The 55395-nt window shown below is 71.2% G+C and carries 55 protein-coding genes (1 of these 55 only partly in view); 26 read left to right on the top strand and 29 right to left on the bottom strand.

All coding sequences use genetic code 11. The features are described from left to right. The 5 genes from ABZT74_RS17125 to ABZT74_RS17105 all read left to right on the top strand — a co-directional run. On the top strand, positions 1–287 hold the 3' portion of the coding sequence (locus tag ABZT74_RS17125; protein ID WP_356171621.1) for a DUF1801 domain-containing protein. 166 nt of this gene lie to the left of the window's left edge; only the last 287 of its 453 coding nucleotides appear in the window; its start codon lies off the left edge, out of view; the stop codon is at positions 285–287. A 363-nt stretch (positions 288–650) separates the two neighbouring features. Continuing rightward, the gene (locus tag ABZT74_RS17120) at positions 651–1337 is read left to right on the top strand and encodes a lamin tail domain-containing protein (protein ID WP_356435699.1); all 687 of its coding nucleotides are present in this window, start codon (positions 651–653) and stop codon (positions 1335–1337) included. A gap of 402 nt (positions 1338–1739) precedes the next feature. Continuing rightward, positions 1740–1943: a cold-shock protein gene (locus ABZT74_RS17115; RefSeq protein ID WP_037622929.1), complete on the top strand. Its 204-nt coding sequence runs from the start codon at positions 1740–1742 to the stop codon at positions 1941–1943. Between the two features lie 75 nt (positions 1944–2018). Continuing rightward, entirely contained in the window at positions 2019–2603 is a 585-nt protein-coding gene (locus ABZT74_RS17110; protein ID WP_356435697.1) for a hypothetical protein, read from the top strand. A 154-nt stretch (positions 2604–2757) separates the two neighbouring features. Beyond that, the gene (locus ABZT74_RS17105; protein ID WP_356435694.1) at positions 2758–3387 is read left to right on the top strand and encodes a class I SAM-dependent methyltransferase; all 630 of its coding nucleotides are present in this window, start codon (positions 2758–2760) and stop codon (positions 3385–3387) included. A 115-nt stretch (positions 3388–3502) separates the two neighbouring features. Here ABZT74_RS17105 and ABZT74_RS17100 read toward each other — a convergent pair whose 3' ends face one another. The 5 genes from ABZT74_RS17100 to ABZT74_RS17080 form a co-directional block, all read right to left on the bottom strand. Further along, complete coding sequence (locus ABZT74_RS17100; RefSeq protein WP_355876237.1) at positions 3503–4525, bottom strand: ABC transporter permease; 1023 nt, start codon at positions 4523–4525, stop codon at positions 3503–3505. Then, the gene (locus ABZT74_RS17095) at positions 4522–5484 is read right to left on the bottom strand and encodes an ABC transporter permease (protein ID WP_355876234.1); all 963 of its coding nucleotides are present in this window, start codon (positions 5482–5484) and stop codon (positions 4522–4524) included. The genes ABZT74_RS17100 and ABZT74_RS17095 overlap by 4 nt, the downstream gene beginning before the upstream one ends. Further along, positions 5477–7018 (bottom strand): sugar ABC transporter ATP-binding protein, encoded by a 1542-nt coding sequence (locus ABZT74_RS17090; RefSeq protein WP_356435691.1) that lies wholly within the window; start codon positions 7016–7018, stop codon positions 5477–5479. Before ABZT74_RS17090 ends, ABZT74_RS17095 begins: the two co-directional genes overlap by 8 nt. Position 7019: 1 nt before the next feature. After that, on the bottom strand, positions 7020–8120 hold the full coding sequence (locus tag ABZT74_RS17085; RefSeq protein WP_356435688.1) for an ABC transporter substrate-binding protein: 1101 nt from the start codon (positions 8118–8120) through the stop codon (positions 7020–7022). Between the two features lie 143 nt (positions 8121–8263). Then, complete coding sequence (locus ABZT74_RS17080; RefSeq protein WP_355876228.1) at positions 8264–9277, bottom strand: LacI family DNA-binding transcriptional regulator; 1014 nt, start codon at positions 9275–9277, stop codon at positions 8264–8266. Between the two features lie 159 nt (positions 9278–9436). On the opposite strand from ABZT74_RS17080, the gene ABZT74_RS17075 reads away from it, so the two are divergent. Both ABZT74_RS17075 and ABZT74_RS17070 read left to right on the top strand, forming a co-directional pair. Further along, entirely contained in the window at positions 9437–12040 is a 2604-nt protein-coding gene (locus ABZT74_RS17075; protein WP_356435685.1) for a PA14 domain-containing protein, read from the top strand. A gap of 205 nt (positions 12041–12245) precedes the next feature. Continuing rightward, positions 12246–13439, top strand: coding sequence for an MFS transporter (locus ABZT74_RS17070; protein WP_356435682.1), 1194 nt, complete (start codon positions 12246–12248; stop codon positions 13437–13439). 39 nt (positions 13440–13478) lie between these two features. Here the strand turns inward: ABZT74_RS17070 and ABZT74_RS17065 are convergent, their stop codons facing one another. After that, positions 13479–14012 (bottom strand): GNAT family N-acetyltransferase, encoded by a 534-nt coding sequence (locus ABZT74_RS17065; RefSeq protein ID WP_355876221.1) that lies wholly within the window; start codon positions 14010–14012, stop codon positions 13479–13481. Between the two features lie 128 nt (positions 14013–14140). Between ABZT74_RS17065 and ABZT74_RS17060 the strand changes: the two genes are divergently transcribed. Then, complete coding sequence (locus tag ABZT74_RS17060) at positions 14141–14548, top strand: YrdB family protein (protein WP_356435679.1); 408 nt, start codon at positions 14141–14143, stop codon at positions 14546–14548. A gap of 56 nt (positions 14549–14604) precedes the next feature. Here the strand turns inward: ABZT74_RS17060 and ABZT74_RS17055 are convergent, their stop codons facing one another. Continuing rightward, complete coding sequence (locus tag ABZT74_RS17055) at positions 14605–15084, bottom strand: MarR family transcriptional regulator (RefSeq protein ID WP_355876218.1); 480 nt, start codon at positions 15082–15084, stop codon at positions 14605–14607. 70 nt (positions 15085–15154) lie between these two features. On the opposite strand from ABZT74_RS17055, the gene ABZT74_RS17050 reads away from it, so the two are divergent. The 3 genes from ABZT74_RS17050 (at position 15155) to ABZT74_RS17040 (ending at position 17064) form a co-directional block, all read left to right on the top strand. Then, positions 15155–15997 carry an alpha/beta hydrolase gene (locus tag ABZT74_RS17050; protein ID WP_356435676.1) on the top strand — a complete coding sequence of 281 codons (843 nt, stop codon included), beginning with the start codon at positions 15155–15157 and terminating at the stop codon, positions 15995–15997. A gap of 112 nt (positions 15998–16109) precedes the next feature. Beyond that, positions 16110–16370 carry a hypothetical protein gene (locus tag ABZT74_RS17045; protein ID WP_355876211.1) on the top strand — a complete coding sequence of 87 codons (261 nt, stop codon included), beginning with the start codon at positions 16110–16112 and terminating at the stop codon, positions 16368–16370. A 181-nt stretch (positions 16371–16551) separates the two neighbouring features. Continuing rightward, complete coding sequence (locus ABZT74_RS17040) at positions 16552–17064, top strand: MarR family transcriptional regulator (RefSeq protein WP_356435673.1); 513 nt, start codon at positions 16552–16554, stop codon at positions 17062–17064. 14 nt (positions 17065–17078) lie between these two features. Here ABZT74_RS17040 and ABZT74_RS17035 read toward each other — a convergent pair whose 3' ends face one another. From ABZT74_RS17035 to ABZT74_RS17015, 5 genes are all read right to left on the bottom strand, one after another. Beyond that, positions 17079–17507: an HGxxPAAW family protein gene (locus tag ABZT74_RS17035; protein WP_356435670.1), complete on the bottom strand. Its 429-nt coding sequence runs from the start codon at positions 17505–17507 to the stop codon at positions 17079–17081. Between the two features lie 152 nt (positions 17508–17659). Then, positions 17660–17902 carry a hypothetical protein gene (locus ABZT74_RS17030; protein ID WP_356435667.1) on the bottom strand — a complete coding sequence of 81 codons (243 nt, stop codon included), beginning with the start codon at positions 17900–17902 and terminating at the stop codon, positions 17660–17662. Further along, a complete protein-coding gene (locus ABZT74_RS17025) occupies positions 17899–18513 on the bottom strand; it encodes a ParA family protein (RefSeq protein ID WP_355876200.1) in 615 nt (204 codons plus the stop codon). Before ABZT74_RS17025 ends, ABZT74_RS17030 begins: the two co-directional genes overlap by 4 nt. Positions 18514–18754: 241 nt before the next feature. After that, entirely contained in the window at positions 18755–19678 is a 924-nt protein-coding gene (locus tag ABZT74_RS17020; protein ID WP_355876198.1) for an RNA polymerase sigma-70 factor, read from the bottom strand. 121 nt (positions 19679–19799) lie between these two features. Continuing rightward, complete coding sequence (locus ABZT74_RS17015; protein ID WP_356435664.1) at positions 19800–20273, bottom strand: carboxymuconolactone decarboxylase family protein; 474 nt, start codon at positions 20271–20273, stop codon at positions 19800–19802. 243 nt (positions 20274–20516) lie between these two features. On the opposite strand from ABZT74_RS17015, the gene ABZT74_RS17010 reads away from it, so the two are divergent. The 3 genes from ABZT74_RS17010 (at position 20517) to helR (ending at position 25701) form a co-directional block, all read left to right on the top strand. Next, positions 20517–21311: an SDR family oxidoreductase gene (locus tag ABZT74_RS17010; protein WP_356171666.1), complete on the top strand. Its 795-nt coding sequence runs from the start codon at positions 20517–20519 to the stop codon at positions 21309–21311. A gap of 319 nt (positions 21312–21630) precedes the next feature. Next, entirely contained in the window at positions 21631–23211 is a 1581-nt protein-coding gene (locus ABZT74_RS17005) for a cation acetate symporter (RefSeq protein WP_356435661.1), read from the top strand. Between the two features lie 333 nt (positions 23212–23544). Then, positions 23545–25701: an RNA polymerase recycling motor ATPase HelR gene (gene helR, locus ABZT74_RS17000; protein WP_356435658.1), complete on the top strand. Its 2157-nt coding sequence runs from the start codon at positions 23545–23547 to the stop codon at positions 25699–25701. 9 nt (positions 25702–25710) lie between these two features. Here helR and ABZT74_RS16995 read toward each other — a convergent pair whose 3' ends face one another. Next, positions 25711–26172 carry an SRPBCC family protein gene (locus ABZT74_RS16995; protein ID WP_356171673.1) on the bottom strand — a complete coding sequence of 154 codons (462 nt, stop codon included), beginning with the start codon at positions 26170–26172 and terminating at the stop codon, positions 25711–25713. A 244-nt stretch (positions 26173–26416) separates the two neighbouring features. On the opposite strand from ABZT74_RS16995, the gene ABZT74_RS16990 reads away from it, so the two are divergent. Then, on the top strand, positions 26417–26602 hold the full coding sequence (locus ABZT74_RS16990; protein ID WP_356171676.1) for a hypothetical protein: 186 nt from the start codon (positions 26417–26419) through the stop codon (positions 26600–26602). A gap of 71 nt (positions 26603–26673) precedes the next feature. After that, positions 26674–27450: a polysaccharide lyase family 7 protein gene (locus ABZT74_RS16985; protein ID WP_355876180.1), complete on the top strand. Its 777-nt coding sequence runs from the start codon at positions 26674–26676 to the stop codon at positions 27448–27450. A 73-nt stretch (positions 27451–27523) separates the two neighbouring features. On the opposite strand, the gene ABZT74_RS16980 is transcribed toward ABZT74_RS16985, so the two are convergent. Further along, entirely contained in the window at positions 27524–28291 is a 768-nt protein-coding gene (locus tag ABZT74_RS16980; protein ID WP_356171679.1) for an MBL fold metallo-hydrolase, read from the bottom strand. Positions 28292–28365: 74 nt separating this feature from the next. Here ABZT74_RS16980 and ABZT74_RS16975 point away from each other — a divergent pair, with 74 nt between their 5' ends. Beyond that, positions 28366–29019, top strand: coding sequence for a helix-turn-helix domain-containing protein (locus ABZT74_RS16975; RefSeq protein WP_356171682.1), 654 nt, complete (start codon positions 28366–28368; stop codon positions 29017–29019). A 114-nt stretch (positions 29020–29133) separates the two neighbouring features. On the opposite strand, the gene ABZT74_RS16970 is transcribed toward ABZT74_RS16975, so the two are convergent. Beyond that, a complete protein-coding gene (locus tag ABZT74_RS16970) occupies positions 29134–29724 on the bottom strand; it encodes a TetR/AcrR family transcriptional regulator (protein ID WP_356171685.1) in 591 nt (196 codons plus the stop codon). A 185-nt stretch (positions 29725–29909) separates the two neighbouring features. Here ABZT74_RS16970 and ABZT74_RS16965 point away from each other — a divergent pair, with 185 nt between their 5' ends. Further along, a complete protein-coding gene (locus tag ABZT74_RS16965) occupies positions 29910–30929 on the top strand; it encodes an aldo/keto reductase (RefSeq protein ID WP_356435654.1) in 1020 nt (339 codons plus the stop codon). A gap of 84 nt (positions 30930–31013) precedes the next feature. On the opposite strand, the gene ABZT74_RS16960 is transcribed toward ABZT74_RS16965, so the two are convergent. Beyond that, the gene (locus tag ABZT74_RS16960) at positions 31014–33377 is read right to left on the bottom strand and encodes a discoidin domain-containing protein (RefSeq protein WP_356171690.1); all 2364 of its coding nucleotides are present in this window, start codon (positions 33375–33377) and stop codon (positions 31014–31016) included. A 474-nt stretch (positions 33378–33851) separates the two neighbouring features. On the opposite strand from ABZT74_RS16960, the gene ABZT74_RS16955 reads away from it, so the two are divergent. Beyond that, complete coding sequence (locus tag ABZT74_RS16955) at positions 33852–35375, top strand: methionine--tRNA ligase (RefSeq protein ID WP_356435651.1); 1524 nt, start codon at positions 33852–33854, stop codon at positions 35373–35375. A gap of 106 nt (positions 35376–35481) precedes the next feature. Here the strand turns inward: ABZT74_RS16955 and ABZT74_RS16950 are convergent, their stop codons facing one another. Next, entirely contained in the window at positions 35482–36891 is a 1410-nt protein-coding gene (locus tag ABZT74_RS16950; protein ID WP_356435648.1) for a DEAD/DEAH box helicase, read from the bottom strand. Positions 36892–37357: 466 nt separating this feature from the next. Here ABZT74_RS16950 and ABZT74_RS16945 point away from each other — a divergent pair, with 466 nt between their 5' ends. Then, positions 37358–39007, top strand: coding sequence for a sigma-70 family RNA polymerase sigma factor (locus tag ABZT74_RS16945; protein ID WP_356435645.1), 1650 nt, complete (start codon positions 37358–37360; stop codon positions 39005–39007). A 42-nt stretch (positions 39008–39049) separates the two neighbouring features. Here ABZT74_RS16945 and ABZT74_RS16940 read toward each other — a convergent pair whose 3' ends face one another. Continuing rightward, positions 39050–39646, bottom strand: coding sequence for a TetR/AcrR family transcriptional regulator (locus ABZT74_RS16940; protein ID WP_356435642.1), 597 nt, complete (start codon positions 39644–39646; stop codon positions 39050–39052). Positions 39647–39867: 221 nt separating this feature from the next. Here ABZT74_RS16940 and ABZT74_RS16935 point away from each other — a divergent pair, with 221 nt between their 5' ends. Next, positions 39868–40476 carry an ATP-binding protein gene (locus ABZT74_RS16935; protein ID WP_356171703.1) on the top strand — a complete coding sequence of 203 codons (609 nt, stop codon included), beginning with the start codon at positions 39868–39870 and terminating at the stop codon, positions 40474–40476. A gap of 48 nt (positions 40477–40524) precedes the next feature. Here the strand turns inward: ABZT74_RS16935 and ABZT74_RS16930 are convergent, their stop codons facing one another. Continuing rightward, positions 40525–41343, bottom strand: coding sequence for an alpha/beta fold hydrolase (locus ABZT74_RS16930; RefSeq protein WP_356435639.1), 819 nt, complete (start codon positions 41341–41343; stop codon positions 40525–40527). A 142-nt stretch (positions 41344–41485) separates the two neighbouring features. After that, positions 41486–42349 carry an MHYT domain-containing protein gene (locus ABZT74_RS16925; RefSeq protein WP_356171727.1) on the bottom strand — a complete coding sequence of 288 codons (864 nt, stop codon included), beginning with the start codon at positions 42347–42349 and terminating at the stop codon, positions 41486–41488. Between the two features lie 318 nt (positions 42350–42667). Here ABZT74_RS16925 and msrA point away from each other — a divergent pair, with 318 nt between their 5' ends. Continuing rightward, the gene (gene msrA, locus ABZT74_RS16920; protein WP_356171730.1) at positions 42668–43180 is read left to right on the top strand and encodes a peptide-methionine (S)-S-oxide reductase MsrA; all 513 of its coding nucleotides are present in this window, start codon (positions 42668–42670) and stop codon (positions 43178–43180) included. Positions 43181–43269: 89 nt separating this feature from the next. Here msrA and ABZT74_RS16915 read toward each other — a convergent pair whose 3' ends face one another. Beyond that, positions 43270–43701 (bottom strand): SRPBCC family protein, encoded by a 432-nt coding sequence (locus ABZT74_RS16915; RefSeq protein WP_356171733.1) that lies wholly within the window; start codon positions 43699–43701, stop codon positions 43270–43272. Between the two features lie 48 nt (positions 43702–43749). Next, positions 43750–44766 (bottom strand): aldo/keto reductase, encoded by a 1017-nt coding sequence (locus ABZT74_RS16910; protein ID WP_356171735.1) that lies wholly within the window; start codon positions 44764–44766, stop codon positions 43750–43752. Positions 44767–44906: 140 nt separating this feature from the next. Here ABZT74_RS16910 and ABZT74_RS16905 point away from each other — a divergent pair, with 140 nt between their 5' ends. Further along, positions 44907–45824, top strand: a complete 918-nt coding sequence (locus tag ABZT74_RS16905) for a LysR substrate-binding domain-containing protein (protein WP_356171738.1) — start codon at positions 44907–44909, stop codon at positions 45822–45824. Between the two features lie 34 nt (positions 45825–45858). Here the strand turns inward: ABZT74_RS16905 and ABZT74_RS16900 are convergent, their stop codons facing one another. After that, positions 45859–47688: an alkyl sulfatase dimerization domain-containing protein gene (locus ABZT74_RS16900; RefSeq protein ID WP_356171741.1), complete on the bottom strand. Its 1830-nt coding sequence runs from the start codon at positions 47686–47688 to the stop codon at positions 45859–45861. A 232-nt stretch (positions 47689–47920) separates the two neighbouring features. On the opposite strand from ABZT74_RS16900, the gene ABZT74_RS16895 reads away from it, so the two are divergent. Further along, complete coding sequence (locus ABZT74_RS16895; RefSeq protein ID WP_356171743.1) at positions 47921–48721, top strand: spermidine synthase; 801 nt, start codon at positions 47921–47923, stop codon at positions 48719–48721. Positions 48722–48788: 67 nt separating this feature from the next. Here ABZT74_RS16895 and ABZT74_RS16890 read toward each other — a convergent pair whose 3' ends face one another. Next, entirely contained in the window at positions 48789–49154 is a 366-nt protein-coding gene (locus ABZT74_RS16890; protein WP_356171745.1) for a nuclear transport factor 2 family protein, read from the bottom strand. Between the two features lie 101 nt (positions 49155–49255). Between ABZT74_RS16890 and ABZT74_RS16885 the strand changes: the two genes are divergently transcribed. Then, positions 49256–50146 (top strand): LysR substrate-binding domain-containing protein, encoded by an 891-nt coding sequence (locus tag ABZT74_RS16885; protein WP_356171747.1) that lies wholly within the window; start codon positions 49256–49258, stop codon positions 50144–50146. Between the two features lie 32 nt (positions 50147–50178). Here ABZT74_RS16885 and ABZT74_RS16880 read toward each other — a convergent pair whose 3' ends face one another. The 5 genes from ABZT74_RS16880 to ABZT74_RS16860 form a co-directional block, all read right to left on the bottom strand. Continuing rightward, entirely contained in the window at positions 50179–50724 is a 546-nt protein-coding gene (locus ABZT74_RS16880; protein ID WP_356171750.1) for a putative immunity protein, read from the bottom strand. Positions 50725–50828: 104 nt separating this feature from the next. Continuing rightward, positions 50829–51494 carry a molybdopterin-dependent oxidoreductase gene (locus ABZT74_RS16875; protein WP_356171753.1) on the bottom strand — a complete coding sequence of 222 codons (666 nt, stop codon included), beginning with the start codon at positions 51492–51494 and terminating at the stop codon, positions 50829–50831. A gap of 114 nt (positions 51495–51608) precedes the next feature. After that, the gene (locus ABZT74_RS16870; RefSeq protein ID WP_355876097.1) at positions 51609–52028 is read right to left on the bottom strand and encodes a TOBE domain-containing protein; all 420 of its coding nucleotides are present in this window, start codon (positions 52026–52028) and stop codon (positions 51609–51611) included. Positions 52029–52299: 271 nt separating this feature from the next. Continuing rightward, a complete protein-coding gene (locus ABZT74_RS16865) occupies positions 52300–53379 on the bottom strand; it encodes a MerR family transcriptional regulator (protein WP_356171756.1) in 1080 nt (359 codons plus the stop codon). A gap of 140 nt (positions 53380–53519) precedes the next feature. Then, positions 53520–54233: a hypothetical protein gene (locus ABZT74_RS16860; RefSeq protein WP_356435635.1), complete on the bottom strand. Its 714-nt coding sequence runs from the start codon at positions 54231–54233 to the stop codon at positions 53520–53522. Between the two features lie 197 nt (positions 54234–54430). On the opposite strand from ABZT74_RS16860, the gene ABZT74_RS16855 reads away from it, so the two are divergent. Then, complete coding sequence (locus ABZT74_RS16855) at positions 54431–55255, top strand: SDR family oxidoreductase (RefSeq protein WP_356171761.1); 825 nt, start codon at positions 54431–54433, stop codon at positions 55253–55255. The last annotated feature ends 140 nt before the right edge of the window (positions 55256–55395 follow it).

Genomic DNA, 55395 nt, shown 5'->3' with positions numbered 1-55395 from the left:
ACGCCGACCGGGTCATGGCCGAACGCGTCCACGCCGTCGTCACGGAGAGCGCGCCCGTCCTCGCGCCGAAGCTCTGGTACGGAATGCCCGCCTACGCCCTGGACGGCAAGGTCGTGTGCTTCTTCCAGAGTGCGGAGAAGTTCAAGGCCCGGTACGCGACGCTCGGGTTCAGTGACCAGGCGAAGCTGGACGACGGAACCATGTGGGCGTCCGCCTTCGCCCTCACCGAGGTGACGGACGCGGTGGAGAAGCGCATCGAGGCCCTCGTGCGGCAGGCGGTGGGTTGAGACGCGCCGGCGACGCCCGAAGTCGGCCCTGGCTCTGTTACCCACTTTCGGGTGGCGGCCGGACGGGCGCGGGGGAGTGGGCCGGGCCGGCGGTGACCGGATGACGTGAGGTGTACGGGAGTTGACGCCCGGAGTGGGTTATTCATCCTTATTCGGCGCATAAATTGACGATGCACCCGTCTGTAACCAATATGTGCGCAATTGGTAACAGCGCTCCCGTGTCGCCCGTCGTGCGGCGGGTGCGAGGAGGAAGTTGTGGGTCCTCGGCCAGCGGGCCGGGATTCGCACAGGCCGCACCCTTCAACCCCTTTCCAGGGGTGACGTCGTGGGGTGTGGCCGGCTCTCGCACCTCGAGGAGCGTTCATGTCTGTTTACACGTCCGTCCCGGTCCGTCGCCTGGTGGCCACGGCTCTGGCCGCCGGCGCGCTGGTCGGCTCGGCCGCGGTGTCGGCCTCCGCCGCTCCGGGACCGCGTGCCGAGCGGTCGCCCGTCGCCATCAGCCGGGTGCAGAGTGACGCGCCCGGCGTCGACAGCCGCTCGAACCGTTCGCTGAACGGCGAGTGGGTGGAGGTCACCAACTCCACGTGGCGCGCCGTCAGCCTGAACGGCTGGACGCTCTCGGACCGGGACGGCAACCGCTACACGTTCCACCAGTACCGCCTGGCGGCCCGTTCCACCGTCCGCGTTCACACCGGAGTAGGCAACGACACCTCGAAGGACCTGTTCCAGGACCGCCGCCGCGAGGTGTGGGACAACCGCTCCGACGTCGCGACGCTGAAGACCGACCACGGCCGCGTCGTCGACAGCGTGTCCTGGGGCCAGCGTCACGACCGTGACGACGACCGGAACACCGGCCGTGGTCAGGACCACGGGCGTGACCACGACCGCAACACGGGTCGCGACCACGACCGCAACAACGGCCGTGGCCAGGACCACGGGCGTGACCACGACCGCAACACCGGTCGCGACCACGACCGCAACACGGGTCGCGGCCAGGACCACGGTCACGACCAGGACCGTGACCGCGGCCGCGGTCACGACGGCCGCTGAGCACCTCCTGGCAGCGAGGCCGCCCTCGGATACCGTCCGAAACCGCCGGGGCCCTGCCAGGCCCCGTGCCCACCGGACCGGAACCCGGTCGACGGCCTCGCCTCGGAAGACCCGCACCCCCCGGTGCGGGTCTTCCCCGTTCGGGCGTACGGGCGCGTCGGAGGGGTCCTGTGACGGCTCACGCCGAAATGTCCGTAACCCCGGGCAACACTGTTTCACCTGAGGGTCCTTGCTCTCTGGTGAGGGGTGAAGTCTCCGTGTAACGTCTCCGGCAGATGTCGTGGTTCGCAGTCCTCGCCCGCGCTTTGGTGCGGGCGTTTTGCTGTGCAGTGCCCGAGGACCAGGACGACCACCTCCGGGTCCGCGTGGTGCGGATCCGTCATTGAATTGAGAGGCATTGGCATGGCCAGCGGAACCGTCAAGTGGTTCAACGCCGAAAAGGGCTTCGGTTTCATCGCGCAGGACGGGGGCGGCCCCGACGTCTTCGCCCACTACTCCAACATCAACGCCACCGGCTTCCGTGAGCTCCAGGAAGGCCAGGCCGTGACGTTCGACATCACGCAGGGCCAGAAGGGCCCGCAGGCGGAGAACATCACCCCCGCCTGATCCGGCACAACACCGGCACGGTGTCTCAAGGAGCGTTCACGCCCGAGACACCGTGCCCGGCCGGGAACCACGCACGTGACCAGGCACGAGAGGCCGGGGTACGGGATGGGCGGAGCACCGCGGGGCGAGGAGCCCGGCCCGGTGCGCGGCTGTCTCGCGTGCGACCTGATGACGGGCGACGCCGTCCTGCCGGGCGGGACCGTCCTGCGTACCGGCGCATGGGTCGTCGAGCACTGCGTCGGCCCCTTCGGCCTGGGAACCGTCGTCGTCAAGCCGGCACGGCACGTGCTGCACGTCGCCGAGTTGACGGCGGGTGAGTCCGCCGAACTGGGCCCCCTGCTGCGGCGGGTCAGTGCCGCTGTCACCACCGTCATGGACCCTGAACAGGTGTATGTGTGCCTGTGGTCGCACGTCGGCGGGGCACCGGGGCACATCCACTTCGTCGTCCAGCCGGTCACCCGCGAGGACATGGACCGCTACGACACCTTCGGGCCCGCGCTGCAACTGGCCATGGGCGAGGCGGGCGAGCTGCCCCCGGGGCCCGAAGTGGAGCGCGTCTGCGACCGGTTGCGGGACCTTCTCGGCCCAGCCGACGGCGCCGGACCCTCCACGGCGCAGGCCCACGAAACGACCCGTAGGCCGGGGACCACTCACCCCTGAGGCGTCCGCCCCACGCGGCACGTGACGACCCGCCCCACCCGACGCCCACGACCGGCACGGTGAGCAGCCCCGGCGTAGAGTCGGCCGCCGGAGCGCTGCCGTGACACGAGCCGGGGCCGGAGCCGGGCAGCGGCAGCGGTGGAAGGCCGATCGCATGAGCGCACAGCCCTCGCCCGAAGACCCGCGGTCCCCCAACCCCTGGCAGGAACTGGACGATCTGTACGCCGTCCGGCCACCCTGGGAGATCGGGCGTCCCCAGCCGGCCTTCCTCGATCTCGCCCGGTCGGGCGCCATCCGGGGGAAGGTGCTGGACGTCGGCTGTGGAACAGGAGAGCACGCCCTCCTGTGCGCGGGCCTCGGCCTCGACGTCACCGGAATCGACCTCGCCGCCACGGCGTTGAGGACAGCCGAGGGCAAGGCGCGCCGGCGCGGGGCCACCGTCAGGTTCCTGCACCACGACGCACGGCGGCTCACCGATCTGGGGGAGCGCTTCGACACCGTGCTCGACTCCGGACTGTTCCACCTCCTCGCCCCGGACGACCGCCCCGCCTTCACGAGCGGACTGCGCGAGATCCTGCGCCCGGACGGCCGCTACTTCATGCTCTGCTTCAGCGACCGGGAACCGGAGTCGGGCCGCAGGGGACCCCACCGCCTGTCGCGCGACGACATCACGGAGGCGTTCGAGGGCGCGCTGCGGATCGACGCCATCGAGCCGGCGACGATCGACATCACCCTGGACGAGGTGGGCATCCGCGCCTGGCGCGTGGCCATGACGAAGGCGTGAGCCGACACGAACGACGGAACGGGCGCCCGCGGTGGACACCGCGGACGCCCGTCCGGCCGTCGCGCCCGTACTCCCGCGTCGCGCGCGTCCGAGGAACAGGGCTACGAGGACGCGCTCAGAGCACCCGGCGCCTGCGCCCCAGCCAGGTCTGCGCGATCACGACGAGGGCCAGGAACGCCCCGCTGACCACCTGTTGGTAGGCCGAGTCCAGGGAGCCGATCTGGTTGATGACGTTCTGGATGACCTTCAGCAGCAGCACTCCGACCAGGGAGCCGCTGATGAAGCCGAACCCACCGGTGAGCAGCGTTCCGCCGATGACGACCGCGGAGATCGCCTCCAGTTCCATGCCGGAGCCGAGGATCGTCACGCCCGACACCAGCCAGGCCGCGTTGAGCGCTCCGGCGAGCCCGGCGCACAGACCCGAGAGCGTGTAGACGGAGATCTTCGTACGGGCCACGGGGGCGCCCATCAGAGCCGCCGCGTCCTCGTTGCCGCCGACCGCGTACACGTACTGCCCGAAGCGGGTGCGCCGGAGCACGACCGCGCCGAGCACGAACAGGGCCAACGTGATGTACACGGGGACGCCGACGCCGAGGAAGGTGCCCTGCCCGAGTTTCGCGAAGAACGACCCCTTGTCCACCAGATAGGTCTTGGACCCCTCGTCGGTGACCGAGAGCAGGATGCCCCGGGCGCCGAGCATGGACGCGAGCGTGACGATGAAGGGGGCCAGTCGCGAACGGGCGATCAGCAGCCCGTTGACCAGGCCGATCAGCCCGCACACCGCCAGCGGGAGCAGCAGTGCGACCGCCGTCCCGTACTGCGATCCCCACGCCGCCAGCACTCCGCCGAGCGCGAAGAGCGAGCCCACCGACAGGTCGATGCCACCGGTGACGATGACGAAGGTCATGCCCAGCGCGACCACGGCGAGGAACGCCGAGGACAACGCCATGTTCTCCAGGTTGTCCGACGTCAGGAAGGTGTCGAAACTGAGGGTCGCGGCGATCATGGCCACGATCAGGGTGACCAGCGCGCCGTGCTGCTGGGCGAGGGCGCTGAGCCGCTCGGAGCGGGTGGCGCCGAGCGGTTCCTCCTCGGCCGTGGTCCTGTCGCTCACCGGAGTGTCCACGTCGGTCGTCATCGCTTTCCTCGTTCCCGTGCCGCGTAGACGGCGAGGACGATCACCACGGCCTGGGCGATCTGGGTCCACGACGGCGGCAGATCGTGCTTGATGAGCGTCGTGGTGAGCAGCTGGATCAGGACGGCGCCGGCGACGGTGCCGCCGATCCGGACCCGGCCGCCGCTCAGCGGGGTGCCGCCGACGACGACCGCGGTGATCGCGGAGAGCTCCATCAGGTTGCCGAGCGACGTCGGGTCGCTCGCGGTCAGCCGTGCGGTCGCCAGCACGCCCGCGATCGCGGCGAGGACTCCCGAGCAGACGTACACGAGGATCAGGACGCGCCGTACCGGCAGTCCGGCGAGCTTGGCCGCCGGGCGGCTGTCCCCGATCGCCAGGAGCTGGCGGCCGAAGGTGGTGCGTCGCACGACGAACGCGACGAGTAGCGCCAGGGCCGCCGCGATCAGCACGAGGTACGGGACGCCCAGCACGTCGCCCGAGCCGAGGTCCGCCATCGTCGGGTCACGGACGTCCTTGAGCTGGGGGAGGAGCACCAGGGCGAGCCCCCGTCCTGCGACCATCAGGGCCAGCGTCGCGACGATGGGCTGCACGCCCACGAACGCGATGAGCGACCCGCTGGCCACACCCACGACGACCCCGCCCACCAGGGCGATCAGGATGGCGAGCCAGGGCCCGTACCCGAGATAGAGGGAGAGCAGCGAGGTGGACAGGGCCATCACGGACCCCACGGCCAGGTCGACGCCCTCGCTGCCGATCGCCAGCGCCATGCCGAGTGCCACGATCAGCACCGGGGCGACCTGGACCGCCTGGGTGCGGAAGTTCTCCGTGGACAGGAAGTGCGGGGTGAAGACGGTGTTCACCAGAAGCAGGACCACGACGCCCAGGTAGACGCCGTACTCCTGGAGCAGGCCCAGCAGCCGGTCGCGGTCCGCGGTCACCCGGCCGAGTGTCAGGTCAGTCATCGTGGCCTCCTGGGCCGGTGCCGGAGGCAGTGGCGGCGGGCGCCGCGGCGATGGCGCGCATCAGCCGGTCCTCGGTGACGGCGTCGCCGGTCAGCTCCTCCACCACCGCGCCGTCCTTGAGGACGATCACCCGGTCGCTGCCCTCGATCAGTTCCTCCGGATCCGAGGAGATCAGCAGGACCCCGAGCCCGTCGTCGGCGAGTTCGTCGATCAGTTTCTGCACCTCCGCCTTGGCGCCGACGTCGATGCCCCGGGTCGGCTCGTCCAGCAGTAGCACCTTCGGCTGCATGGCCAGCCAGCGGGCCAGCAACACCTTCTGCTGGTTGCCGCCGGACAGTTCGCCGACCTTCTGGTGCGGGCTCGCCGCCTTGATGCGCAGCCGCTTGATGAAGGTGTCGACGATCCGGTCGATACGGGCCTCGTCGACCAGACCGAATCGGGAGAGCCCGGGCAGGGCGGCGAGCGCGATGTTCTCGCGGACCGACAGGCCCGGCACGATGCCCTCGGCCTTGCGGTCCTCGGGCAGCAGGCTGATGCCCGCGCGGATGGCGGCGGGGGTCGAGCCGGTGCGGACCCGCACCCCCGCCACCACGACCTGACCGGAGTCGGTCGGCAGCGCCCCCGCGATCGCCTTGGCGGTCTCGCTGCGGCCGGAACCGAGCAGCCCGCCGAGGCCCACCACCTCGCCGGGGCGTACCGACACGGACACCCCGTCCAGTTGGTGGCGGACCGTCAGTTCGCTGGCGCGGAGGATGGGTTCGGCCTCCGTGTCGTGGCTGCCGGCGAACTTGGTCAGTCCGTCCTGCCGTACGTCGGAGATCTCCCGCCCCAGCATGAGCGCCACCAGCCGGAGCCGGTCGAGTTCGGCGATGGGACCCGTGTGCACGACGTTGCCGTCGCGCAGCACGGTGACCGCGTCACAGATCTCGTACAGCTCGTCGAGCCGGTGGCTGACGTAGATCACCGCGATGCCCCGCTCACGCAGCATCCGGATCACGCCGAACAGGGTCCGCACCTCGCGTGGTTCGAGCGAGGACGTCGGCTCGTCCATGACGACCACGCGGGCGTCGACGGAGACGGCGCGGGCGAGCGCCACCATCTGCTGCGCGCCGACGCCCAGTTCACGCAGCGGGCGGCGCACGTCCACCCGCAGACCGAGGTCGCGGAGCGCCGTGTCCGCCTCCCGGTGCATGCGCCGGAAGTCGATCAGCCCCAGTCTGTTCCGGGGCTCGCGGCCGAGGAAGAGATTGCGCGCCACAGTCATCAGCGGGACGAGGTTGACCTCCTGGTAGATCGTGGAGATGCCCGCGTGCTGCGCCTGGAGCGGCGTGGCGAAGCGGACCGGGGAGCCGTCGTACGTCACCTCGCCCTCGTCCGGCTGGTAGACGCCGGTGAGGACCTTGATGAGGGTCGACTTGCCCGCGCCGTTCTCCCCGATGAGCGCGTGCACCTCCCCGGCGCGGGCCGCGAAGTCCACCTGGGACAGGGCCTTCACGCCGGGGAAGGTCTTGGACAGGCCGGAGACCGACAACATGTCAGAAAGCCTTGTCCAGACCGGACTTGGCGTTGTCCTTGGTGTACGCGCTGTCCTGGATGACGATGTCCTGGGAGACCTTCTCGCCCTGGGTGAAGGTGTCCAGCGTCTGGAACGCCAGCGGGCCGAAGCGCGGGTTGGACTCGATGACCCCGTCGATCCAGCCGTCGACGATGCCCTGGACAGCGTTGCGCGTGCCGTCGATCGTCACGATCTTCACCTTGCCCGGCTGCTTGCCGGCGCCTTTGAGGGCGTTGACCGCTCCGAGGCCCATCTCGTCGTTCTCGGCGTAGATGCCGGTGATGCCGGGCTTGGACTGGATGAGGTTCTCGGTGACCGACTGGCCCTTCTCGCGGGCGAAGTCACCGGTCTGCTTGAAGACGATCTTCAGGCCGGGAGCCTTCTCCTTGAGGCGGTCCTCGAAGCCCTTGGTGCGCTCGGTCGTCACGTTGTTGCCCGCCGCGCCCAGCAGGATGGCGATCTCGCCCTTGCCGCCGGTCGACTCGATCATCTGGTCGGCGGCCCGCTTGCCCTGCTCCACGAAGTCGGAGCCGATGAAGCTCACGTAGTCCTTGCAGGCCGCGGCGTTGATCTTGCGGTCGATGGTGATGATCGGGATGTGCTTGGCGGACGCCGAGCGCAGCACCGGCTCCCAGCCGTCCGAGTTGAGCGGCGCGATGACCAGCAGGTCGGCGCCCTTGGCGATGAGGTCCTGGACGTCGCTGATCTGCTTGGAGAACTGCGACTGGGCGTTGGCCGTCAGGAGCTTCACGCCCTGCTTCTTCGCCTCGGCCTTGATGGACGCGGTCTCGGCGATCCGGAAGGGGTTGGCCTCCTTCTCGGACTGGGAGAAGCCGACGGTGGCCGACTTCAGGTCGATCTTCTTCGCGCCGTAGGCGTCGATGGCGCAGGTCGGCCCCGAACCCGTCGACGGCGAGGCGACGACCTGACCCTGGTCGTCCTGGCTCGCGGAGCTCTTGTCCGTGCCGGCCTTGTCGTCCTCCGACTTCGCGCATCCGGAGACGAGCGCGAGGCTCGTGATGAGGCCGGTGGCGAGAAGGGTCCTGGCGGCGGTGCGATGGCGAGGTGTGAGCGGCTTCATGGAGTCCCCAAACGGCGCGGCCCCGGCGCTGGATGCGCTCCCGGGGATGATCGGCTCTTGCGGTCAACTCTGCGTACTTGGCGTTCCGGGGAGGTTTTTACATCGTTGGAAGAGGGCTGTAAAGCCCCCCTTCCGAAATCCCGTCAGCGTCGGCCCAGCGTGCTCTCACGTTCCACCAGCCGGAAATCCGCGGTCAGTTCACGTCCGCCGGGCTCCGTGCGGCCCGACAGGCTGCGCAGCAGGGAGGCCACCGCCATCCGCGCGATCGCCTGCTTGTCCGGCGAGATCGTCGTCAGCGTGACGGCGCCGAACCGCCCCTCCTCGATGTCGTCGAAACCGACCACCGCCACGTCCCACGGCACCCGCAGTCCGCGCTCGTGCAGCACCCGCATCGCACCGATCGCGACCAGGTCGTTGTACGCGAAGACCGCGTCCGGACGCACCCCGGAATCCAGCAGATGGGCCATGCCCCGGGCGCCCTCGTCCCGGTCCCAGCCCCCGACCGGAACGACCAGGTCGTCCAGCGCCGGAATGCCCGCCTCCGTCAGCTCCTCGCGCCAGCCCGCCAGACGCAGATGGGCCGGCTGATTGGCGGAGTCGGTGCGCGCGCCCAGGTAGGCGATCCGCGAGCGTCCGCGGCTCAGCAGATGGCGTACCGCACTCCGTGCGGCGGCCACGTTGTCGATGGCGATGTGGTCGTAGGGCAGTTCGTACTCCCGCTCGCCGAGGAGGACGAGCGGCACGTCGTCGGTCCGCGAGCGCAGATCGTCCTCCTCCAGCTCCAGCGGGCTGAGGATCAGACCGTCGATGACGTTGGCCCGGAAGCCCTGGCTGACCAGCACCTCCTGCTCACGGTCGCCGCGCGTGTGGTCGAGGAGCACCGTGAACTCGTGCTCCGCGGCGGCGTCGATGACGGCTCCGGCCAGCTCCGCGAAGTACGGGTTGCCCAGCTCGGGAACGGCGAGGGCGATGATGCCCGTGCGGCCTTTGCGCAGGTGGCGGGCCGTGAGGTTCGGCCGGTAGCCCAGCGCGTCGATGGCCTCCTGGACCCGGGCCCGCATGGCCGGGGTGACGTGCGGATAGTTGTTCACGACGTTCGAAACCGTCTTGATCGAGACGCCGGCCCGCTCGGCGACGTCCTTCAGGCTGACCCGCAAGGGATCTCCTCTTCATCGATGTGCGCCGCAGCCACCTGGGTGTTTGTCATGACCCTGGACAGCGGCCGGGACCCGTGCTGTGATGCCAACTCCCGTTCCTTCCAACGTTGTACAGACTGAAGCAACGAGCCGCCACCCTTCCTCAGCCAAGGAGGATCCGTGCGCATCAGCAGACTCCGAACCCACCTGACACTCCTCGTCGTCGTGCTGCTCGGCATGGCCGGACTCACGGCCGTCCCCGCCGCCACAGCCGCCGACGACCCCGTGGAGGTCCACGGCCTGAAGGGCGAGTACTACACCCAGTCCGCCCCCGGCGCCTTCGACTTCCACGAGCTCAAGGCCACCGGCCTCGACACCAACCTCGACTTCGACAACCTGGAGCCGCGACTCGCCTTCGCCACCGGACAGTCGGACGACGTCAACGTCCGCTGGACCGGCCGCATCGTGCCGGAGAAGACCGGCGCCCACACTTTCTCGGTGATCGGCGACAACGGTTTCCGGGTCTGGATCGACGGACACCTCGCCATCGACCACTGGGTCGACGACTGGGACAAGGAACAGACCTCCCAGCCCATCGACCTGACCGCCGGACAGGCCTACGACATCAAGGTCGAGTACTTCGAGCACTTCGGTGGCTCCAACCTCCACCTGCGCTGGACCCCGCCGGGCGGCACCAAGGCCGCCGTACCGCAGTCCGCTCTCCGGCTGCCCGACGGCTACGCCTACGACGGTGCCATCGCGACCACGGTCGAGAAGGACGGGCGCACCCTGCGCCTCGACTTCGCGCAGGCCCTGACCGCACCCCCGGCCGGCCTCACCGACCACGTCGAAGCGGTCATCGGCGGCGCCAAGTGGCCGCTCTCCACCGCGAAACTCGACCCCGCCGACCCCAAGTCCCTGATCGTCGGCCTGAAGGAACCCGTCGTCGGCAACAAGACCGGCACGGCCCGCGGGACCGCCGACCTGCGCTACGACGGAAAGGGCGGCCTGTCCGGGAAGGACGGCAACGTTGTCAACGCCTTCTGGAGCAGCGGCCCCAACCACTCCACGTACCAGCTGCGCACGAAGTGGGCGGACGACGTCGGGCCGAAGAACGCCCTGCCCGAATACCCCCGTCCGCAGCTGACCCGGGACAACTGGCGCAACCTGAACGGCACATGGCAGTTCGCGGCCGCGACCTCCGGCGACAAGCCGCCCATGGGCAAGAACCTCGCCGAGAAGATTCTCGTGCCCTACCCGGTGGAGTCCCAGCTCTCCGGCATCGAGCGCCACGAGGACCGCATGTGGTACCGCCGCACCTTCACCGTCCCGTCCGACTGGAGGATCGGATCCGGCAAGCACCTCCAGCTCAACTTCGGCGCCGTCGACTGGCGGGCCGAGGTGTACGTCAACGGCACCAAGGTCACCGAACACCAGGGCGGCTACGACAAGTTCAGCGCCGACGTCACCGCCGCGCTGAAGCCCGGCCGCACCCAGGAACTGATCGTCGGCGTCTACGACCCCACCGACGCGCAGGGCGGCGAGAACCCGCCGGTCGGCAAGCAGCGGCTCGACCCCAGCGGCATCTGGTACACCCCGTCCTCCGGAATCTGGCAGACGGTGTGGATGGAACCGGTGGCCACCGACCACGTCGACTCGCTCAAGCTCACCCCCGACGTGAAGAACAGCCGGCTCACCGTCGAGCCGCGGGGCGTCAAGGACGGACTGCCGGTCTCCGCGACCGCGTACGCCGGGCACCGCAAGGTCGCCACCGTGACCGGCCGCACCGGGCAGCCGCTCACCCTGAAGATCAGCAACCCGCGTCTCTGGTCGCCCGACGACCCGTTCCTCTACGACTTGAAGGTCAGCGTGGGCGCGGACCGCGTCGGCAGCTACTTCGGGATGCGGTCCATCGCCGTCGAGCAGGTGAACGGAACCCCGCGCACCGTCCTCAACGGCAAACCCGTCTTCATGATGGCCACCCTCGACCAGGGCTTCTGGCCCGACGGCCTGCACACCGCGCCGACCGACGAGGCACTGGCGTACGACCTGAAGATGCACAAGGAGATGGGCTTCAACGCGGTCCGCAAGCACATCAAGGTGGAGCCGGACCGCTGGTTCTACTGGGCGGACCGGCTCGGCCTGATGGTCTGGCAGGACATGCCCGCCATGACCGCCGGAGTCGATCCGAACGCCGCGTCCCGCGCCGAGTACGAGCGTGAGATGAAGCAGATGATCGACGAGCACATCAGCAGCCCGTCGGTCGTCATGTGGGTGACCTTCAACGAGGGCTGGGGCCAGTACGACGAGGCCCGCATCGCCGACCAGGCCAAGTCCTGGGACCCGACCCGGCTCGTCAACTCCATGTCGGGCATCAACCTCGGCGTCGACGGAGGCACCGGCGACATCATCGACGAGCACGGCTACCCGAGCCCGGCACTACCGCCCAACCCCGACGGGAAACGGGCCCTGGTCAGCGGCGAGTACGGCGGCCTCGGCCTCGCGGTACCCGGACACGCCTGGTCCGTCCAGCAGTCCTACGTGGACGTCGACCCCTCGACGTACACCGACGACTACCTGGCCCGGCTGGACGAGGTGCACCAGCTCGCTTGCAAGGGAGGCAACGGCGCCGTCTACACCCAGATATCCGATGTGGAGGGCGAGTTGAACGGACTCGTCACCTACGACCGCAAGGTGGTCAAACCTGACGTGAAGCGCCTCAACGCCGCCCACACCGCGCTGATCCACGACGCGTCACAGCCGACACCCGCCGGCTGCTCCTGACGGACGGGGCGCACACACCTCCCCGCAGTCCGTGTGCGCCCCGCCCCGACCCATCGCGGGGTCACCCACGGCACGGTCCGCCTCCGGTACGGGGGGAGGCGGACCGTGTTCCGGGACGCGACCATGTCTCCCGTCCACGGCAGTTCGGCCCCGCCCGGCACGTCGGGCGGGGCCGACGCCGGCCGGCACGGTTACTGTCGGCGACATGGAAGGTGATGATCGCCAAGGGTGGCGGGCCTGTCTGCTCGGCGGTGCTGTCTTCGCCGTGTGCATGGCGGGCACCACGCTGCCCACGCCCCTGTACGGCCTCTACCAGGACAAGTTCGACTTCTCCGAGCTGATGGTCACCGTGGTGTACGCGGTGTACGCCTTCGGGGTCATCGGCGTGCTGCTCCTGGCGGGCAACGCCTCGGACTCGGTCGGCAGACGCCCCGTCCTGCTGTGCGGTCTGGGCTTCGCCGCGCTGAGCGCCGTCTGCTTTTTGTGCGCCACCGGCCTGGGCTGGCTCTACGCGGGACGGCTGATGTCGGGTCTGTCCGCCGGCCTGTTCACCGGAGCCGCCACGGCCTACGTGATGGAACTGGCACCCCGCGGCGGCTCGGCCAGGGCCACCTTCGTCGCGACCGCGGCCAACATGGGCGGTCTGGGCTGCGGGCCGCTGCTCGCCGGGCTGCTGGCCCAGTTCGCCCCCTGGCCCCTGTACCTGCCGTTCGTCGTGCACCTCGCCCTGGTGGCCTGCTCGGTCGCCGTCGTGCTGTGGCTCCGGGAGACCGTGGGGGAGCGCAGCCCGCTCAGCAGCGTTCGACCGCACAGGCCGCGCCTGCCCCGCGAGGTGCGGGCGGTGTTCGGGCCGCCGGCCATCGCCGCGTTCGTGGGGTTCGCGCTCTTCGGGGTGTTCACCTCGGTCAGCCCGGCGTTCCTCGCGGAGTCCCTGAACGTGACCAACCACGCCGTCACCGGACTGGTCGTCGCCCTCGCCTTCTTCGCCTCGACCGCGGGTCAGCTCGCCGTCGGCCGGGTCGGACCGACCCGATCGCTCCCCCTGGGCTGCGCCGCGCTCCTCGTCGGACTGGCGCTGCTCGCGGGCGCGCTGCGGTGGGACCTGATGGTGCTCGTGGTGCTGAGCGCGCTGGTCGGCGGTGCCGGTCAGGGACTGGCGTTCCGCGGTGCGCTGTCCACCGTGGCCGGCGCGTCCCCCGCGGACCAGCGGGCGGCGGTCATCTCCACCCTGTTCGTGGTCGCGTACACGGGCATCTCGCTGCCGGTGATCGGCGTGGGACTGCTGGTGGGCCCCATCGGCCTGGAGGGGGCGGGGCTGGTGTTCATCGCCTGCATGGCGGTCCTGGTCTGCGTCGCCGGTGTCTACCTGCTCCGGCGGCCGGCCCCGGCGAACGGCTGACAGGACAGCCGTGTCCGCCGGGGGAGCGTCGGGCCCGCGTCAGGCCTGGAACTCGGTCAGGTCGATGGAGTGGACGCTCAGCGGGAAGCCGTACTCCGGGTGTTCCGTCTCGCGTTCCAGCTTCATGCCAAGCTTGCGGACGACGTTCTCCGAGGCTTCGTTGCCCAGGCGGTTGATGCTGATGACACGGTCGAGGTTACGGTCCTGGAGCGCGAACTCCAGCGTGGCCTGGGCGGCTTCGGACGCGTAGCCCTGACCCCAGAACGGTGTGCCGAGCCGCCAGCTGATCGCCACGTCGGACGCCATCTCCGGCAGGAATTCGGGAACGGACAGTCCGGCGAAGCCGGCGAGCTCACCCGACGCGAGCAGCTCGACCGCGAAGAGTCCGAAGCCCTCCTCGTCCCACTCGTCCTCCCACCGCTCGATCGCCTCGGCCGTGTCGTCCAGACCGAGGACCGAGCCGTCGTCGACCCAGCGCATGACCTGGGGGTCCGCGTTGATGTCCGCCATGGGGGCGAGGTCGTCGTCGTACCAGCGGCGGAGAAGCAGGCGGGGGGTGCGGATCTCGGTCATGGGCCCCATCTTGCCCGACGGACGGAGCACCGGAACGCCACCCCGGCATCGCGAGGAGTTCGGGAGAACGTGCACGTCACGTGTCGTCTCCTGCCATGCTGATCTCCCGGACACGCCGAGAGGACGTCATGCCGAAAGCCCCCGAGGCCGACTTCCTGACCGGCCCGTGGTGGATCACGGCCAACGAGTTGCTGGCGTTCCTGCTGGAACTGGCCGCGCTGGCCCTCCTGAGCTGGTGGGGATTCAGCACGGGAGCGAACGCGGCCCTTCGTATCGTGCTCGGCCTGGGCGTCCCGTCGGCGGCGATCCTCCTGTGGGCGTTGTTCGCCGCGCCGAAAGCCCGGCTGAAGCCCGGTCTGCCCCTCGTCCTGCTGGTGAAGGCGCTGGTGCTGGGCGGCAGCGCGGCGGCGCTGTACGCGCTGGGGCACCATGCCGCCGCGATCGTCATGGCGGTCGTCGTGGTCGCGAACACGACGGTCGCGGAAACCTTCCGCCGCCGTCATCCGGTTCGCCCCGAGCCACCGGCGCCGGTCTGAGACACCTCCGACGAAGCACGAGAACCGGGCCACCACCTCCCGCTCGTCACCCCTTGTCACCCCTCGTCCCCGCCGTCCCGCTGTCTCCGTCGGCCCGCCGCGGCGACATCGCGCATGGCCAGCAGGAAGCGTCGGACGACCGCGAGGTCCCGCTCGTCGAAGGACCTCATCGAGGCGACCATCTCCGCGATCAACGGACCGAAGAACGACCAGCCCAGCGTCACGGCACCGTCGGTGACCGTCAGCAGGACCCGACGGCGGTCGCTCGTGTCGCGCTCCCGGCGGACCAGGTCCAGTCGCTCCAGCCGGTCGACGAGAGCGGTGGTCGACGCCGAGTTCAGCCCGAGCTGCGCACCGAGCCACCCCGGCGTCGCGGGCGTCTGCGCGCGCGCGGCGTCCAGCAGGTGGATCAGCGCCCGTACGTCGGTGGGATGGAGCCCGTGCAGCCCGGCGAACTCACCTGCGAACAGGTCCAGTTCCACCGCGACGGAGCGCAGCAGATGGACCAGCCGGAGTTCCGGGTCCCGATCGTCCATGATGTCCCTCCCGATGATAATATCTCGACCATCGAGACTATCGTTGGTCGAGCAATCATAGGCGGCGATCATGGTTGACGAGAACGCGTTCCGCTCCGCGTACGACGCCGTGCTGCGGCGGTGGCCCGTGGACGTCGACAGCGTCGACGTGCCGTCTCCGTACGGGACGACCCGGGTCCAGATCGCCGGTCCCGAGGACGGGCCCCCACTGGTGCTGCTGCCCGGCGGCGGCACCACCTCCGTGGTCTGGTTCGCCACGGTCGGGGCCCTCGCCGCCACCCACCGCGTCCACGCGCCCGACCTCATGGGCGACATCGGCCGCAGCCGGCACGACGGGGCACCGCTGCGCGGCGTCGACGACCTGACGGCCTGGCTCGACGCGCTCTTCGACGAACTCGCCCTGGACGGCGCGGACTTGTGCGGCCACTCCTACGGCGCCTGGATCGCTCTCAACTACGCCGTGCACGCTCCCCGGCGGCTCCGCCGGCTCGCGCTGCTGGATCCCACCAAGTGCTTCGCCGGGATGAACCCCGGATACCTGCTCCGAGCGGTGCCGATGCTGCTGCGGCCCACCGCCGAGCGCGTACAGGCCTTCCACGCGTGGGAGACCGGCGGCGTCCCCGAGGAACCCGTCTGGCGGGAGTTCCTCGGCAGCACCGCGACCGCGCACCGATCGAAAGTCGTCGCGATGCGTCGCCCCCGTCCGCGGGACGTGCGGGCCTGCACCGTGCCCACGCTGGTCCTGGTGGCCGGGCGCAGCCGTGTCCACGACGCCCGGCGGGTGGCCGCGGAAGCCGGCAGGCTGCTGCCCGAGGCGACCGTCGTCGTCCTCCCGGAGGCCTCCCACCACTCCCTGCCGACGGAACGCCCGGCCGAACTCAACCGCCTGCTGGCCGAGTTCCTGGCCGGGTGACCACCGCCGGCCGGCCTGGGTCGGCCCGCCCGCCGCGAGAGGCGGATCGCGGGTCGGGGACTGCCGCGAGGGCCCGTTGTTTCGGACCCCGGGCCGGGGGCAACCGGCCGTCATGGAGACCAATGAGGGTACGCAGGAAGCGGTCGAGACCCAGGGGGACGAGCACCACGTCCTCCTCAGCGCCGACACCAACGGCGACGGCAGGACCGATGTCTGGATGACCGACACCACGGGCGACGGCAAGGCCGACCTCTACCAGTTCGACACCACCGGCGACGGCGAGATCGACGTCACGATGGTCGAACGGGCCGACGAGCCGGGCGTGGACCGGGTCGTGGTCGAGGGCGACGGCGGCCACCCCCTGGAGACCTGAGCGACTGCCGAGCGCCGGCCTTCCCGGCCGGCCGGCGCCGTCGAGCCCCCGAGCGGGCGGGCCTGCCCGTACTGCCGTGCGTGGGGCCCACGCCATGGTCCGTGGCCCGGACGGATGAACGTTAGGGTTCCTCCTGTCCGATTCGGCTTGGCGCAGTGACGCCGTGGGTCATAGGTGATGCATGGAGGGCAAGGCGCGTCCCGAGGCGACCGCCGACCAGGCGCTGTTCGAGATGGACCGTCTGATCGCGCTCGCACAGTTCGGCCAGCAGGACATCGCCGGACGCCTCGGTCTCAACGTCACCGACCTGACCTGCCTCGGATTCGTGATCGAGTCGTCCATGGCCGGACGGTCCCTCGGCGCCAGCGACCTGGCGGCCCGGGCCCGGCTGAGTACCGGCGCCGTGACCGGTGTGCTCAACCGGCTGGAGAAGGCACGCTTCATCCGCAGGGAAAGCGACCTGAACGACCGTCGGCGCGTCTGGGTCGTGATGGACGAGTCGGCGCAGGCCCGCATCCTGGAGGTGTACGGCCCGTTCTACGAGCGGCTGCGTCGGCTCTTCGCCGACTACACCGCGGACGAGGTGGCCGTCCTCGCCGACTGGTTCGGCAAGGCGCGGACCGTGATGCAGGAGAGCCTGGACGACATCAGGGACGCTCCCCCCGCCGAGGGCTCGTCGGCCGCCCGGGCCTGAGGGCGCGGTCGGCCTCAGCGCCCGCTGTTTCCCGGTACCGCCGACGCGGTTGCCGGAACGGCCGACCGCGGTTCGCCCGGCTCCGCGGGACGGGACACGGGAACGGCCACGCGCCCCTTGGCCGCGGTTCGGCCCGCCCCCGAACGGCCGGCGATACGGCACCCGAGGCAGTCGGGGTGCCCCTCCGCCGCTGCCCGGTCCCTCGCCCGCCAGTTCTGTTCGCCGACGGGGCGCGGACCGCTCGGCTTGCCCCAGCCGCTCAGATGCAGCACCCACGTGAGCAGCGCGGCGGCGACGATCACCGCGCCTCCGAGGGCGATGCCGGCCGACGACCCTCTCGTCAGTGCCGCGCCCGCGACGCAGAAGCCGAGGACGGCGACGCCCGTTCCCGTCCATCCGGCGACGGTGTGTCCCAGGTCGTGGCTTTCGTGCAGACCGCTCATGAGGCTCCTCGAAGAGGCGAGGCGCGAGAAGATTTATCTCGCGAGCTAAAATATATGCCAGTCATCCTAGAGGCGGTCCGTGGAGACGGCAAACGGGCCGCGTTCGCACGCGGCCCGTTCTGCTCGGCCCGGACGGCCGAGTGGCCGGCCGGTCAGGGGGTGCCGGTAAGGGGGCGGAGCACCGCCGCGCCGACGCGCAGCAGGGCGGACACCGGAGGGCCGACCCACCGTGTCACCTCGCGCGGAACGGCCGGGTCGAGTTCGATCGTCACGCGGACGTACCGAAGGTCGAGGTGGGTGACCGAGGGGTGGTGCTGTGCGGCGGCGGGCCGCTGCGCGGCGGTGTCCGGCTCCCGCCGCAAGGCGGCCCGGTAGGTGTCCCTGCGCTGGTTCACTTCGTTTCCTGACGCTTGATGAGTTCGTCCGCGAGGTCCATGTACGCCGAGCCCTTGACCTCCACAGGGCTGCCGAACGACTGGGAGTACAGGTCCAGTCGTGGAATGTGGGTCGCCAACACGTCGAAGCCCCGCTCGGTGAGCGCCTCGCGGGCATCCGCGTCGGGACCGGTCCGCGTGGCGTCGGGGCGGTTCGTACGGTTCAGGAGCACGGCGGAGCGGGCCGGCTGGGCGCGCAGGGACTGGACGTCGCCCATCTCGCCGCCGATCGGCGCCATCCGGTCCAGTTCGATGGGGGAGGGGGTGACCGGCACGATCCACTCGCTCGCGTACCGCATGATGCTCCGGGCGATGGGCGCGTGGTCCTCCATCTGCGGGGCGTCGAAGACCACGGCACGCCGGTCGCCGAGGAAGTCGTTCACCCGCCGGTGCACGTCGCCCACGGGCAGGGAGAACACCGGGAACGGGAAGCCGCCCGCCAGCTCGCTCCACCGCAGCGCCGAGGACGCGGGGTCGCTGTCCACCAGCAGGGGGGAGTAGCCCGACTCGTGCAGTGCGTGAGCCAACCACACCGCGCTTGTCGTCTTGCCCACTCCGGGTTTCAGGTTCACAAAGGCATAGCTCATCGACACAAGAGGCGACGCTAGTGAGTGCGGGGGACCACCGCCGTCGAGGCGGGGCGCATTGCCTCCTCGTTCACCCTGGGGCGCCCCCGAATCATTCCGATGGATCAACGCCCGCGCCGGTACGGCGGACTGACGATCCGTGAGGTGATCGGAGAGGGCGCGCCGCCCCCCCGTCCGGCGGCCGTTCACGTGAGCCGCGCCGGGCGCCTCGGTATCGCGCCCGGTCTCAACTCGTGCCCCGACGGGCCCGCCTCACCTCGCGGTCGACCGCCCAGGCGTCCGCCACCGGTCCGAGGTGGCGGAGCTTGTCGGGATTGATCACCGAGCGAATGGTCAGGATCCGGCCGTCGACGACGTCGAGTGCCATGGTGTGCAGGACCTCGCCGTCCCGCGTCCGGAAGACCGCGCCCGGCTGGCCGTTGACCTCGTGCGCCTCGAACGTCACGTCGACCAGGGCCATGTGAGGGAAGACGGAGGCCAGCAGCCGGGCCACGTTCTCGGCCCCGGCGACGGCTCGGGACAACTGGGGGGCCTTCCCGCCGCCGTCCCCGACCAGCTGGACGTCGGCCGCCAGCAGGTTCCGCAGTGCGCCCACGTCGCCGTCCTTCAGCGCGTCGAAGAACCGCGTCGCCAGCTCCTGCCGCTGCTCACGGTCCGCCGTGAACCGCGGCCGCCCGTCCGCCATGTGCCGCCGCGCCCGGACGAGCAACTGCCGGCAGGCCGCCTCCGAACGTCCCACCGCCCGGGCGATCTCGTCGAAGTCGAAGGCGAACACGTCCCGCAGCACGAACACCGAGCGTTCGAGGGGGCTGAGCCGTTCCAGCAGGAGCAGCGCCGCCACCGACACCGAATCCGCCAGTTCCACCGCGCGCGCCGGGTCCTCGTACGGATCGCTCAGCAGGGGCTCGGGGAACCAGGGACCCACGTACGCCTCCCGGCGCACCCGCGCGGATCGCAGGACGTCGATCGCGATCCGCGTCACCGTGGCCGAGAGGAACGCCTTGGCGGACGTGGGGCGGGTGGCGGAGCCGTCGTAGCGGAGCCACGTCTCCTGCACGGCGTCCTCCGCCTCGCTCACGCTGCCGAGGATCCGGTAGGCGATCGAGAACAGCAGCGGTCGCAGTTCCTCGAACTCCTCGACCTTGCTCACACCGAGTCCCTTCCGCTCCCATCGCGCCGTACCGGCGGGAAGGGGCTCCTTCCGATGATCGTCCGGGGCCGTCGCCCGGTCAGCGTAGCGACGCCGTGCCCGGGTGGGGTCGGCGATCCCGTCAGCCGAACTGTCCGGGCTCGTAGTCGCCGGCGGGCTGCCGCGTGATGATGTTCAGCCGGTTCACCGAGTTCATGAACGCGACCAGGATGACCAGGGCGGCGAGCTGGTCCTCGTCGTAGTGCTCGGCGGCGGTCGCCCACACCTCGTCGCTGACACCCGTGGACGCGTCGGCGACCCGGGTCCCCTGCTCCGCCAGATCCAGCGCGGCCCGCTCGGCCTCGGTGAAGACCGTGGCCTCCCGCCACGCCACGACCAGGTTCAGCCGCACCGCGCTCTCACCGCCGGCGGCGGCGTCCTTCGTGTGCATGTCGATGCAGGCGGCACACCCGTTGATCTGGCTCACGCGCAGGGCCACCAGCTCCTGGGTGGCGAGCGGCAGTGGGGAGTCCTTGAGCGACCTGCCGGTCGCCATGAAGTACTTGAGGGACTTGCCGGCGGTCGGGTTGGAGAAGTAGTCCAGTCGCGCGTCCATGGTGGCCTTCTCTCTGATCGTCAGTGGGTGTACCCCCGAGACGAGGCAGCCCGGCCGCCTGTGACATCGCGAGCCGTGACCCACGTCTCCTCGTCGCGTCGAGGCGGGACCATCCGCTGCGTGAGCCGGACGCGGTGCGGGTACCCGGCCCGTCCGTGATGATCGAAAGGGGCCGCGCCAACGGCCTCGACGCGTCACGAGCAGGATCCCGACCCGTCACGCAGTCAACGAAGTGGTGATCTGATGGAGCTGAATCTCGCAGGACGGACCGCGCTCGTCACCGGCTCGACGCAGGGGATCGGCGCGGCGATCGCGCTGGGACTCGCCCGGGCCGGTGCCCGCGTCGGGATCAACGGGCGCGACCCCGGCCGGGTGGAGGAAGCCGTCGAGCGGGCGCGCAAGGAAGCACCCCGGGCCGACCTCGTCGCCGTGGCCGCCGACCTCGGTACGGAGGAGGGCGCGGTGCGAGCACGGGAGGTCCTCCCCGAGGTGGACATCCTCGTCAACAATCTCGGCATCTTCGGTTCCCAGCCGGCTCTGGAGATCAGCGACGACGAATGGCGGCGCTACTTCGAGATCAACGTCCTCGCCGCCATCCGCCTCACCCGGATGTACCTGCCGGGCATGATGGCCGGTGGCTTCGGGCGCGTGCAGTACATCGCCAGCGACTCGGCGGTCGTCATTCCGGCCGAGATGATCCACTACGGCATGTCCAAGACCGCGCTGCTGGCCGTGAGCAGGGGGTTCGCCAAGGAGGCGGCGGGCACGGGCGTCACGGTCAACTCCGTCATCGCCGGACCGACCCACACGGGCGGCGTCGAGGACTTCGTCTACGAACTGGTCGACCGCGACCTGCCCTGGGACGAGGCACAGCGCACCTTCATGCGCGAGTACCGCCCCCAGTCCCTGCTGCAGCGGCTGATCGAACCCGAGGAGATCGCGAACCTCGTGGTCTACCTCAGCTCGGAGCAGGCGTCGGCCACGACGGGAGGCGCGGTGCGGGTCGACGGCGGCTACGTCGACTCGATCCTCCCCTAGGGACCCCTTGCCGGCACACGGCCCGTGGGGACCCGCGAGCCCACCGGCGCGGAGCGCAAGCCGCCCGTGGGTCCCACGCGCTCGACACCCGCGCCGCCCGTGGGTCCCACGCGCTCGACAGCCCGTGAAGCTGTGCCGTCGCACAGCACCGCCACGCTTCGGCTGTGCGAGGGCCTTCCGAACACGCGGCCCCCTGTACGCGGCGGCGGACGGCTGGTGCCATGCCCGGCATGTCTTCCGCATCCCGATCATCACTTCCGACGCCGTCAGCAGGCGCGTGCCGTGTGCAGGACGTCCCCACGGGACGGGAGCGCAGACCGTGAGCGGCGGCAGCGGGCAGTCGCTGGCCGTCGTGGTCTTCCTGGGCTTCGTCGCGGTGTCCCTGCTGCTGTGCGGGCTCGCGGCGGCCGACCTGGACGACCCCGAGCACTTCTACGCGGGTGGCAGCGCGGCCTTCGGTCCGGTCGGGGGCGGGCTCGCCATCGCCGGTGACTACATCTCGGCCGCCACGCTGCTCAGCACCACCGGCTCGGTCGCCCTCGACGGCGCCGACGGGATGCTCTTCGCCGGCGCCACCGTCGTATCGCTCTACCTCGTCCTGCGCATCCTGGGTGAACCCCTGCGCCGCGGTGGGGTGTTCACACTCGGGGACTTCCTCTCCGAGCGGCTCGGGGACCCCACGGTGCGCCGCGCCCTGGGCGTGACCACCCTCGTCGTCCTCACCCCGCTGCTCCTGGTGCAACTCGGCACCGCCGGGCACATCATGGCCGCCATGTTCGGCCTCCCCGACGGAGCGCTCACCGGATGCACGGTGGCGGGCGGAGCCCTCATGGTCTGCTACGCGGCGTTCGGCGGCATGCGCGGGACCGGCTACGTACAGATCCTCAAGGTCGGAGTGACCGTGACCGCCGTGGTGCTGGTCGCCGGAATCGTCCTCGCCCGGTTCGGATGGTCACCGCCGGCTCTGTTCGAAGCCGCCCGGAAGCACTCCGGAGCGGGCGCCGCCTACGCGCGCCCCGGGCTCCACTTCGGCCCCTCCCTCGCCGGACGCCTCGACCTGATCAGCTTTCAGGCGACCCTGCTGGTCGGCGCGGCCTGTCTGCCGCACATCACCATGCGCCTCCACCCGCTCCGCGACGCCCGCACCGCGCGGCGGGCCATCGGCTGGGCCGTGGGTCCCGTCGCGCTGGTGTGCGCCGGAGTCGTCGTCGCCGGGCTGGGGGCCTGTGCCCTGATCGGCCGGGACGCGCTGCGGGCGGCCGACCCGGGAGGCGCGACAGCCCTGCTCATGGTGACGGGAGCGCTCGATCCCGCCGACGGCGTCGCACGGCACAGCATGCTCTTCGCGATCGTCGCCTGTGCCGTGTTCGCGACCACGCTCGCAGCCGTCGCGGGCATCACGCTGGCCGCGGCCTCCAGCCTCGCCCGTGACTTCCGGAACCGGCCGGCGCACGGTGCCGGGGGCGGTTCGCAGGCCAGGGAGATCCGGCGTGCGCGGGTGGCCATCGTCCTGGTGGGCGCGGCAGCGGTCGTACTCTCCGCCGTCCTCGCCGACCGCGGCAGGCTCACCCTGATCTCACTGTCGTTCACCGTCGCGGCCTCGGTGCTGGCTCCGGTCCTGCTGTACGCGCTGTTCCTGCCGGGCCACTCGGCCACCGGGGTGCGCTGGACGGTCTACGGGACCCTGCCGTTGATCGTGCTGCTGCTGACGGGTTCGCCGGCGGTCTCGGGCATACCGACCGCGGTCTTCCCCGACCACGACGTCCACTGGTTCCCGCTCCAGACGCCGGGGCTGATCACGATCCCGGCCGGATTCCTGCTCGGCCTCGTGGGCCGTCGACGCTCGCGCACGGTGCGCCAACAGCCGCGGCGCGACCGTCAGTTCGTCCAGCGAGGGTGAACGCGGCCCGGGCCGGACACCTGAGGTGGAACGGGCCGCTGAGGGGGACGCAGAGGGACACCACACCTCTTGCCGCTCTCAACTTATAGCGCACAGGGGGGCTTGCGGCAAGGCCCCCGTGGTGCCGCAGAATCTCCCGGCAAGGCCAGGGACCTGCGGAAACGGAGAATCACTCAGTGCGTTCGTGTGAGTTGGTGGACGGGTGGCGCGACGGCGCCGCCCGGGGACGGGATGCGCGCCACGGGCACCCCGGTGCGGCGTCGGCGCGACCGGGGCGCCGCCGCGCGCGGCCGTTCGGACCCGGCACTGCCGCCCGGGAACGGAGCTGACGTGATGACCCCCTTGAGCACCAGCGCCTTCGCCCTGCCCGAGCGCCTCGCCCCCAAGGCCGACCCGGCGCTGATCGCCGCCGACGAGCGGCACTTCGCGGCCGTCGCGGAGAGCCTTGAACTGGCGATCCATGAGCTGTCCGACCGTCTCGACGCCCTGCGGAGGGAGCCCGGCGGCATCGGCCGGGAGGCGATGGAGCGGGATGCCGAGATCCACCGGCTGACCGGCAGGCTGCGCGCCCTGCGACGCTTCGGCATCGACCTGTGCCTCGGCCACACCGTCGGGGCACAGGACGCGGAGCCCCTGTACATCGGACGCCTCGGCCTCACCGACAGCACGGGCCGCCGTCTGCTGACCGACTGGCGCTCACCGGCGGCCGAGCCGTTCTTCGCGGCCACCCACGCCAACCCGATGGGGCTGACGAGCCGTCGCCGCTACCGCTGGACGCGCGGCCGGATCAGCGACTACTGGGACGAGGTGTTCGCCGCCGACGGACTGGACCGGCACGCGGCGCTCGACGACCAGTCCGCCTTCATCGCCGGCCTCGGCGCCAACCGGTCGGACCGGATGCGGGACGTGCTCGCCACCATCCAGGCGGACCAGGACGCCGTCATCCGCGCCGGATCACGCGGGGCGCTCGTCGTCGACGGCGGTCCGGGTACGGGCAAGACCGTCGTCGCGCTGCACCGCTCCGCCTACCTCCTGTACGCGGACCCCCGGCTCGGCCGGAACCGCCGCGGCGGTGTCCTGTTCGTCGGCCCGCATCAGCCCTACCTGGCCTACGTCGGCGACGTCCTCCCGAGCCTCGGCGAGGAGGGCGTACAGATCTGCACCCTGCGCGACCTGGTCCCCGAGGGCGCCGCCGCGACGGCCGAGACCGACCCGGACGTCGCCCTCCTGAAGTCCTCCGCGGACATGGTCGGGGCGATCGAGAAGGCCGCCCGGTTCTACGAGACACCGCCCACCCGCGGGATGACGGTCTCGACGCCCTGGGCCGACGTCCGGCTGACCGCCGACGACTGGGCCGAGGCGTTCGAGGCACCCGGACCGGGCGTTCCGCACAACGAGGCACGGGACGAGATCTGGGAGGAACTGCTCACGATCCTGCTGGACAAGCACGACGACGACATCGCGCCCGATGTGTTCCGCGGGGCCCTGCGGCACGACGAGGAACTCGTGGGCACCCTCCACCGCGCCTGGCCGGTCGTCGAGCCGGCCGACCTCGTCGGAGACCTCTGGTCGGTGCCCGCCTACCTGCGGATGTGCGCTCCCTGGCTCGGACCCGAGGACGTACGGAAGCTGCAGCGCGCGGACCCTCATGCCTGGACCGCGTCCGACCTGCCGCTCCTGGACGCGGCCCGTCAACGGCTCGGCGACCCCGAGGCGTCCGTCCGCAGGCGGCGCCGCGAGGCCTCCGTCGCCGCCGAACGCGCGCGCCGGGCCGACGTCGTCGACAGCCTGCTGCAGAACGTCGTGATCGACGAGAGCGAGGGCGCGATGGGGATGCTGCGCGGACGGGACCTGCAGGAGACCCTGATCGACGAGGCCGCGCTGCCCGGCGCCGAGCCGGAGCCCCTCGCGGGCCCGTTCGCGCACATCGTCGTGGACGAGGCCCAGGAACTGACCGACGCGGAATGGCAGATGCTTTTGCTCCGCTGTCCCTCGCGGAGCTTCACCATCGTCGGTGACCGGGCTCAGGCGAGGCACGGATTCACCGAGTCCTGGCGGGAACGTCTCGAACGGATCGGGCTCGACCGGGTCGAGGTGGCTTCCCTGAGCATCAACTACCGCACACCGGAGGAGGTGATGGCGGAGGCCGAGCCGGTCATCCGCGCCGTGCTCCCGGACGCCAACGTGCCGACCTCCGTGCGCGCCGGCGGCCTCCCCGTCGTCCACGGATCCGTCGCCGAAAGGGACGCGATCCTCGGCGCATGGCTCGCCGCGCACGACGAGGGGGTCGCCTGTGTCATCGGAGATCCCATGTTCCGGCCGACGGCGCGGGTCCGCTCACTCACCCCGGAGCTGTCGAAGGGGCTCGAGTTCGACCTGGTCGTCCTCGTCGACCCGGACACGTTCGGAGAGGGCGTCGAGGGAGCCGTCGACCGCTACGTCGCGATGACCCGGGCCACCCGGCAACTCGTGGTCCTCACGCGTCCGTGACCCGGCCGGTCAGTACCCGGACTCGACCAGCCGTGCCAGGTTGTCCAGCGCCATGCGCGTCCCGGTCTCGTTGTCCGCGGCCGGAACCGCGTCCGGCACGCCTTCGTGCACGATGACGACCTCGGTGCCGCCGTCCACCTCGGTCAGCTGCGTGGTGATGACCATCTCGCCACGCAGCGCGGGATCCGCCGTCTCGAAGGCGAGTACCTCCACCACCCGTTCGTCGGGGACGAGTTGAGCGAAACGGCCGTGATACGTGTCGGTGCGCCCCGCCGACTTGCCGGTGGCGTCCGGTGCGTCGTAGGTGAGCGACACCCGGAACGCGCCGCCCTCGCGGGCGTCGAAGGCGTGCACCTCGGTTCGCATGTCGTGCGGCGCCCGCCACCGCGCTACCGCGTCCGCATCCAGAAGGGCCCGGTAGACGGCACCTCGGGGGGCGTTCACATGACCCGTCATTCGCGTCGTGTACACGAGGTCCAGGCTACAGAGGAGAGCCCGAGGAGGCGCGGCAGGCCGCGGTGTCGGGCGCCGCGCGCAGAGGGCCGCCGATTCCCCGGAGCCGCTTTCCCTGCCTGAGCAACACCCGGCCGTCCGGCGGGTGTTGGCCGCACCGCGAGAGGGTGCCGCTGACGGGTCCTACGCGGGAGCCGCGTCGACGCGACCTCTTGACGGCCGTGGTTCAGACCTTTAACGTCGCGGCACGTGTAGTTCACAGGTGAACTTCAAGTTCATCTACATGAACAATGCCTTCCCCCACCGTCTGCTCGGCACGACCAGACGAAAGGCCGTGATCGTCATCTTGAAGAGGCAACCACATACTCGAACGTCCGCCGCACGCAGCGGACTTGCCGTGGCGCAGCCGCTGTCGGATGCCGGCGCTCCCTTTCGGCGGCCGCAGTGACCACGGGTCGCCCCGGTGGGCCGATCCACCGCACCGCCCTCTCCTCCCGACGATCGACGAAGGACGTCAACATGACTCGTTCCAGGATTCTCGCGACGGTGACCGTCGCCGGTGTCGTCACCGCGGTGACCGTGCTCGGCACGGCAGCCGCGGGCGCGGCCGACCCGAAGGTCGCGCCCGGCGGCAACTTCGACCTGTCCGTGTGGCAATTGCAGGAGCCGGTGGGCTCTCCGGGCTCGCCGACGACGATCTCCTCGTCCCGGCTGCAGGGAGCGAGCGGCTTCCAGGACTCGTACTTCTACACCGACACGCGCGACGGCGCGATGACGTTCTGGGCACCGGAGAAGGGCGTCACCACGCCGAACTCCAACTACGCGCGCTCCGAGCTGCGGGAGATGAACCGCAGCGGCAGCGCGGCGGACTGGTCGCTCGGCGGCAGTCACCGGCTGAGCGCGACGCTGAGGGTGGTGTCGGTGACGTCCAACGTGTGCGTCGGCCAGATCCACCTCGGCTCGGGCGGCTCGTCCACGAAGCCGCTCGTGGAGCTCTACTACCGCTCCAGCGGCGACATCGTCGTCGGCACCGAGAACTCCCCGTCGGGCGGCCAGACGACCCACACGGTGGGGCACGTGTCGGTCGGCAAGACGTGGACCTACACCATCGCCGTGTCCGGCGGGAACACCATCGACCTGACCGTCAACGGCAGTACGACGCACTACCCGATACCGTCGTCGTTCTTCCCGTACAAGCAGTACTTCAAGGCGGGCTCCTACAACCAGTCCTCCTCCGACAGCACCACGAAGGGTGCGAAGGTCGGCTTCTACGGTCTGACCGTCTCGCACGGCTGACGCGTCACCCCGCACCGCGTACGCGGCCCTGTGACGACCCCGACGCCGTCGCAGGGCCCGTCCGTGTCGTCGTTCAGCGGATGCCGGCCTGCCGCGCCCGCGCGGTCACCGAGCGGGGGTCGCCGGTGAACGGGTCGCCGTGCCCGGGCAGCATGACCGTCGCCCCCAGTTCGTCGATGCGGTCCAGGGCGGCCAGCGCGGCGCGGCTGTCGTGTGTGAAGCCGCGGCACACGAGGGTGGGTCCTTCGTGGCCGGTCAGCCCGTCGTGGCTGACCAGGGCGTCGCCCGTGAAGAGCAGGCCGCGCTCCGGGAAGAAGTAGCCGGTGCTGCCCGGAGTGTGTCCCGGCAGCGCGACCGCGAGGGGAGCGCCGGGAACCTCCTCCAGCCGCCGGTCGGCGTCGAAGACGCGCACGTCGCGAACGGCGGGAGCGGTGAAGGCACCCGCGCGGGCGAGGTGCAGGGGGGCGCCGAGCGCGCCGGGCCTGCGCAGCAGGTAGGGGAGCGCGGAGCGCTCGGGTCTGGCGTGGCGCAGCGCGCTGCGCGGTCCGTCGCGCAGGATGGCCGCGTCCTTCTCGTGCACCCAGACGTCGGCGCCGGCCCGCTGGACGGTCCGGGCGAGTCCGGTGTGGTCGGGGTGGCCATGGGTCAGGAGTACGGCGCGGATCCCGGCGGGGGAGTGCCCCGCGAGGGCCAGATGGTCCCGCAGTCCCGCCAGGTGCGCGGGCAGCCCCGCGTCGATGAGGACGAGGCCGCCGGGCTCCTCGACCACGTAGAAGTTGACGACGCGGTCGCCGAGCCGGTGGACGCCCGGCGCGACCTGCTGGGCGGTGGGACGGGGCATGCGGTCCTCCGGTGGCGAGCAGCGGAACTATTTCGATACAGTCAACTGTAACGGAATGGGGAGGAGCGCGTCCGATGGTGAGCGAACCACCGCGCCGGGCCTACGACGCCGGGCGCAGGCGCGATGCCGCGCGCCGGAGCCGTGCCCAAGTGCTCGCGGCCTGCCGCGAGTTGCTGTTCCGGGACGGCTATCAGGCGACGACACTCCGTGCCGTCGCGGACCGTGCGGGCGTCTCCGTCGAGACCGTGTACAAGACGTTCGGCGGCAAGCCCGGGCTGGTGAAGGCCCTCTGGGACATCACGCTGGCCGGTGACGACGACGCCCTGGTCATGGCCGAGCGCCCCCAGCTCCAGGAGGTGTGGGCGACGCGTGACCCGCAGGTCAAGCTCCGGCGCTACGCGGCGTTCGTCCGCGGGGTGCACGAACGGCTGGCCGCGTTGTTCGCGCTGCTCGTGCAGGCCGGGCCCGCGGTGGGCGAGGTCCTGGAAGCCGGTGAACGCGAACGTCTGACCGGCGTCACCGCCTTCGTCGCCCACCTCGCCGAAGCCGGTGTCGTGCGCTCAGGGGCCGACCGGGCCCACCTCGCGGACTCCGTCTGGACCCTGACAGGGCCGGGCCCCTTCACCCGGCTCACCGCGGAGCGCGGCTGGTCCGCCGACGCCTACGAGGGCTGGCTCGCCGCGCTGCTCGTCGCGACGCTCCTGGAGCCGGCGCCCGGGCGCGACTGAGTGGGGGCGCCGGGTCCGCTTCAGCGGTGCGCGGGGGCCGGCCACTGCTTCAGCGGTGCGCGGGGGTGGGCCCGGACCTGACGTCGTGGGCCTCCGGCGATCCGCTCCGTTGGCTCACTCGGGTCGGCGCAGGCCCGCGATCAGGAGGGCGACCAGTCGTCGCGCGTCGTAGTGCGGGTCGTTGCCCGCCCCGATGCACAGGTTCCCGACGCCGCGCATCAGCTCGTACGCCTTCAGGTCCGATCGGATCTCGCCGGATTCCGCGGCCGCGTCGAGGAGCCGGCCGCACACGGGCAGGAGGCGGTCGAGGAAGTAGGTGTGCAGCCCGTCGAAGGCCGTGTTGTCCGGCTGGAGGACGGCCGCGAGGCCGTGCTTGGTGACGAGGAAGTCGACGAAGAGGTCGATCCACTGGGCCAGTGCCGCGTGCGGGGACGTGCCGTCGGCCAGAAGGGCCGGTCCCGCCTCGGCGCACGCCTCGACCTGGTGCCGGTACACGGCGATGATGAGGTCCGCCCGTGTGGGGAAGTGCCGGTAGATCGTCGCCGTCCCGACACCGGCCCGCGCGGCGACATCACGCACGGGCGCCTCCACGCCGGCCTCCGCGAAGATCGCCGCGGCCGCGTCGAGCAGGGACTCCTGGTTGCGCCGGGCGTCGGCGCGCTTGGCCCGGGGCGCCCGCCCCGCGGTCTCGTCGCTGTCGTTCATCCGTGCCGTTCCCTCCACTGCCGAACAGCGGAACGGGACATCGTTCCGGATCGGGGTTGATAAGCGGGACGCTGTTCCGTATCGTCAAACGGGACGGGGTTCCGTTTGCTCATGATGGCAGACGGCGGCCCGTCGGCCAAGCCACGCAGTGACACACGTTTCGCCGGCGATCGAGGAGTCAGATCATGCAGTACCGCACCTTGGGCCGCACCGGAGTGCAGGTCGGCTCGCTCGCGCTCGGCGCGATGAACTTCGGCCGCATCGGCCGCACCACGCAGGACGAGGCCACCGCCATCGTCGACGCAGCCCTGGAGGGCGGTATCAACCTGGTCGACACGGCCGACATGTACGGCGACGGCGAGTCGGAGGAGATGGTCGGCAAGGCCATCGCCGGCCGCCGGGACGACATCGTGCTCGCCACGAAGGCCGGCCTGCCCATGGGAGAGGACCCCAACCACCGCGGCAGTTCACGCCGTTGGCTGGCCACCGAGCTGGACAACAGCCTGCGCCGGCTCGGTGTCGACCACGTCGATCTCTACCAGATCCACCGCTGGGACCCGGAGACCGCCGACGAGGAGACGCTGTCCGCGCTGACCGACCTGCAACGCGCAGGAAAGATCAGGTACTTCGGCTCCTCGACCTTCCCCGCGCACCGTGTCGTGCAGGCGCAGTGGGCCGCGCGCGAACACCGCCTGAGCCGCTACGTCACCGAGCAGCCCAGTTACTCGATCCTGCAACGCGGTGTCGAGGCCCACGTCCTGCCCGTCACCGAGGAGTACGGGCTCGGCGTGCTCGTGTGGAGCCCGCTGGCCTCGGGCTGGCTGTCGGGGGCGGTCCGCGCGGGCCGGGAGATCACCACCAGTCGCTCGGCGGTCATGCCGCAGCGCTTCGACCTCTCCGTTCCCTCCAACAGGGCGCGCCTCGACGCCGTGGAACGGCTCGCGAAGGTCGCGGACGAGGCGGGTCTGACCCTGATCCAGCTCGCGCTGGGCTTCGTCACCGCGCACCCCGCCGTGACGAGCGCGCTCATCGGCCCCCGCACGCCGGACCACCTGCGCGCGCAGCTCGCAGCCGCGGACACCGTGCTCTCCGCCGACGTACTCGACGCGATCGACGCGATCGTGGCTCCGGGGACCGACCTCGCGGCGCACGAGAAGTTCGACACCCCGCCCGCTCTGCTCGACCCGGCGTTGCGCCGGCGCTGACGGCGCCGGGACATGGCCTGGCGACCCTGCCCCGGGTCAGTTCCGGTGCGGGGCCGCCAGGAATCGGTGGGCGGAACGTGGCTGTCAGCCGGTGTAGGCCTCCAGTTCGGACAGTTGCCCCGCCGGCCAGCCGGTGTTGCCGGTGAAGGTCACCCGGAGATAGCGGGTCGCGGTGCCGGTCAGGTTGACGGTCACGGTGTTGCCGCTCGACGGGTTGAACGTGTATCCCGCCGACGACTTCAGCGTGCTGAACGTGGAGTTGTCGGTACTGCCGAGCACGCTCAGCGTCTGGGTGCGCGTGGCCCAAGCGGTCGCCGGGGGCAGCTTGAGCACGACGCGCTTGACCGCCTTGGCGGCGCCGAGGTCGACGGTCACGGACTGCGGGAAGGCGTTGTTGGCGCTCTCCCAGTAGGTGTCCGCGTTGCCGTCCACGGCCTTGGAGGCGGGGTAGACGTCGGTGTGACTCGTCTCGGTGACCGGCCGGTTCTTGGCGAGGTTCACGGTCGGGTCCGTGGGCGGGTCGGTCGGCGGGTCCGTCGGAGGATCGGTGGGCGGGTCGGTCGGGGGCGTGGTGCCTCCGCCGGGTACGCCGCCGTTGGTCCACTGCGGGGCCGGCCAGTTGCCCGTGCAGGCCGGCGGGTCCGCGTACCAGCCGCTGTTGCCGGCGCCGCGGGTGATCACGAAGCCGGAACCGACGCAGTTGTGGATCGGGTTGGACTGGGCGATGTGCGTGGCCGTGACGTTGGTGAAGGAGGCCGTGCCCGTCGCCTGGATCTGCAGGGCGTAGGTGCCCGCCCCGTCGATCCGCACGTTCTCGAAGTGCAGCCCCTTCGTCGCCCCCTCGATGTTCATGATGGCGGCGTAGGAGCTGTCGAGGATTTCGCTGTCCGTGATGTTGATCGTCGCGTCCAGCGCTTCGTTGAGCCCGCTGAACCAGACCGCGCCGACACCGAACTGCCAGTTGTAGTCGTTGTTGCCGGTCCGGATCAGCGTGTTGCGGGCGGCCGTGGTGGTACCCGAAACGGCCGTTCCCTGACCGGAGTTGACGCCCGGATAGCGGTTGGCCACGTGCAGTCCGCCGCCGTTGGTGATGGTGTCCGCCATCACGTTGTCGGAGATGGTGATGTCCTTGCCGCCGTACGTGACGATGTTGTTGGCGAGGATCGGCAGGATCACCGTGTTGAAGGTGAACTTGTTCTTGACGTTCGGGACGCTCTCCGCCCACATCGCCAGACCGTCGTCACCCGTGTTCCGTACGAACGTGTTGGTGACCGTGGAGTTGGTGACGCCCATGTGGAAGTTCACGCCGTCCGCGGTCTGGTCCAGGATGCGGCTGTTCTTGATGGTGAAGTTGTCCATCGGGCCGTCCATCCAGGCCCCGCACTTGGTGTGCTGCATCCACACGTTGTCGACCGTGGAGTTGGACAACGCGCCACCGATGGCGTTGACCTGGTCGTCGTCGACGCGCTCGCGGATGTCCCCGAGGATGGCGAAGTCCTTGAGCGTGACGTTCTTGCTGCCGCCCTGGTTGGCGTACTTGCCGTAGACACCCACGGCCTTCGACCGGTTCACCGGGTCCCGGCCGGTGAGGACGCTGTACCAGGGACCGGCGCCGGCGAGCGTCACCTGGTCGACGACGATGTGGTCGCGCACCTGGAAGGTGCCCTGGGGGATGTACACGGTCTTGCCCTGCGCCTTGCCCGCGTCGACGGCCGCCTGGATCTTGGCGGTCGAGTCGGCCGCCCCGGTCGGGTCGGCCCCGAAGTCGGCGACGACGTCCAGCGCTCCGGACGGCTTGCCGATGGGCGCGCCCACCTGCTCGAAGTCGGCGAGGTCGATGGTGAACGTCGGTGAGTCGCTCGTGGACGACACCTGCAGCCGCACCTTGGTGCCGGCCGGCAGCGTCGAGCCGAGCAGGGTGCGGGTCTCGTCGTAGAAGTGGTGGGGGTTGGTGTCGCCGGGGTTGTTGTTGAACGGATAACCGCCGTAGTACCAGCTGTACTTGGAGGTCACCGGGATGCTCTTGAGCTGCGTGCCGTTGACCTTCAGGTCGAGGCTCGCGTCGCGGCCGGTGCCCGCGGAGTTGTCGGGCAGCGAGTAGCGGAACGACATCGCGTTGGCCGGTGCGGTCAGGGTGAACTCGACGTACTCGCCTGTCGCGTCCAGTGTCACCGCCTGCCGGCCGGACGCCTCGGAGGGGAGGTGGCCGTAGAGCCGGTCCGGTCCGATGAGGGTGCCGTTGGTGGCGGCGTATTCGGCCTCCTGTTCCTTGAACGGGACGGTTGCGCCGCGGCCGGATATGCCGACCGGGGAAGGAGCCGGCACCCCGGCCGCGACGGCGTTGGGTGCGAGGGCCACGGCCACGACCGTGCCGGCCGCGGCGAGTGCCAGCGACACGGTCGCCGCCAGTCCTCGGCGCAGGGGTCTGCCATTGGGGGATGAATTCACAGGCGTGCGTCCTCAGGGCTCGTGGGGTGAGCGGACGCAAGAAGGCTAGAAGCGACGGCAAGGGAAGTCTATGAACGTGCGCAAGATTGATACAGAGAGCCGCAAATAATCGACGAACAGGAGGGTGGGCCGCGTGAGGCACGCGCTCGGAGGCGCGGGCCCGGCGTCATGACCGGTGCTGCGCCGCGGGCCGAGGCACCCCGTCAACTGCTCCCCGCCCCCGTCGACCGCGCGGGGCGCCCGCGGCCGGACGGGGGAACGCGTGCTCGTCCCCGCCCGGCGGGAGCCGAAAAACCGCATGCCCCTGCTCAGCCCCCGTTGCTAGCATCGCCGACATGATCACGCCTTCGTCCCAGCACCGGATGACGCCCCGCACACGGGGCTGCTGAGCACGGACGCGTACCGCATTCCGAGGCCCCGGGACGGGGCCCCGACGTGCGTCGCGGATCGGCCCCCACCCCGGTAGGAGGACCGATGACCGCATCACGCCACTACGTCACGACGACCATCCCGTACGTCAACTCGCGCCCCCACCTGGGCTTCGCCCTGGAACTCGTCCAGGCGGACACCCTGGCCCGGCACTGGCGCCGGAGAGGGAGCGAGGTCCGCCTCGTCGGCGGCACCGACGACAACTCCCTCAAGAACGTCCTCGCCGCCGAGGCCGAGGGCCTAGACGTGCAGGTGCTGGTCGACCGCAACGCCGACGCCTTCGCCGTCCTGCGCGATCCGCTCGACCTCACCCTGGACGACTTCATCCGCACCAGCAGCGACCCCCGCCACCGGGTCGGGGTGGAACGGCTGTGGCGCCGCTGCGCCGCCGCGGGCGATCTGTACCGCAAGGAGTACGAGGGCCTGTACTGCGTCGGCTGCGAGCAGTTCTACACGCCCGGCGAACTGGTCGGGGGCCGCTGCGCCGAGCACGGCACCGAACCCCGGCCCGTCGCCGAGGAGAACTGGTTCTTCCGTCTCTCGCGCTACGCCGATCGGCTCCACGACCTGATCACGGACGGAGTGCTGCGCGTCGAACCCGCCGCCCGGCGCAACGAGGTCCTCGCCCTGATCGAGAGCGGGCTGCACGACTTCTCCGTCTCCCGATCCCAGGTCCGCGCCCGTGGCTGGGGCATCCCCGTGCCCGACGACCCGGCCCAGGTCGTCTACGTCTGGTGGGACGCCCTCGGCAACTACGTCACCAGCCTCGGCTACGGCACCGGCGAGGCCGCGTACGAGCGGTGGTGGGCGGGCGACGGACGCCGCGTCCACCTGGTGGGCAAGGGCGTCGTGCGCTTCCACGCCGTGTACTGGCCGGCGATCCTGCTGTCGGCGGGACTGCCGCTGCCCACGGACATCCTGGTCCACGACTACCTCACGGTCGGCGGCCGCAAGATCAGCAAATCCGGGCCGGACACCGTCGACCCGGTCGCGCTCACCGACGCGTACGGCACCGACGCCGTCCGGTGGTGGCTGCTGCGGGACGTGCCCCGCGTCGGAGACGCCGACTTCACTCCGGAACGGCTGACCGCCCGTGCCGACGCGGACTTCGCCGGCGGGCTGGGCAACCTCGTCCACCGAGTCGTGACCATGGTCCACCGGTACCGTGCGGGCACGGTCCCCGCTGCCGGCGGAGCCGAGCCCGCGGTGGCGTTCCTGGAGGACGTGTGCCGAGGAGTCCCCGGCCGGATCGACGCCGCCCTGGAGGACTACGACTTCCGCGGGGCCGTGCGCGCCGCGTGGGAGATCGTGGAAGCCGCCAACCGCTGCGTCGACACCACGCGCCCGTGGGAACTGGCGCGCGCCGAGGGGCGCGGAGACGGTGCGGCGGGCCGGCGCTTGGACGACGTCCTCGCCGCGCTCGTGACGGCGTGCCGTCTGCTCGCCGACGAACTCTCCCCGTTCGTCCCCGGCGCCGCCGCACGGATCTCCGAACAGGTCGGGCCCACCGCGAACGGCACGCTCCCGCCCGCGGCACCACTCTTCACCCCGCTCCGCGCGGGCGGGTAGTCGGGGGCGAACCGCCAGGTGCCGGAGGACAACTGCGCCTTCGCTGCCCGGACTTGCCCGGCCGGTGCGCCGCGCGTTCCGCGGCGGGAGCGCCGCGGAACAGGGGTCAGCGGCCCTTGCGCACTCGGGCCGCCGCTCGGGCCTCCGCCGCCTTCCGGGCGTCGGCGGCCTTACGGGTCTCCTTCGTCGGGCGTCCCGGCCGGGTGCCCATGCCGCGAAACGGCGCGTTGCCGGCCTTCGGCGGGGTGGGCGGACGCTTCGCGCCGGTGATCTCGGACAGCGCGGCCTCTCCCGAGCGGACCTGGGTGACCGTCGGCCGGATCCCGGCGTCGGACATCATCCGGTTCACGTCGCGGCGCTGGTTCTGCGTGACCAGGGTGACCACCCGCCCCGACTCGCCGGCACGGGCGGTGCGCCCGCCCCGGTGCAGGTAGTCCTTGGCGTCGGCAGGAGGGTCGACATTGACCACGAGGTCCAGGTCGTCGATGTGGATGCCGCGTGCCGCGACGTTGGTGGCGACCAGGACGGTGATCTCACCGTCCTTGAACTGGCCGAGCGTGTGCATGCGCTGCGGCTGCGACTTCCCGCTGTGCAGGGCGGAGGCCCGGATGCCGCTCGCCCGCAGGTGACGGGTGAACTGGTCCACGCCGGTCTTGGTGTCCAGGAACATCAGCACCCGGCCGTCCCGTGCGGCGATCTCGGTCGCCGTCGCGTACCTGTCGGCGCCGTGGATGTTCAGCACGTGGTGTTCCATCGTGGTGACCGAGGCCGCCATCGTGTCGACGGAGGCGAGGACGGGGTCGTGCAGGTGCTCGCGGACGAGCTGGTCGACATTGCGGTCGAGGGTGGCCGAGAACAGCAGACGCTGCCCGTCCGGGCGCACCTGGTCCAGGAGCTCCGACACCTGCGGCAGGAACCCCAGGTCGCACATCTGGTCGGCCTCGTCCAGCACCGCGATCCGCACCTGGTTGAGCAGGCAGTCCCGGCGTGAGACCAGGTCCGTGAGGCGGCCGGGTGTCGCGATGAGCACCTCGACGCCGGAGCGCAGCTCCGCCGTCTGCCGGTTGATGGACAGGCCGCCGACCACGGTCGTCAGGCGCAGGTCCAGCGCCCGCGCGTACGGTGCGAGGGCGTCGCTCACCTGCTGTGCGAGTTCCCGCGTGGGAACCAGCACCAGCGCCAGCGGCCGCTTGGACTCCGCCCGCCGTCCCGCCGTCCGGGCGAGCAGGGCCAGCCCGAAGGCCAGCGTCTTGCCGGAACCGGTGCGCGCCCGGCCGAGTACGTCCCGCCCGGCGAGCGCGTTCGGAAGGGTCGCGGCCTGGACCGGGAACGGCTCCGTCACCCCGAGGCCGGTCAGCGTCGTCAGCAGCTCCGGCGGCAGCCCGAGCTCGTCGAAGGACGTGACCGGCGGCAGGCCGGGGGAGACCGTCTGCGGCATGGCGACCTCGCCCTGCGGCGCTGCCGGCCGCTGCTCGCCGGTGCGGTGCCGTCCAGAAGCCGGAGGCTTCGCGTTCATGGGGAACCTTCCTCAGTCCGACGCCCGAAACACTCCGGGGCCCGTACCCCTGGGTACGGGCCCCGGCGACGTCGAAGCGTGAAGGCCATTTTACCAGCGGACGACCCGGCGCTTCCCGGGCCGGTCACGCGCGGGACATCGCCCCCGCCCGTCCGGGCCGTGCCCTCCGGCGCAGCCCGGTTCGAGGATGGGACGGCCCCCCGAACGCCGTCCTCCCGTGTGCGCCGAACGGCGGCGCAGCGGACGCCGAGCGGCGCCGGCCCGTGGTGCAATCCGGGCAAGGACGCCATACCCACCCGCCCTTTCTCGATGAGGCGGCCGGATGTGACCTTCTCCATTGCGGGCGGCGGGCCGAGGCGGCGAGTGTCTGCCGGAACGGGTCCCCGAAGAACTGTTATCCGGGGCCCTGGGGGCGGTCTCCCATGTGACGGCAGCATCGTTCGGAGTCGAGGACAGGGAAGTTTTCATGAGGAGACAGCAAGGGGTGGACCCGGCGGCACTGGTCACTGCCGCCCGAGCGGGCGACTCGGAGGCCCAGGACGCCTTGGTCGGGGCCTATCTCCCGTTGGTCTACAACGTCGTCGGACGCGCGCTGAACGGCTCGGTCGACGTGGACGACGTCGTGCAGAACACCATGCTCCGCGCCCTGGACGGCCTCGACGGTCTGCGTACTCCGGAGAACTTCCGCTCCTGGCTCGTGGCGATCGCGATGAACCAGGTGCGCGCCCACTGGCAGGACCGCCAGCTCGCCCCCGGCGGCGTCGAGGAGGCCGAGCACCTCGCGGACCCGGGCGCCGATTTCGTGGACCTGACCATGTGGCAGCTCCAGCTGTCCGGCCAGCGCCGGGAGACCGCGCTCGCAACGCGCTGGCTGGAACCCGACGACCGGGCGGCGCTTTCCCTGTGGTGGCTGGAGTGCGCCGGAGAACTGACCCGCGCCGAGGTCGCCGAGGCGCTGGAGTTGTCCCCGCAGCACGCGGCGGTGCAGGTCCAGCGCATGAAGGCACAGTTGGAGACGGCACGCGTGGTCGTACGGGCCCTCGACGCGCAGCCGCCCTGTCCGGAGCTGCACGGGCTGCTCGGCTCCTGGAACGGCCGGCCCTCGGCGCTGTGGCGCAAGCGAATAGCCCGGCACGCGCGGGGCTGCGTCCGCTGTTCGGGACTCTGGAACGGACTGATGCCCGCCGAGGGACTGCTGGCCGGCCTGGCCTTGATCGCGGCGTCCCCCGGACTGATCGCGGTGCTGCGGCCCGGCCCGGACGGCATGGTCGCCGCCGGATCGGCGTCCCGGCTGCGGGACGCCGGCGGCTCGCCTGCCGGTGGCGCCGGGCACCGAGCCCCTCGCGGCGGATCGGCGTCCCGCCTGGAAGCGCGCCGGCGCCGGCGCGTAAGGCGCCGGGCCGTCGGCGGCGCAGTCGTCGCCGCGTGCGTGGCGGGCGGGGGACTGTGGTACTTCGCGATCGACTCCGGGACGTCGAACGGGGGAGCCACCGCGGCGCGTACCGCGGGCGACCCCGTCATGGACCTCTCGGCGCCGGGCGCCGACGGCGTCCCGGCCTCGCCCTCCGCGTCGGCGTCCTCCTCCTCGTCCCCGTCGCCCTCCGCGTCGAAGTCGGCGAAGCCGAAGGCGACGAAGGCGCCCCGTCACGCGGAGCCGAGTACGCCCGCCTCGACATCCGCGGCGCCCGCGACCCGGACGGTCTCCGCCGCGCCCCGGTCGCAGGCGGCCCCGTCGGGCACGGTGGCCCAGGTGGTCGCGCTGGTGAACAAGGAACGCGCCGCCGCCGGCTGCGGCCCGCTCACCGAGAACGCGGACCTGGAGCAGGCCGCGCTGGACCACTCCGAGGACATGGCCGCCCGCGACTTCTTCGACCACAGCAACCCCGACGGCGAGGACCCCGGCGAGCGCATCACCGCCGCGGGCTACCGCTGGTCCACGTACGGCGAGAACATCGCCCGGGGCCAGCAGACCCCGGAGTCGGTGATGGACTCCTGGATGAACAGCCCGGGTCACCGCGCGAACATCCTGAACTGCTCGTTCAAGAACATCGGTGTCGGCGTGCACAAGGGCTCGGGCGGCCCGTGGTGGACCCAGGACTTCGGCGCCAAGATGTGAGGGTGTCTCCGTAGGCCGGCCGTGACCGGGCGCGTCCTCTCGTCAGGGGACGCGCCACGCGGGCTCGAGGCGGTCGAGGAGGGCGTGGAAGGCCGCTTCGGCCCGATCCCAGTCGCCGTCGGCCAGCGGTGCGATGAGCAGGCCGAGACACGCGTCCACCAGGAGGTCGGCCTCCGCGCCTGCTCGCGCCTCGGCCATGCCGAGGTCCCGGAAGGCGGAGGCGAGCAGCGCGGTCCACTCGGCGAGCACGTCGCGCATGACGCGGCCGTACCGGTCCGAGTGGAGCAGGCTGGCGGCCATGATCTCCAGGTACAGGGGGAGCGCGGCGCGCAGGCCGGGACTGCTGAACCGGCGCCAGATCTCCTCCATGAAGCGGCGGACCCGGGCCGGGTCCCCTGGGGAGCCCGCGCACGCGAGCAGCTCCCGGGCCTGCCGGAGAGGCCGTCGCTCGTCGAGCGCGAGGGCCTCGGCGACCATGCGCTCCTTCGTCCCGAAGTAGTAGAGCAGCATGCGGTCACTGGTGCCCAGGGCCCGCGCGAGGGGACGCAGGGAGAGATCCGCCAGACCGTTGCGGACCACGTATTCCCGGACCCGGTCCAGAAGGTCTCGCCGTTTTGCCTGGTCAGGAGGGCGCGGCATGAGGATTCCCGGAGATCTGGAAGAGGGGGCCTAACGTTTTCCGTATGTCTGGTTAAATACTGTTGATACGAATATTTACCGTAGCGGGCGCTACATGTATATCCGTAGACGTGGCACAGGCCACGCGCAGGCGTCCTCCGCTTCATCCCGGCTCCGCCGGCGGTGGACCTCCGCGGCCCGGGTGGCCGCGGTAGCCAGCAGTTCAGAAGGGACTGATTCTCATGGCCCCCTGGGCCATCGGCCCCGCGACGGTCGCCCGTCGCGGACGCTTCGGCCGGTTCTCCCGTCTCCGATCCCAGGAGACGGTCGGTGAGAGCGGAGGGGCACCCGCACAGGATCCGGACCGGACCGCGAAGGCGCGGCCGAGTTCGTGGATCACCCGGAACCAGGCGCTCTGGTCCCGCACCCTGGAACCGCTCCGCCCCCTCGACGCCCCGCGCGGCTGCGCCACCGCCTGGGACGCCTCCTGGCCCCTGCCGCGCGAGCTGACCTCGGCCGGCCGGGCCCGCCGCCTGGTGACGGCGCAGCTGAACGACTGGAAACTGGAAGACCTCACCGACACCGCCGAGCTGCTGGTGAGCGAGCTCGTCACCAACGCACTGCGCCACACACGCGGCCCCCTGCGGCTGAACCTGTGCGCACGTGGCCCGCACCTGCGGTGCGAGGTGGAGGACACCGACCCCACCGGCCCCGTGCGCCGCGTCGTCGACGCCGACGCGGAAAGCGGCCGGGGCACGGAGCTGCTCGACCTCCTCGCCGAATCCTGGGGGAGCACGCGCACCGCCACCGGCAAGACCATGTGGTTCCAGATGCCGATGCAGACCCCGTGACACTTCGGACACAGCCCGTGAAGCGGGCCACCGTCGCGACCGTGCCGCTCACCCGGCGGTGGCGATCACCCGTGTCGTGAGGAAGTCCAGCAGCGCGGAGTTGAACCGCTCCGGCTGCTCGGCGCCCGGCAGATGGCCGGCGCCGTCGATGACGGTCAGCACCGCGTGCGGGGCGAGGGCACGGAGGGCCGCGGCGTCGGCGACCGGTGTGTACACGTCGTCGGCTCCGACGACGATCAGGACCGGGGACCGGACGGTGGCGAGCGTGTCGCGGTAGTCCGGCCGTTCGGCCCGGCCGCGCAGAGCCGCCGCGGCGCCCCGGGGATCGGTGGAACGCATCATGGCGAGCACGCGCGCGGCCACCTCGGGCATCGCGGTGACGTTGTACTCGGCGAGCATCTTGCCGATGACCTCGCCCGCGTAGCCGTCCATGCCCTCGGCCAGGAGCCGGTCGGCCATCCTGTTGCGGACAGCCTTTCCCTCCTCCGTCTCGGCCGGCGCCGAGGTGTCCGACAGCACCAGGGCGCGTACCCGGCCGGCGTGACTCCGCTGCATCTCCATGGCGATCTGGCCGCCCATCGACACTCCGCCGACCACGGCCCGGCCGATGTCCAGGTGGTCGAGCAGCCCCACGAGGTCGTCGGCGAAGGAGTCGAGGCGCACGGATCCCTCTTCGACCCCGCTGTCGCCGTAGCCGCGAAGGTCCGGGGTGACGACACGGTGTCCGGCCGCGACGAGGGCGGCCACCTGGGGTGCCCACAGGGTGCGGTTGAAGGGGTGCCCGTGGATCAGCAGCACGGGGCATCCGGCGGCCGGGCCGGAGTCGTCGTAGTGGATCGTCGTGCCGCGCAGCGCCAGTGAGGTCATGGGGCGCACCCTAGTCTCAAGATCGTCCCGCCCCAAGGTCGTCCCGTGGTCCCCAGGCCGCCGACGGGCGGGCAGTGTGGAGGACGGGACGGAGCGAGGCCGGTGCACCGGGGGCCGGGGTGACCGGGTGTGGGGTCCTTCGCTACCGGCCGCCGGGCCGGCGGGTGTCGTAGGAGGCGAAGAGGTCCTGGTGATCGGTGTCGGCGGGGGAGCCGGGGCCCGTTCCGCCGGTGGACCCGGAGCGACCGCGGGCGGACTTGTCCCACTCGCCCTGGCCGAGGATCAGGACCGGATCGAACATGACGATGGCACCGGCGAGGATGAGGAAGATGACCGGGCCGATCAGCATGGGGAGCAGGAGCGAGGCGCCGGACTGGCCGTTCGCGACCTGCGTGGACGTGCTGTGCAGGTGGACGCTCACCGCGGCCATGCCCGTGTAGTGCATGCCGGTGACCGCCAGTCCCATGACGAGGCTGGCCCCGAGGGATCGCAGGAAGCCCTGTACGGAGACGGCGGCCCACAGCGCCGCTGTCGCCGCCACCAGAGCGACGATCAGGGACAGCGCCACGGTGACCGTGTCGTAGTGGAGGTCGCCGTTGAGCTGCATGGCGAACATGCCGAGGTAGTGCATGGTCGCGACGCCCACGCCGGTGATGCCGCCGCCCACCGCAAGGGAGGCCCGCGTGGGCCCGTGACTGCCGACGATGAAGACGCCCGCCGAGACCACGACGATCGCCACGGCCAGGCTGAGGAGGGTCAGCGGTATGTCGTAGGTGATGGATGTCTGCTGTACGGAGAAACCGGTCATGGCGATGAAGTGCATGGTCCAGATCCCGCAGCCGAGCGAGGCGGCTCCGAGTGCGAGCCAGCCCGCCCGCCAGCCGGGCTCGTGGTGGATCGTGCGGACCACGCAGCGCAGTCCGAGTGCCGATCCCACGCAGGCCATGACGAAGGCCGCCACCGGTGTGACGAGCCCGTAGCTGAAGCCGTCGATCGTGCCGTTCATCCGCTCCCTGATCCTTTTTGCCTATGAGGAAGGACATTGAGCCCTTTTTCCGCCACTGTCAGCAAGGTCTTACCGGCGGTAGTTATTGAAACCTGCACGATCGTTATCGGGTCGGCGTCGGAGCGACGGTCGCCTCGGGACGTCCGGTGAGGTCCGGAAGGGCTGCTCCCGGGCCCGGACGGGGAATTTCGCGCGGCTCCGGGGCCTTGTGCAGAGGCGTGGCCGTGTCGTCGCGGCGGTGGGGGAGAGTGACCGCCGGGGGTGAGTGCGACGGCAGCTGTGCGAGCCTGACGGAAAGACCGAAGAAGGGTGTGTGCGATGAGCCGGAACGAGGAGAAGGCCCTGCTGGCGGGCGGCTGCTTCTGGGGCGTGGAGGAGCTGATCAGGACGTTCCCGGGCGTCCTGGCCACCCGCGTGGGATACAGCGGAGGCGATGTCCCGAACGCGACGTACCGGAACCACGGCACGCACGCCGAGGCGATCGAGATCACCTTCGATCCCACGAAGACCGACTACCGGACGATCCTGGAGTACTTCTTCCAGATCCACGACCCGTCCACGAAGAACCGGCAGGGCAACGACATCGGTCTCAGCTACCGGTCCGCGATCTACTACTTCGACGACGAGCAGAAGCGCGTCGCCGAGGACACCATCGCCGACGTCGACGCCTCCGGTCTGTGGCCGGGCAAGGTCGTGACGGAGGTCGTGCCGGCCGGTCCGTTCTGGGAGGCGGAGCCGGAGCACCAGGACTACCTCCAGCGCTACCCCGACGGATACACCTGCCACTTCGTCCGCCCGAACTGGCGGCTGCCGAAGCGCGCGCAGGCCTGAGTCGAACCGAAGCCCCCGTACCGGCACGTATGCCGGTACGGGGGCTTCTCGCTGTTCAGGGGCGTCCGTTCGTCTCCCCCGCGGACTTTTTATCCGGCCGCCTGCGTACCGGCGAGGGTGTGGACGAGCGCGGCCAGCCCCTGCGTGTAGATGCCGTGGAACAGGGTCACCGCGTCGGCGTCGCCGATGCCGTCGGGCGCGAAGGAGCCGGACCACTCCACGCGGGCCGTACCCGGCTCGGCCGTCTCGTGGACCGTGAGCGTCGAGCGGTAGCCGGTGACCGGGAACGGGGCCTCGAGGATGGAGTAGCTGTAGGTACGGCGCTCGTCGTCGAAGGCCTGGAGGCGTTCGACGATCACCTCACCGTCCTCGTTCTCCAGGCGGCGCACCCGTCCGCCCTCGCTCACCTCGCTGACGGGGATGTAGGGAAGCCAGTCGGGCAGTGAGCCGAAGCCGCCGACGAGCTGCCAGACGCGCTCGGGCGAGGCGTCGATGTCGACGGACGCGATGGTCGTGGCCACGGGGGTCTCTCCTTCGAAGGATGGGGGATGCGGGGGATGTGACGTGGGTCAGGCGGCGGTGACGGGCACGGGGGCGTCCTGGGCTATCAGCCGCTCCTCGCGCAGTTCGGTCCAGAACCCGGCCGGAACGCTCTCGCCGAGAGCGGCCACGTCCTCGGCGATGCGGCTCGGCCTGGTCGCGCCCGGGATCGCGGCGACCGTCGCCGGGTGGGCGAGGGAGAACTGCAGCGCGGCGGCCTTGATGCCGACGCCGTGCCGCTGGGTCACCGCCTTGATCCGCTCCACCCTGTCGACGATGTGCGCGGGCGCCTGCTGGTACTCGAAGTGCGCTCCGCCGGCGAGGATGCCCGAGCTGTACGGGCCGCCGACCACGACGTCGACGCCCTGCGCCGCGGCGGACGGCAGCAGACGCTGGAGGGCACGGTCGTGGTCGAGCAGCGTGTACCGCCCGGCCAGCAGGAACGCGTCGGGCTTCGGCTCGTCCAGGTCCAGGGTGAGCTCCAGCGGCTCCACCCGGTTCACGCCCAGGCCCCAGGCCTTGATGACCCCTTCCTCGCGCAGCTTCTGCAGGACCCGGAAGGCGCCGGTACGGGCACTCTCGTACGCCGCGAGCCACTCGTCCCCGTAGAAGTCCTGGGCTACGTCGTGCACCCACACGATGTCGAGGCGGTCGGTCCGCAGGCGCTTCAGGCTGTCCTCGATGGACCGCAGGGTGGCGTCGGCGGAGTAGTCGTTGACCATCTTGTTGGGGCGGCCGTGCTCGAAGAGGCCGCCCTTCTCGCCGAGGTCACGGGCCGCCGGGTCCTCGGTCTCGTCGAGGATCACGCGGCCGACCTTCGTGCTGAGGACGAAGTCCTCGCGCGGGTGCCGCGACAGCACCTCGCCGAGCCGGATCTCGGAAAGGCCCGCCCCGTAGAAGGGTGCCGTGTCGAAATAGCGGATGCCCTGGTCCCAGGCCGCCTCGACGGTGGCCGCCGCCTCCTCGTCGGGGATGGCGCGGAACATGTTGCCGAGCGGCGCGGTGCCGAATCCGAGCGCTCCGGGCAGAAGGGACGTGATGCTCATGAAGGAATCCTCGCGATGGTGGTTCGGACGGATAAAGGGCCGGATGGTCGATCCGTCGGCCTTGCGTGTTCGAGGTTAGGATCCCTACATGAGACTGTCCAAGACTTGCTCGGACACACTTGAGTCCTCCGAGGTCCTACATGCTTGACCTGCGACAACTTCGCTATTTCGTCGCCGTCGCCGAGGCCGAACACGTCGGCCGCGCCGCCGAGCGGCTGCACATCTCCCAGTCGCCGCTCAGCCGGCAGATCGCCCAGCTGGAGAAGAACCTGGGGCTCACCCTGTTCGAACGCAGCCAGCAGCGCATCCGGCTCACCTCCGACGGCCGGGTCTTCCTGACCGAGGCGCGCGCCCTGCTGCGGCACGCGGACCGCCTGGAGAACCTCGGCCGGCGCCTCGGCCGGGGCGAGGAGGGCGGCCTGTGCATCGGCTACGTCGCCGACGCCATGCACACCGGCGTCCTGCCCTCCGCGCTGCGAACCCTGCGCGAACACCGCCCCGGCATCCATGTCGCGCTCTACGACCAGGAGTCGGCCGCGCAGTTCGAGGGCCTGCGCCAGCGCAGCCTGGACATCGCGCTCGTCCGCACCCCGCCCGGCGACGACGACCCGGACCTGGACGCGGCCCCCCTGCTCCGGGATCCGCTGCTCCTCGTCCTGCCCGCGGAGCACCCCCTCGCGCGGCAGGAGGAGCTGACCCCGGCGGCGCTCGACGGCCTGCCGTGGATCGCGGTCGGCGACGCCCAGGACCCGGCGTGGCGCGACACCTTCGTCGCGTCGTGCGTCGCCTCCGGTTTCGCCCCGGACATCAGGCTCGACGCGGCCGATCCCCTCACCGCGCTCGGCCTGGTCGCCTCCGGCCTCGGTCTCGCGCTCATCCAGCGGAGCATGGTCCGCGCCACCTCCGACGCGGTCGCCGTCCGTGAACTCCCCTGGTACGAAGGGTCCATTCAGCTGTGGGCCGCCTGGCACCGCGTCGACCTGCGGCCCGTCGTGGCGGAGTTCCGCTCGACGGTCCTCGCGGATCGCGGCGCCGCACGGACCGGGACGACGACCTGATCCCGACGTGCCCCCGACACGCGGACGGGCACGCTCAGGGAGTGACGATGGGGAACTGGGGGTCCGGACTGTCGAGCAGACCCACGAGCGTGGCGAAGACCTGGGGATCACCCTGGACCTGTACGCCGTCCATCCCCTGGCCCGCGAGGAGGGCGAGCAGCTGCGGCTTCGTCATGGTCAGGGTGAGACCGGCCGACGGCGCCGCGTCCGCCTCCCCGGTCGCGGTCTCGGCAGCGCGGTACGTCAGCGCCCCGTTCGACAGCTGGATCCGCCAGGTGCGCCCCTCGTCGGTCAGGTGCCACGTCATGGTGAGCTTCTCGTCCCAGGCGCGCGGACCGTCGACGCGGATGGCGAGGGAGTCGATGAGCATGTCGACGGTCAGCGCCATCGCCATCTCGGGGTTCGTCGTCTCCAGCGCGGTGCGCGCGACGCTGCCCCGCAGTTCCTGCGCGCCCATCAGGTAGAAGTTCCGCCACGGCCCGTTCTCGCAGCCGTGACCGAGCCGCTCGTACACCTCCGCGAGTGCCTGTCTGGCGTCCGGGTCGTCGGGTGCGGCGAAGACCGCGTGTCCGAGGAGCGTCGCGGCGAACCGCAGGTCGCCCGCCACGGCGTACTCCCGGCCCTTGGCGACGAGTGCGGGGACACCGCCGTAGTCGGCGGCGAAGCGCTGGGCCAGCTCGGTCGGCGGGTGCTCCCACAGGTGCGCGGGATTCCCGTCGAACCAGCCCATGTAGCGCTGGTAGACGGCCTTGGCGTTGTGGCTGACGGAACCGTAGTAGCCGCGGTTGGCCCACCGGTTCGCGACGGCCGGGGGAAGCTCGATCCGCTCGGCGATCTCGGTCCCGGTCAGCCCTTGGTTGGTCATGCGCAGGGTCTGGTCGTGCAGATAGGCCCACATGTCGCGCTGCCCGGCGAGGTGTTCGACGATCCGCTCGCGGCCCCAGGTCGGCCAGTGGTGGGAGGCGAACGCGACGTCGGCCCGGTCGGCGAAGAGGGCGATCGTCTCGTTCAGGTAGTGCGCCCAGATCCGGGTGTCCCGGACGACCGCGCCGCGCAGGGTCAGGATGTTGTGCATGTTGTGCGTCGCGTTCTCCGCCATGCACAGGGCCCGCCGGTCGGGGAAGAAGAAGTTCATCTCCGAGGGCGCCTCGGTGTTCGGCGTCATCTGGAAGACGATCCGCACACCGTCCACGCTCTCCTCCTGACCGGTGTGCGTGATGTCGAGAGTCGGCGGTACGAGGGTGATGGTGCCCTTCGACGTCGTCATGCCCAGCCCGGCGCCGATCTGCCCCGCGGGCCCCTTGTCCAGTTCGGCGCCGTACATGTAGACGGCCCGGCGGGACATCGCGCCGCCCGCGTACACGTTCTCCGCGACGGCGTGCTCCAGGAACCCGGCGGGGGCGATCACCGGCACCGGCGCGTGGCCGTGCGGCAGGACCCCGCGCGAGCCGCCGAAGTGGTCGCCGTGCGAGTGCGTGTAGATCAGCCCCGTGACCGGGCGCTCGCCCCGGTGTTCGCGGTACAGCGCCAGCGCGGCGGCCGCGGTCTCGGCCGAGATCAGCGGATCGATGACGACGACCCCCGTGTCGCCCTCCACCAGCGTCATGTTCGACAGGTCCAGGTTCCGGACCTGGTAGATGCCTTCGGTCACCTCGAAGAGCCCCTGCTTGTTGCACAGCCGGCCCTGCCGCCACAGGCTCGGGTGCGCGGTGTCCGGACACTCCGCGTCCAGGAACGCGTACGCGTCGCCGTCCCACACCACCCGGCCGTCCTCGGCACGGATGACCGCCGGTTCCAGCGCGGCGACGAAACCCCGCTCCGCGTCGTCGAAGTCGGAGCTGTCGGCATATTCGAGAGTGCTCATACGGCATGAATAACTCGGGCGAGCATCGATCCAAACAAACCGTCCCACCGCTCCGGGCCCGTGCGTTCGGTGCCGGCCGACGCGGTCCGTACGGCTGTGCGACCGCTCCACCCGAAGAGCAACGCGAGGGTCCCCGCGAGCATCCGGGCCTGACCTGCCGGTACGGTGCCTACCTGCGGCGTACCTCAACCGGCTCGCGGCAGTGGACATTCGACGGGGAGCAGGACACCGGATGAGCGCACGTTTCCAGGAACTCGACTGGCAGCCCACCCCGATGGGCGAGATCAGCCTCCGTCGCCGACGCGACCCCTCGTCGGGGGAGGACGTCTACGAGGTGAAGCTCGGCGACGAGTACCTGATGTCCAGCCTCTTCACCGAGGGCGAGGTCGAACTGACCCGGCTCGGCCTGGCGGAGCTGGCGGAGGGTCCGTTCGACGTCGTCGTGGGCGGCCTCGGCCTCGGCTACACCGCCCGGACGGCGCTGGACGACCAACGGGTGCGTTCTCTGGTCGTCGTCGACGCCCTGCCGCAAGTGATCGACTGGCACCGGCGCGGACTCGTACCCCTCGGCACGGGACTGTCGACGGACCCGCGCTGCCGCCTGGTGCGCGGCGACTTCTTCGCCATGGTCACCGGCGGTACGGCGACTGACGGTCCCGAGGCTCCGGGAGAAGCGGGTTCCGCGGACGACGCGGCCGCCGGGGTCGACGCCACTCCTCGTGGGCTGGATCCGGAGAACCCGGGCCGCCGGTTCCACGCGATCCTGCTCGACGTCGACCACTCGCCCCGCCACGTGCTGCACCCCAGCCACGCCGCGCTCTACGGCGTGCCCGGTCTGACGGCCCTCGCTGGCCTGTTGCATCCCGGCGGCGTGTTCGCGCTGTGGTCGAACGACCCGCCGGACGAGGAGTTCGGCGCTGTCCTCGCCCAGGTCTTCACGGACACCGCCGCCCACGTGGTCGACTTCGACAACCCGCTCCAGGGCGGAACCGCGGCCAACACGGTGTACGTCGCCCGTCGGCGCCGCGACTGACGGCCGATCCGGCAGGCGGCCGGGCCCGACGCCCGCGCGCCTCTCCAGGAACGCGCGGGCACCCGGCCTACCGGGCCGGCGGGGCGAACTCGGGCTGGTCCAGCAGGCGCAGCCAGCTTCCGTCCGGCTGACGGCGGACGACCTGCGCCCGCGCACCGGCCCCGTCCCTCGGCGGCGTCGAGGTCAGCGCGATGTCTCCGCTGACCAGCGTCGGCAGCGGCGGCTCGGGCTCGAAGCGCGGGCCACCGGCGAGCACCTTCTCCCACAGCGCGCGGATCGCCTCGCGTCCCACCGTGAACTCGCCGGGCGGGTGGGCCATCACCGCGTCCTCCTCGTACAGGGCCGCGACTCCCGCTGCGTCACCGGCGTTGGACCGTTCGACGAACAGCCGGGTGAGGTCCTCGGGCCGCAGGGCCTTCGCATGCTTCGACATGGGGGTTCTCCGCTCTCGTGGCGTCCGGTGTCCCTCCAGCGTCGTCCTCCGGCGATCAGAAGTCCAACAGATGGATGTGATCGGAGCTAGAATTACGAGTCATGGATCTGAGGCAGCTGGAGTACTTCGTCGCGGTCGCCGAGGAGCAGAACTTCACGCGGGCGGCCGAGCGCGTCCACATCAGCCAGTCCGGAGTGAGCGCCCAGGTCCGCCGGCTCGAGCGTGAACTCGGCGCGGACCTCTTCGACCGCTCGGGACGCACCGCCACCCTCACCGTCGCGGGAAAGGCCGCGCTCGGACCCGCCCGCGCGGCACTCGCGGCGGCCGAGGCCGTCGGCCAGGCCGTGGGGCAGGTGACCGGGCTCATCCGGGGCCGGCTCACGGTCGGCATGGTCACCGGCTGCACGATCGCCCCGCTCTTCGACGCCCTCGCCGCCTTCCACCAGGCCCATCCCGGCGTCGACATCTCCCTCGTGGAGGACACCTCCGACCGACTGGTCGAGCGGGTGCGAGCCGGCGTCGTCGATCTCGCCCTGGTCGGCACCGCGACCGCCGTCTCCGACGGCCTGGACACGTCGACCATCATCAGTGAGCGGCTCGTCGTGGCCGTCCCGCATGGACATCCGCTCGCGGAGCGGCGACGCGTGAAGCTGCGGGACCTGGCCACCCACCCCATCGTGTGCATGCCGGTCGGCACGGGCCTCCGTACGGTCCTCGACCGCGCCTGCGCGGCGCAGGGCCTCCAGCCGGTGATCGCGCTCCAGGCCAGCGCCGCGGACGCCGTCGTCGACCTCGCCGCCCGCGGGCTCGGCGTCGCCGTCCTCAGCGAGTCGATGGCCGCGGGTCACCATGACCGGCTCACCGCCCGGACCATCGACGACGTCGTGGCGCCCGCCCTGCTCGCCCTGGTCTGGAGGGGCTCGGACAACGCGTCGGTACGGGAGTTCCTCGTGCACGCCGGACGAGCGTTCGGGAAGCCGGACTCTCTGTAGGTGTTCCCTGGCGAGGCGCCGGCCCGCCGCGCTCAGGTGCGGAGAGCCGCGTCGAGAGCCCGGACGAGTTCGCCGACCGGCCCGCCTCCGGGAGGTGCGACCGGCAGCCGGCCCAGTACGGCCCTGACCGAACCAGGGGCGTGAACGCGAGCCCATTCGAGGGTCCCCGCGCCGACGACCTCGCCCTCGGCCGACGCCAGTTCTTCCGCCCTCGCCGCGTGAGCCGCGGCGCCCAGGATGTGCTTCACCTGATGAGCACTCGCCTTGGGATGCAGATACGCGGCGGCGGCCGCATGGCTCGCCGCACGTGCCGCGTCCGCCGCCGCGGGTGGGACGGTCGCCTCGCGCGCCGCCTTGAACGCCGCCCAGGCGCTCTGCCGTAGAGCGCCGGTACGCCGTCCGCCGGCGGCGAAGGCGCGGGCCGCGTCGACGGCGTCACGGGGGCGTGTGTCCGAGGGAAGATCCCGTTCGAAGAGCGGCAGCACCCGGCGCGCGCAGTCGGCCGCGTATCCCGCGACCGCACGGAGTTCGTCCTCGGTCAGCTCGATGGTCCCCGGGGCGTTCGGCTTGTTCGGCACGGGCGCCATCCTCCCTCGGACCGGATTTCGGTACGGAACCGCGCCGACATGGAGCCCGAACTCCTCGCCCCGGTCCGGGCGTCGGCCGCCGGCGCTGTGGTCCCTCAGGCGCTCCGGGTCGGCGCCTCGGACGCCGTCGTCGCGCTGCCGCCGTCCGCCTCCTGGTGTGCGTAGCGCTGCTCCTGCCAGGGGTCACCGATGGTGTGGTAGCCGCGGTCCTCCCAGAAACCCCGGCGGTCCTCGGTGAGGTACTCGACGGCACGCAGCCACTTGGTGCTCTTGTAGCCGTACAGGTGCGGCACGACGAGGCGCAGCGGGAACCCGTGCTCGGCGGTGAGGGGCTCGTCGTCGTGGTGCGTGGCCAGCAGGGTCTGCGGCGCCGTGAAGTCGGCCAGCCGGACGTTGGACGTATAGCCGTACTCGGCCCACGTCATGATGTGCGTGACCCCCGGGGCCGGCGGCACCAGCTCCAGCAGGGCCGCGGCGGGGATTCCGTACCACTCGTGGTCGGTGGAGGTCGGTCCGGAGGCGCAGTGCAGATCGCCCACCACCGTCGTGTGCGGCAGGGCCGACAGTTCCTCGAAGGTCCAACTGCGTTCGGCGCGGCCCGCGGTGGCGCCGAAGAGCCGGAGGTTCCAGCGCGCGGGGCGGAAGCGGGGGACCGGACCGTAGTGGGAGACCGGCCAGCCCTTCACATGGTGCTGGCCGGGAGGGATACGCCTGGTCCGGTCGGCGGCGGCCTCGACTGCGCTGTGCCGGTCTCTGGCCACGCGGGGTGTCCTCTCGTCGCCGATGCTCGGTGACGACCGCCTTCCCCGTGCGGCCCGCGTACTCACCTGCTGCGAGGCGCGGGCCCCGACCGGCACCGCGCGGCCCGGCGCGCGTCAGGCGGTGGCGAGGGACACCTCGGTCGACTTGATCAGGGCGACCACCGACGAGCCGGGCGTCAGCGCCAGGTCGGTGACGGCGTCCTTGGTGATCGCCGCCGTCAGTTCGCCTCCGTCCACCGTGACCTTGACGGTGGCCATCGCCCCGCCCGTGGCGACGTCGCTGACCGTGCCGGGCAGCTGGTTGCGGATGGACAGGCCCTCGACGGGGCCGGTGGCGAGCGCCACCTCGGTGGACTTCATCATCGCGCGCACCGGCGAGCCCTCGGCGAGTCCCAGGTCCTTGACGGCCTCCAGCGTGATCGCCGCGGTGAGGTCCTGGCCCCCGTCCAGGCGCACCTTCACGGTCGCCATCACCTCGCCGGTGGTGACAGCGGTGACGGTGCCGGGAATCTGGTTACGGATGCTCAGGCTCATGACGGAACGCCTCACGGTCGGGGATGCGGGAGGGAGAATCGGCTGCTTTGCCGGGCTTTGTTCCGACGCTGCTCCCCCAAGCTAGCCGCTTCGGCGGGGCCCGTCGGGACCTGCGTCGCATACGCCACCCGTGTGTTGCCCCGGCCTCGCACATGAGCGAGATCCGCGGACCGGGGGCTGTCGCCGGATGCCCGGATCCCGCACAGCCTTCCGAAGAAGTGTGGCCGGGTGATCTCGCGGGACCCCCGGCCGTACTTCCAGCACCTAGCTCCTACGACTGGGCCTCCACCACGTCGGCGACGACGCAACTGACGTTGTCGGGGCCGCCGAACCCGTTGGCGAGGCCGACGAGTTCGCGGACCGCGTGGTCGGGATCGGCGACCTCCGTGAGGACCCGGCGCACTTCACCGATGTCCACGACGGCGGACAGCCCGTCGGAACAGACCAGATAGCGGTCACCCGGCCGCGCGTCGTGCAGGCGCAGGTCCGGTGTGCCGTCGGCCCCGTGACCGAGGGCTCGGAGCAACAGGGCCCGCTGCGGGTGCGAGACGGCCTCCTCGGGGGTGATGCGCCCGTCGTCGACCATCGACTGGACCATCGTGTGGTCGTGGGTGATCTGGAACAGCTCGCCCTCGCGCAGGAGATGGACGCGGGAGTCTCCGATATGGACGAGGGCCAGCTGCGAGCCTGTCCAGAGCATCGCGGTGAGTGTGGTGCCCGACTCCGCGGACGGCGAACCGGTACCGGCGACGCCGTTGACGGCCGACTTGGCCTCCTCGACGGCCTCTTCGAGGACGTTGAGGAGATCACCCGCGGCGAACCCCCGGGTCTCGAGCGGCTTGAGCGCCTCGACGGCGGCGGCGCCGGCCGTGGCGCCGGCACGGCCGAAGCCGTCGGCGACCGCGAACAGACGGGAACCGGCGTACGCGGTGTCCTGGTTGCTCTCGCGGACGAGACCGGTGTCGGACAGCGCGGCGTAACGGATGGCCAGGGAATGGGTGTTGGCGGACATGGCGGGGTCCTTCCGTGACAGACGGTCGACGAGGAAGGAGGCGAGATCGCGCCGGGCCGCGGTGTCGGCCTCGACTTCGGCCCAGTACCGCCGGATCTCCGGGACCGCCGCGGACGGCTCCAGCGCGCAGACGCGCTGGATGCGGGCCAGGGGCATCCCCAGGCGCCGGAGCCACGCGACCAGCCGTGCCTGGTCCAGCTGTTCCGGCGCGTAGAGCCGGTAGCCGGTCACCGGGTCGACGCGCGCCGGAGCGAGCAGACCGAGTTCGTCGTAGAGCCGCAGTGCCTTCGGCGAGAGCCGGGACGCCTTCGCGAACGTCCCGATGGTCAGCAACCCCATGCTCGTCTCCTCCTCGAACCGGGCACCTCGCCCGGCCTCACCGATGCTGTGGCCTCACCCAAGGTGAAGGTCAACTATGGGGTCCGCGGCAGGTGACATGTGCCGCGCGGCGGCCGGGGCACGGGCCCGGACGCCGTCACTCAGGCCTGGTGCAGCCAGACCCGTAGCGGGCCGATCGGCTCGAAGCCGTGACGAACGGCGGCCGTGAGGTCCTCACCGTGCTCGTAGCCGACCACGGGAAGGGCGGGGAACAGCCGGCGGGTCGCGGTGAGAGCGAAGGACCAGGCCGCGTCGGGGCCGCCCTCGCGGGCGAAGACGTTGGACACGCCGACCACGTCGGCGCTCGCGCTCGCCACCGCGCCGGCCACCACCCGGCCCTCGGCGGAGCGACCGACGAGCACGGTGGTGGCGGGATCGTCGAGCAGTTCGGGCCGGAAGACACCCGGGTTGCCGTCCCCGTCGTCCCAGGCCAGCGCCCAGGTCCGCAGTGCGTCGGGGCCGGCCGCCACCTGCACGCCGAGATCCGAAGGGACGGGCGGCGCGCCCGCCGGACGGTGGATCCACTGCGCCTCGAACAGGATCCGGAACCCGGCCCGGCCGAGATCGAGGTCGGCGAAGCTGTCCTTGACGGACGCGCCTGGCGTACGGGTGTCGATCCGCGCCGCCACCTCCGCGGGGTCGGCGCCGGGTTCCAGCGTCACCGCGTCGGGATAGAAGAGCGGTGTGCGCTCGGGAGCTGTCCAGGCGGCCGGCCCGAACGCTCCGGCCAGACCATGGGAGCGGCTCATGGCCGCACACCACTCGGCGTTGTTGCGGGCGGCGGCCCGGACCAGGACCTGCTCGGACGTCGTCACGACTGACGATCATGGTCCCTGCGGACCGGCGCGTCGAGTGGTTTTCCGTTGCCTCCGAAGGCCACTCCCGGTGGTGCCGGAAGCCGCTTCCGGGAGGGCCCGAGTTGCCTTCGAGCCCACTCGAAGGTGTTGGCTGGTGGAGGTGACACCGCGACGCGACGACCGCACGGGTGACGACTTTCCTTGAGGAGCACACCATGACGCAGAAGATCTGGTTCATTACCGGCGCCTCGCGCGGCTTCGGCAGGGAGTGGGCCATCGCCGCGCTGGAACGCGGCGACTCGGTGGCCGCGACGGCGCGTGACCTCTCCACGCTGGGCGACCTTCGCGAGAAGTACGGGGAGCGGCTGCTTCCCCTGCGTCTCGACGTCACGGACCGCGACGCCGACTTCGCCGCGGTCAAGCAGGCGCACGAGCGGTTCGGGCGCCTCGACGTGGTCGTCAACAACGCCGGTTACGGCCACTTCGGGCTGGTCGAGGAACTCACCGAGGCCGAGGCCCGCGCGCAGCTGGAGACCAACCTGTTCGGCGCCCTGTGGGTCACGCAGGCCGCGCTGCCGTTCCTGCGCGAGCAGGGCAGCGGCCACATCCTTCAGGTCTCCTCCATCGGAGGCATCAGCGCCTTCCCGCTGGTCGGCATCTACCACGCGTCGAAGTGGGCGCTCGAAGGCATGAGCCAGGCGCTTGCCCAGGAAGTCGCGCCGTTCGGGATCAAGGTCACGCTGATCGAGCCCGGTGGGTTCGCCACCGACTGGGCGGGCTCCTCGTCGAGCACGTCCGAGCCGCTGCCCGCGTACGCCGACTTCCACAAGGAGGTACAGGAGCAGCGACGCAAGCGGGTCGGTACGCCGGGCGACCCGGCCGCCTCCGCCGCTGCCGTACTGGAGATCGTGGACGCCGACGAGCCGCCGCTGCGCTGCTTCTTCGGTTCGGCTCCGCTGGGCATCGCCAAGGCCGACTACGAGCAGCGCCTCGCGGCGTGGGAGAAGTGGCAGCCCATCGCGGAGCTGGCGCAGGGCTGAGTGTGTGGGGGGGGGGGGGGGGCGGGGGGGCGGGGCCCCCCCCCCCCCCCCGGCGCCCCCCCCCCCCCCGGGGGGGGGCGGGGGGGGGGCCGGGGGGGGGGGGGCCCCCCCGCCCCCCCCCCCCCCCGGGCGGGGCGCGC

The sequence above is a fragment of the Streptomyces sp. NPDC005302 genome, from assembly GCF_040607345.1.
Taxonomy (GTDB): Bacteria; Actinomycetota; Actinomycetes; order Streptomycetales; family Streptomycetaceae; genus Streptomyces.
The sequence above is the reverse complement of the archived record's forward strand: the minus strand, read 5'-3'. Positions and strand labels throughout refer to the sequence as shown.

Coding starts and splice junctions, on each gene's coding strand:
- ABZT74_RS17120 (WP_356435699.1), top strand. CDS start 651: ATGTCTGTTTACACGTCCGTCCCGGTCCGTCGCCTGGTGGCCACGGCT.
- ABZT74_RS17115 (WP_037622929.1), top strand. CDS start 1,740: ATGGCCAGCGGAACCGTCAAGTGGTTCAACGCCGAAAAGGGCTTCGGT.
- ABZT74_RS17105 (WP_356435694.1), top strand. CDS start 2,758: ATGAGCGCACAGCCCTCGCCCGAAGACCCGCGGTCCCCCAACCCCTGG.
- ABZT74_RS17100 (WP_355876237.1), bottom strand. CDS start 4,525: ATGACGACCGACGTGGACACTCCGGTGAGCGACAGGACCACGGCCGAG.
- ABZT74_RS17095 (WP_355876234.1), bottom strand. CDS start 5,484: ATGACTGACCTGACACTCGGCCGGGTGACCGCGGACCGCGACCGGCTG.
- ABZT74_RS17090 (WP_356435691.1), bottom strand. CDS start 7,018: ATGTTGTCGGTCTCCGGCCTGTCCAAGACCTTCCCCGGCGTGAAGGCC.
- ABZT74_RS17085 (WP_356435688.1), bottom strand. CDS start 8,120: ATGAAGCCGCTCACACCTCGCCATCGCACCGCCGCCAGGACCCTTCTC.
- ABZT74_RS17070 (WP_356435682.1), top strand. CDS start 12,246: ATGGAAGGTGATGATCGCCAAGGGTGGCGGGCCTGTCTGCTCGGCGGT.
- ABZT74_RS17065 (WP_355876221.1), bottom strand. CDS start 14,012: ATGACCGAGATCCGCACCCCCCGCCTGCTTCTCCGCCGCTGGTACGAC.
- ABZT74_RS17060 (WP_356435679.1), top strand. CDS start 14,141: ATGCCGAAAGCCCCCGAGGCCGACTTCCTGACCGGCCCGTGGTGGATC.
- ABZT74_RS17055 (WP_355876218.1), bottom strand. CDS start 15,084: ATGGACGATCGGGACCCGGAACTCCGGCTGGTCCATCTGCTGCGCTCC.
- ABZT74_RS17050 (WP_356435676.1), top strand. CDS start 15,155: ATGGTTGACGAGAACGCGTTCCGCTCCGCGTACGACGCCGTGCTGCGG.
- ABZT74_RS17045 (WP_355876211.1), top strand. CDS start 16,110: ATGGAGACCAATGAGGGTACGCAGGAAGCGGTCGAGACCCAGGGGGAC.
- ABZT74_RS17040 (WP_356435673.1), top strand. CDS start 16,552: ATGGAGGGCAAGGCGCGTCCCGAGGCGACCGCCGACCAGGCGCTGTTC.
- ABZT74_RS17035 (WP_356435670.1), bottom strand. CDS start 17,507: ATGAGCGGTCTGCACGAAAGCCACGACCTGGGACACACCGTCGCCGGA.
- ABZT74_RS17015 (WP_356435664.1), bottom strand. CDS start 20,273: ATGGACGCGCGACTGGACTACTTCTCCAACCCGACCGCCGGCAAGTCC.
- ABZT74_RS17010 (WP_356171666.1), top strand. CDS start 20,517: ATGGAGCTGAATCTCGCAGGACGGACCGCGCTCGTCACCGGCTCGACG.
- helR (WP_356435658.1), top strand. CDS start 23,545: ATGACCCCCTTGAGCACCAGCGCCTTCGCCCTGCCCGAGCGCCTCGCC.
- ABZT74_RS16985 (WP_355876180.1), top strand. CDS start 26,674: ATGACTCGTTCCAGGATTCTCGCGACGGTGACCGTCGCCGGTGTCGTC.
- ABZT74_RS16980 (WP_356171679.1), bottom strand. CDS start 28,291: ATGCCCCGTCCCACCGCCCAGCAGGTCGCGCCGGGCGTCCACCGGCTC.
- ABZT74_RS16975 (WP_356171682.1), top strand. CDS start 28,366: ATGGTGAGCGAACCACCGCGCCGGGCCTACGACGCCGGGCGCAGGCGC.
- ABZT74_RS16970 (WP_356171685.1), bottom strand. CDS start 29,724: ATGAACGACAGCGACGAGACCGCGGGGCGGGCGCCCCGGGCCAAGCGC.
- ABZT74_RS16965 (WP_356435654.1), top strand. CDS start 29,910: ATGCAGTACCGCACCTTGGGCCGCACCGGAGTGCAGGTCGGCTCGCTC.
- ABZT74_RS16955 (WP_356435651.1), top strand. CDS start 33,852: ATGACCGCATCACGCCACTACGTCACGACGACCATCCCGTACGTCAAC.
- ABZT74_RS16950 (WP_356435648.1), bottom strand. CDS start 36,891: ATGAACGCGAAGCCTCCGGCTTCTGGACGGCACCGCACCGGCGAGCAG.
- ABZT74_RS16945 (WP_356435645.1), top strand. CDS start 37,358: ATGAGGAGACAGCAAGGGGTGGACCCGGCGGCACTGGTCACTGCCGCC.
- ABZT74_RS16940 (WP_356435642.1), bottom strand. CDS start 39,646: ATGCCGCGCCCTCCTGACCAGGCAAAACGGCGAGACCTTCTGGACCGG.
- ABZT74_RS16935 (WP_356171703.1), top strand. CDS start 39,868: ATGGCCCCCTGGGCCATCGGCCCCGCGACGGTCGCCCGTCGCGGACGC.
- ABZT74_RS16930 (WP_356435639.1), bottom strand. CDS start 41,343: ATGACCTCACTGGCGCTGCGCGGCACGACGATCCACTACGACGACTCC.
- ABZT74_RS16925 (WP_356171727.1), bottom strand. CDS start 42,349: ATGAACGGCACGATCGACGGCTTCAGCTACGGGCTCGTCACACCGGTG.
- msrA (WP_356171730.1), top strand. CDS start 42,668: ATGAGCCGGAACGAGGAGAAGGCCCTGCTGGCGGGCGGCTGCTTCTGG.
- ABZT74_RS16910 (WP_356171735.1), bottom strand. CDS start 44,766: ATGAGCATCACGTCCCTTCTGCCCGGAGCGCTCGGATTCGGCACCGCG.
- ABZT74_RS16905 (WP_356171738.1), top strand. CDS start 44,907: ATGCTTGACCTGCGACAACTTCGCTATTTCGTCGCCGTCGCCGAGGCC.
- ABZT74_RS16900 (WP_356171741.1), bottom strand. CDS start 47,688: ATGAGCACTCTCGAATATGCCGACAGCTCCGACTTCGACGACGCGGAG.
- ABZT74_RS16895 (WP_356171743.1), top strand. CDS start 47,921: ATGAGCGCACGTTTCCAGGAACTCGACTGGCAGCCCACCCCGATGGGC.
- ABZT74_RS16890 (WP_356171745.1), bottom strand. CDS start 49,154: ATGTCGAAGCATGCGAAGGCCCTGCGGCCCGAGGACCTCACCCGGCTG.
- ABZT74_RS16885 (WP_356171747.1), top strand. CDS start 49,256: ATGGATCTGAGGCAGCTGGAGTACTTCGTCGCGGTCGCCGAGGAGCAG.
- ABZT74_RS16870 (WP_355876097.1), bottom strand. CDS start 52,028: ATGAGCCTGAGCATCCGTAACCAGATTCCCGGCACCGTCACCGCTGTC.
- ABZT74_RS16865 (WP_356171756.1), bottom strand. CDS start 53,379: ATGGGGTTGCTGACCATCGGGACGTTCGCGAAGGCGTCCCGGCTCTCG.
- ABZT74_RS16855 (WP_356171761.1), top strand. CDS start 54,431: ATGACGCAGAAGATCTGGTTCATTACCGGCGCCTCGCGCGGCTTCGGC.